This window comes from Modicisalibacter radicis, from assembly GCF_900961225.1.
Classification (GTDB): domain Bacteria; phylum Pseudomonadota; class Gammaproteobacteria; order Pseudomonadales; family Halomonadaceae; genus Modicisalibacter.
The window spans coordinates 280,555-336,321 of record NZ_CAAHFN010000054.1 but is presented as its reverse complement, the minus strand read 5'-3'; the positions used below and the strand labels follow the sequence as shown (position 1 = coordinate 336,321).

Here is a 55,767-nt window from a genome sequence, read left to right as displayed (position 1 = left end):
CGTCACCGGCGTCACGATGTTCTTCTGCGCGCCGATCGTCGGCCAGCTGTCCAACCGGCTCGACCTCCGGGTGCTGCTGTTCTGCGGGCTGATGCTGGTGGGCACGGGCACCATGATGAACGCCAATCTCACCGTGGAGTCGGGCTTCTGGCAGTTCTTCCTGCCGCAGATCGTGCGCGGCATGGGGCTGATCATGTGCATCATCCCGGCCTCGCGGATCGCCCTGGGCACCCTGCCGCCCCAGGAGGTGGGCAACGCCAGCGGACTGTTCAACGTGATGCGCAATCTCGGCGGCGCGGTGGGCCTGGCGCTGCTCGACACGGTGCGCGACATTCGCGAGGATTTCCACTGGAACCAGCTGATCCCGGCCATCGACACTGGCCGCGAGGTGGTGGTGGCGGAGATCGCCAAGTACCAGGCGATGCTCACCGGCCACGTGGCGGACAGCTACCACGCCGCCGTCGCCATGCTGGTCCAGCGGGTCTCCCAGCAGGCCCAGGTGCTGGCCTTCAACGACATCTTCCTGTGGCTGGGGCTGATCTACGTGGCCAGCGTGCCGCTGGTGTTCCTGCTCAAGCGTATCGACGCCTGAGCCAATCATCCCTCGTCGGGTTTGTCCTCGTCCGATTCCTTTCCTAGGGTTAGAAGACGCGTCGCAGCGCCGGCCTGACACCGTCGTTGCCCTCAGGCGCGCCCGACACGATGAGGATCGGCATGATGGACCATACCGAAGCACCCCCGCAGGACGCGGGCGAGCTGACCGTGACGCTGACCGTCAACGGCGCGTCTCGCCCGCTTGCGCTCAAGCCCAACGTGGTACTGCTCGATGCGCTGCGCGACCGGCTCGGCCTGACCGGCACCAAGAAGGGCTGCGACCACGGCCAGTGCGGAGCCTGCACGGTGCAGATCGACGGCAAGGTGATCAATTCCTGCCTGCGCCTGGCGGCGATGTGCGAGGGCCAGCGCATCACCACCGTCGAGGGGCTGGCCCGCGACGGCCAGCTGCACCCCGTCCAGCGGGCGTTTCTCGACCGCGATGCCTACCAGTGCGGCTTCTGCACGCCGGGACAGATGATGTCGGCGGCGGCGCTGCTCGAGGATTCGCGGATCGGCGGCTCGGATACCGAGGTACGCGAGGCGATGAGCGGCAACATCTGCCGCTGCGGCGCCTACAAGAACATCCTCGCCGCGATCCAGGATGCCCGTCCGCACTCGCGGCCGGCCGATTCGGGGGGCGAGCAGCCATGAGGAACTTTGCCCTCGAGTCCGCCAGCGCTCCCGAGCGGGCGATCGCCGTCCACGGCCCGCGTGACGAGGCGTCGTACATCGCCGGCGGTACCACCCTGATCGACCTGATCAAGCTCGACGTGCTGCGTCCGCAACGGGTGGTCGACATCAGCCGCCTGGCGCTGGACGCGGTCGAACGGCTCGACGACGGCCGGCTGCGCATCGGGGCCCTGGTCACCAACAGCGATCTCGCCCACCACCCGCTGGTGCGCGAGCACTACCCGCTGCTCTCCCAGGCGATTCTCGCCGGCGCCTCGACCCAGATCCGCAACCTGGCGACCACCGGCGGCAACGTCATGCAGCGCACCCGCTGCCCCTATTACCGCGACGCCGCGGCGGCCTGCAACCGGCGCGAGCCGGGCTCGGGCTGCGACGCGCTGCACGGCGTCAATCGCATGCACGCGGTGCTGGGGGTCAGCGAGGCGTGCATCGCCACCCACCCTTCGGACATGTGCGTGGCGCTGGCTGCGCTAGGCGCGAGCCTGACCCTGCAGGGCCCGAACGGCAGCCGCGAGATCGCCTTCAACGACTTTCACCGGCTGCCCGCCGAGCACCCCGAGATCGAGCACGAACTCGCCGACGGCGAGCTGATCACCCACGTCACTCTGGACACGCCGGTGGTCGGTGGCGGCGCGGCGTATCTCAAGCTGCGCGATCGCGCCTCCTACGAGTTCGCGCTGGCCTCGGCGGGTGCGGTGGTCGCGGTGGAGGACGGGGTGATTCGCGACGTGCGCCTGGCGCTGGGCGGCGTGGCCACCAAGCCATGGCGGGCGGTGGAGGCCGAACAGGCGCTCGACGGCCAGCCGGCGACGCTCAGCTCCTACGAATTGGCGGCCGAGGCGGCGCTGCAGGACGCGGTGCCGCGCGAACACAACGCCTTCAAGATTCCGCTGGCGCGCCAGGCGATCGTGCGCGCCCTGCGCGGCGGCGAGCGAGGCGCGACAGGGAGTTCAAGGATGACTACACAGTTCATTGGCCAGCGCACCCCACGGGTGGACGGCGAGTTCAAGCTGACCGGCCGGGCCGACTACACCGGCGACCATGCGCTGCCGGACATGCTGTTCGGCTACCCGGTACCGGCGAGCATCGCCCACGGCACGCTGGTCTCGCTGGAGACCGACCGCGCGCTGGCGATGCCGGGGGTGGTGACGATCTTTCACCACGGCAACTTTCCGCGCCTGCACCGTTCGCCCAACAGCATGACCCACCAGGACCTGGTCGGCGAGGTGCGGCTGCCGTTCGAGGACGAGCGCATCCACTACGATGGCCAGTACCTGGCCCTGGTGGTGGCGGAGACCTTCGAGGAGGCGCGGGCCGCCGCGCATGCGGTAAAGGCGCGTTACCGCCGCGAGGACGGCGCGCTCACCAGCCTGCTGCACACCCGCGCCGAGGGCCGGCCGCTGGAGTCGGAAGGCAGCCGCCGGGGCGACCCGGACGCCGCCTTCGAGCAGGCGGCGGTGCGCATCGATCGCCGCTACAGCATCGCCGCCGAGAGCCACGTGCCGATGGAGATGCACGCCACCCTGGCGCAGTGGCGCGACGGCCGGCTGATCGTTCACGAATCCAGCCAGGGCGTGGTCTACCAGCACAAGGCGATGGCGCGGATCTTCGATCTCGCCGACGAGGATGTCGAGGTCGTCTCGCACTACATCGGCTCGGGCTTCGGCAACAAGCTGTTCATGTGGCCGCATGCCGTGGCCACTGCCGCGGCGGCCCGCGAGGTCGGACGCCCGGTCAAGACGGTGCTGTCGCGCCAGCAGGACATGACCAGCGGCGGCCACCGCCCGGCCTCGCGCCAGCGCCTGCGGCTGGCCGCCGACGAACGCGGCCGGCTGGTCTCGATGCGTCACGATTGCACCACCGAGACCTCGCTGGTGCACACCTATGTCGACTCGCTGACCTCGGCAACCCCCAGTCTGTACGCCTGCGACAACGTGGCGACCAGCCAGCGCCTGCTCGCCGTCAATCACGGCACGCCGTGTCCGATGCGCGGCCCGGGCGAGGTGTCGGGCATCTTCGCGCTGGAGTGCGCGCTCGACGAGCTGGCCGAGGAACTGGGCATCGACCCGCTGGAACTGCGCCAGCGCAACTACGCCGACAACGATCCGGCCAGCGGCCTGCCGTGGTCGAGCAAGCACCTGGACACCTGCTACACCAGTGCCGCCGCGCGCTTCGGCTGGGCCGAGCGCGACCCGCGCATCGGCGCGATGACGCAGGGCGACGATATCCTCGGCTGGGGCATGGCGACCAGCACCTGGTTCGCCGGCCGCCAGCCCTGCGCCGCACGGGTCGAACTGCGCGCCGCCGGCTCGATCCTGGCCGCCTGCGGCACCCAGGACATCGGCACCGGCACCTACACCGTCGTCGCCCAGACCGTCGCCGAGCTGACCGGCGTGGCGCTGGCCGACATCGAGGTGCGCCTCGGCGAGTCCAGCCTGCCGGCCGGGCCGCTGTCCGGCGGCTCGATGGCCACCGCCTCCACGCTGCCGGCGGTCGCCGCCGCGGTGCGTCAGGCGCTCGACGCCCTCAAGGAAGCCGCCACCGGGGAGGGCGGGACCTTCGAAGGGGCGAGCGGCGATGCACTGCGCATCGAGGAGGGCGCGCTGGTCGATGGCGAGGGCAGGCGGGCCGCCTTCGGCGACATACTCGCCGGGCTCAAGCTGGGCAGCGTCAACGGCGACGGCCAGGCCGCCCCCGGCGACGAACAGCAGCAGTACAGCTTTCGCTCGTTCGGCGCGCACTTCGTCGAGGTTCGCTGGGACCCGGGTATCTCGCGGCTGCGCGTGGCGCGGGTGGTCAGCAGCTACGACATCGGCCGGGCGGTCAACCCCAGCGCGGCGCGCAACCAGGTCGAGGGCAGCATCGTCATGGGCCTGGGCATGGGACTGCTGGAACGGCTCGATTACGACCCCCGCGACGGCCGGCTGATCAACAACAACTACGCCGACTACATCGTCACCAGCCACGCCGACATGCCCGATATCGACGTCGAGCTGCTCGACAACCCGGACTATGCGTTCAACGAGTTCGGCGCCCGCGGGGTCGGCGAGATCGGCCTGACCGGCATCGCCGCGGCAATCGCCAACGCCGTGCACCACGCCACCGGCAAGCGCGTTCGCGACCTGCCGATCTCCATCGAGCAACTGCTGGTCGACTGACGATCGATGGCTGGCACGCGCTACGTTCATGCCGCATCCTGTGCGGCATGAACTCGACTTCATCCCCTTCAGACTCTCTTGACGACGCGCTCGCCCGCCTGCGCGCGGCCCTTGGCGCGCGTCGTCATCGCGCCCTGTTGTGGCTCGACGGTCCGCTGGATAGCGTGCTGTCTCGCGCGCTGGCGCTGTGGCAGGGCGCCGACTGGAGCGCGCCGCTGTGGCTGGGGCCGGACGGCGAGGCCTCGCGCGCCGCCGGCTCGTCGGCGCTGCCGACCCGCCAGGCGCGCTCCCGGCTGGGCGGCGAGCACGATCTGGTGATCGTCGACGCCCTGTCGCCGGGCGCCGGTTTCGACCCCGATGCCTTCGGCGCGCTGGCCGGCACCGTGCGTGCCGGCGGGCTGCTGGTACTGCTCACCCCCGAGGCCTGGCGTGACGGCCGACCGCGCCCGGATGCCGACTACGCCCGCCTGGCCGCCTGGCCGCACCCGCCCGAGGCACTGAGCGCACGCAACCTGGTGCGCATCGCCCGGCGGCTGGCCGCCTCGCCGCTGGTCCTGCACTGGCCGGCCGCCTCGCCCGTCCCCGAGCTGACCCTGCCCGAGGCCTCGCTTCCCGCACCGCAACCGGCCGCAACCGATGACTGTCTGAGCCACGACCAGGCCGCCGCCGTGCGCCGCCTGACGCGGCTGCGCCGCCGCCGGCCGCTGGTGCTGAGTGCCGATCGCGGACGCGGCAAGAGCAGTGCGCTGGGCATCGCCGCGGCGCGCCGCCTGCAGGCCGGCGAGCGCGAAGTCTGGCTGACCGCGCCTCGGCCGGCCGCCATCGAACCGGTGTTCGCTCGGCTCGGCGAAGCGTTGCCCGGGGGGCGCCGCGAGGCCCACGCCTTCCATGCCGAGCTCGCCCACGGCCCGGTGGCGGTGCGCTTTCTGGCCCCGGATGCGCTGAGCGAGGCGCTCGACGGCCCTGGCATCGACCCCCGCTCGCCGCCGACGCTGTTCGTCGACGAGGCCGCGGCGATCCCCGCGCCGCTGCTGGGGCGCTGGCTGGCGGCCTTTCCGCGCATCGCCTTCGCCACCACCGTGCACGGCTACGAGGGCACCGGGCGTGGCTTCGACCTGCGTTTTCGCGCGCGGCTGGACAGCGAGACGCCCGACTGGCGCGCCTGCCGGCTGGAGCAACCGGTGCGCTGGGGCGAGGGCGATCCGCTCGAGACGCTGACCCGCGAGCTGCTGCTGCTCGACGCCGAGCCCGCCGACGATGCCGCCGTCGGTGCGGCACTCGATGCCGGGGGGCTCGACTATCGCGAGCTCGATCGCCAGGCGCTGGCCGACGACGAGGCGGGCCTCGGCGAGCTGTTCGGCTTGCTGGTCCAGGCCCACTATCGCACCACCCCCGGCGATCTGCGCCAGCTGCTCGACGGCCCTGAACTGACGCTGGTCGCCGCCTACGCCGGCGCGCACTGCGTGGGCGTGTGTGTCGGCCAGCGCGAGGGCGGCTTTCCACCGGCACTGGCCGAGGCGATCCATCACGGTCAGCGGCGTCCGCGCGGCCACCTGCTGGCCCAGTCGCTGGCCGCCCACGGCGGATTCCGTGACGCCGCCGAGGCGCGCTGGTGCCGGGTGCTGCGTGTCGCCGTGCATCCCGCCGCGCGGCGCCTCGGCATCGGCTCGGCGCTGATCGAGCGGCTGGCGGCGAGTGCCGCCGAGGCCGGCGACGACTATCTGGGTGCCAGTTTCGGCGCCGAGCCCGGGCTGATCGCCTTCTGGCGGGCACAAGGGATGGTCGCGCTGCGCCTGGGGCTGTCGCGTGAAGCCTCTAGTGGCGAACATGCGCTGATGATGGCGCGCGGGATACGTCCTGGCGTGGAAGACGCGCTGCACGCATGGCGGACACGCTTCGCCACGCTGCTGCCCAGCCTGTTGAGCGCCGAGCTTGGCGAGCTCGATGCAGCGGTGGCCATGGCGCTGCTCGAGACCGGCGAGGCGCCGGCGGTGGATGCCGAGACGCTGGCGCGATTGGCGTGGTTCGCCGCCGGCGGCGGCGAACTGGCGCTGGTGCGGCCGTGGCTGGCGCGGGCCTGGCTGGCGGGGCGTATCGGCGTGCCCGGGGCGCTGGCCGAGGCGGACTGGCTGGCGCTGGTCGCGCCGCTGTTCCAGGGGCGCGCGTTCCCTGCGGCCGATCGCCGGTCACCGGGCGCTACGCCGGGGCGCAAGGCGCGCCTGGCGCATTGGCGCGCGTTGGTGGGTACCCTGAGGGCCGCGCTGGGATGACCCTCGTCGGGGGTTGATCCAGGTCAAGCCGGTGCCTCGTCTGGCTGGTTAGACTGCGCGACACGCAGCGTGTCCACTTTCCGATCCCAAGGCGGGGCTTGCCCCTTCACCATCATGCCGACTTCCCCGACGACTCCCGCCGCCTGGCTCAAGGCCCTGAGCCGGCCCGTGCGCACGCCCGTGAGCTGGGCCATCGGCCTGGGCCTGGCGAGTGGCTTGCTGCTCATCGTTCAAGCGAGCTTGCTGGCGCATGTCGCCGATGGCGCGATCTTCGCCGGCACGGCGCTCGCGGCGCTCTGGCCGGCCTTCGCCGGCATGCTGGGCATCCTGCTGGTGCGCGCGGCGCTGGCTTACGCGGTCGAGCATTTTGCCTTCGTCTCGGCAAGCCGCGTGAAGCTGACGGTGCGCGACCGGCTGATGTGTCAGCTGCAGGCACTGGGACTGGTCTGGCAGCGTGGGACCCAGACAGGAGATCTCGTCAACACGGTGACCGACGGTGTCGAGAGCCTCGAGGCCTACTACGGGCGCTACCTGCCTCAGACCGCCCTGGCGGCGCTGATCCCGCTGGCGATTCTGGCGGTGATCCTGCCCATCGACTGGGTGTCGGGGGTGATCCTGCTGGTGACCGCGCCGCTGATCCCGGTCTTCATGATCTTCATCGGCAAGGGGGCCGAGACGCTCAATCAGCGCCAGTGGCGGCGGATGGGGCGGCTGTCGGGGCATTTTCTGGATGCGCTGCAGGGCCTGACCACGCTCAAGGTCTTCAACCTGGGGCGGCGCGAAGCGCGGTTGATCGAGCGACTCTCCGAGGAGTATCGCCTCAGCACCATGAAGGTCCTGCGTCTGGCGTTCGTGTCGTCGCTGGTGCTCGAGTTCCTGGCCACCGTGAGCATCGCCCTGGTCGCGGTGCTGATCGGCTTTCGGCTGCTGTGGGGCGAGCTGGACTTCGAAGCGGGCTTTCTGGTGCTGCTGCTGGCGCCGGAATTCTACCTGCCGCTGCGCAACATGGGCGGCGTCTATCACGCGCGCATGGAAGCCATCGGTGCCGCCGAGCGTATCGTCGAGCTGCTCGAGACGCCCACCCTGAGCTGGCCCGGCACGCGTCGCGACGTGCTGGTTGCCGGCGAGGTGCCCCGTGTGGAACTGCGTGACCTGCATTATGCCTATCCTTCGGGCGATACCGCGCTGGCAGGGATCGACCTGACGCTGGCACCGGGCGAGACGCTGGCCGTGGTAGGGCCGTCGGGGGCGGGCAAGAGCACCCTGGCGCTGCTGCTGCTGGGACTGTTGAAGGCGGATCGCGGCACGCTGGCGGTCAATGGCGTGCCCCTCGAGGCCCAGGCCATCGACTGCTGGCGCGAGGCACTGGCTTGGGTCCCCCAGCAGCCGCGGTTGTTCTTCGGCACGGTGCGCGACAATCTATGTCTGGGGCGGGCCGACGCTGACGATGCCATGCTTTGGCAGGCGCTGGAGCAGGCGCAGGCCGGCGATTTCGTCGCCGCGCTGCCGCAGGGATTGGATACCGCGCTGGGCGAGCGCGGCGTGCGGCTGTCCGGAGGTGAAGCGCAGCGTCTGGCGATTGCCCGGGCACTGGTCAAGGACGCCCCCGTGGTGGTGGCCGACGAGATCAGCGCCCACCTGGATGCCGACAACGAACGCGCGCTGGTCGCGGCGCTGCGTGCCCTGGGCGACGGTCGCAGCCTGGTGATCATCGCCCACCGTCTGGCCACGGTCCGCCACGCCGATCGCATCGCCGTGATGGATGGCGGGCGTATCGTCGAGCTGGGTCGCCATGCCGACCTGCTGGCCGCCGGTGGGCTGTATGCCCGGCTGGTGGCTGGCGCCGAAGGGGAGGTGGCGTGATGAGCGATCTGCGCTGGTGGCTGGCATTGGCCCGGCCCTATCTGGGCTGGTTCGCGCTGGGGATCATGCTGAGCGTGGTCACGGTGGCGGCGAACATGGCGCTGCTGGCGGTTTCGGGCTGGTTTCTCGCCAGCATGGCGATGGCCGGACTGGCCGCGGCTGACTTCAATTACTTTACCCCGGCGGCGATGATTCGCGGCCTGGCGATCGCCCGCACCGGGGGGCGCTACCTGGAGCGGCTGGTCAGCCATAGCGCCACGCTGCGCCTGCTCACCGGGCTGCGCGTCTGGTTCTACCGCCAGGTGGAGCCGCTGTCGCCGTTGCAGTTGCAGGGGCTGCGCAGCGGCGATCTGCTGGCGCGCATCCGTGCCGACATCGACACCCTGGATAGCGTCTACCTGCGCCTGATCACCCCGGCGGTGGTCGCCCTGGTGTGCCTGGGGGGAGCGTTACTGGTGTTGGCCACCTACAGCGCGACGGTGGCGCTGGTCAACCTGGGCCTGATGCTGGCCGCCGGCCTGGCGCTGCCGGCACTGGTCGAACGGCTGGGGCGACGCCCCGGCGCGGACTCGGTGGCCGCCTCGGCGTCGCTCAAGGCCGCGGTGGTGGATGCCGTCGGGGGCTTGGGCGAACTGACGATATTCGGTGCCCTCGAGGCGCGCCGTCGCGAGATCGACCGGCTAAGCCGGCAGTGGGTCGCCGCCCAGTCCCGGTTGTCACGCCTGTCTGGAGCGTCCAGCGCCGGAGTGCTGTTGTTGACCAACCTGGCGGTACTGGCCACGGCCTGGCTGATGGTGCCCCTGGTCCAGCAGCCGGGGCGGGCCGTGGTGGATTTCGCGCCGGCCGTGCTGCTGGTGATGGGAGCCTTCGAGGCAATCGTCCAGATGCCGGCGGCCTGGCAGGCGCTGGGTCAGCTGCGTGCCGCCACCCAACGCTTGCGCGCCTTCGAGTCGCTGACGCCGAGCATCGTCGATCCGGCCGTCCCCGCTCCCGCGCCGAGTCGCGATGAACTGCGCTTCGAGGCGGTCGGCGCCCGCTATGACGAGCACGGGCCCTGGGCCCTGAAGGACTTCAGCGAGCGGATCGCACCGGGCGAGAGGATTGCCCTGGTCGGTGCCAGCGGGGCCGGTAAGAGCACGCTGGTGCAGCTGTTGCTGCGCCTGATGGCGGTGGAGTCCGGTACGCTGCGCTGGGACGGTCGGCCGGTCGAGGCGTATCGCAGCGAGGAACTGCGTGCGCGCATGGCGGTGGTGCCGCAGCGGATCTACCTGTTCCACGCCTCGGTACGCGAGAATCTGCTGGTCGGCAATCCGGAGGCCAGCGAGGCGGCGATGTTCGAGGCTGCACGCACGGCCTGTATCCACGACGAGATCCTGGCGTTGCCCGAGGGCTACGACACCCTGGTCGGCGAGGAGGGTTTGCGTCTCTCCGGTGGCCAGGTGCGGCGCCTGGGCATCGCCCGTGCGCTGTTGCGCGGGGCGTCGATCGTGATTCTCGACGAGCCCTGCGAGGGGCTGGACAACGCCACGGCGGCGCGGCTCTGGGCGAACCTGGATCGTTACCTCGCCGACAGGACGTTGCTGTTGATTTCCCATCATCCCGCCTGGGTGCGCCATGTCGACCGCATCTGGCTGCTCGAACGCGGCGCCCTGGCCGCCACCGGTACCCATGCCTCGCTGATGCGCGACAGTGCCGACTACCGGCGGCTGATCGGTGGCGGATTGAGCGACTCGCAGCGGATTGAGCACCTCGTTCGCCCCGTCAGGCGGCTCCCGTCTGACTCCCTTGATGCACGTCAATAGGGCGGGCCGGGCAACGAGTTACCCTGAGCGGGATTTATAAGCCGGACCCGCCGGCGACACGGGGTCGCTAGCGGCCCGGCCTCGCAGGGATCAACGAGAGCAGCCCACCATGCAAGAACTCGATACCGTCATAGCGCTGTCGCGAACACAGTTCGCGGCCACGGCGCTCTACCACTATCTCTTCGTGCCACTCACGCTCGGCCTGTCCGTGCTGCTGGCGACGATGGAAACCATCTACGTCGTCACCGGTCGCGACATCTACCGGCGGATGACGCACTTCTGGGCCAAGCTGTTTGCCATCAACTTCGCGCTCGGGGTCGCCACCGGGCTGACCATGGAGTTCGAGTTCGGCACCAACTGGTCGACCTACTCGCATTTCGTCGGCGACATCTTCGGGGCGCCGCTGGCCATCGAGGGTTTGATGGCATTCTTCCTCGAATCGACCTTCGTCGGCCTGATGCTGTTCGGCTGGGGCAAGCTGTCACGCGGCAAGCACCTGCTGGTGACCTACATGGTGGCGCTGGGCTCGAACCTCTCGGCGCTGTGGATACTGGTCGCCAACGGCTACATGCAGAAGCCCATCGGCTCGTCATTCAACCCCGATACCATGCGCATGGAGCTTACCAGCTTCACCGACCTGATCTTCAGCCCCGAGGCGCAGGCCAAGTTCGTGCATACCAGCATCGCCGGCTACCTGACGGCGGCGCTCTTCGTGCTCGGCATCAGCGCGTTCTACATGTTGCGCGGTCGCCATCTGGAACTGGCCAAGCGCTCGTTCCGCGTCGCCGCACTGTTCGGGCTGTTCGCCAGTGTCGGGGTGATCTCGCTGGGCGACGCCCTGGGTTTCATCAACGGCAGCGCGCAGCCGACCAAGCTGGCCGCGATGGAGGGGCTGTGGGAGACCGCCGAGGCACCGGCCGGCTTCAACCTGATCGCCTGGCCCAATCAGGACGAACAGCGCAATGACTTCGAGCTGCAGGTGCCCTACCTGCTGACGCCGCTGGTCACCCATGGCTTCGAGGAGTCGATCCCCGGGGTCAAGGACCTGGTGGCCGATGCCGAGACCAAGATCCGCAACGGCATACCGGCGCTGACGGCACTCCGGACGCTGCGCGAGAACCCCGATGATGCTCAGGCCCTGGAGCAGTTCGAGGCCCATCAGGACAACCTGGGTTATGCGCTGCTGGTGCAACGCTACGCCGAGGATGTCTCTCAGGCCACCGACGCGCAGATCGCCAGGGCCGCGGCCGATACCATTCCGCCGGTGGCGACGGTGTTCTGGTCGTTCCGGGTGATGGTCGGCACCGCCTTCCTGATGATGGCGTTCTTGATCGTCTCGGTGATCTACTCGCTGCGCGACACCCTTCTGGAGAAGCGCTGGCTGCTGCGCGTGGCGCCGTGGATGATTCCGGTGCCGTTCATCGCCAACGAGGCCGGCTGGATCGTCGCCGAGCTGGGTCGCCAGCCGTGGACCGTCTACGGACAGCTGCCGACCTGGCTGTCCGCGTCGACCCACAGCGTCGAGTACATGATCTTCTCGCTGACCGGCTTCGTGCTGCTCTACACCCTGTTCATCATCATCGAGATGTTCCTGATGGTGAAGTTCATCCGTCTGGGCCCCAGTGAACCGGCCAAGGCACCGGTCGCCGACTCCGGCCCGCATCGTCATTCATCCCAGTGGAGCGAGATCTGAGCCATGGATATCTACATACTGCTCAAGGTGACCTGGTGGGTATTGCTGGGTGTGTTGTTGATCGGCCTGGCGGTGATGGTCGGCATGGACATGGGCGTCGGCGCCGCGCTGCGCTATTTCGGGCGCACCGACGGCGAGCGCCGCGCGGTGATCAACATGATCGCGCCGCACTGGGATGGCAACCAGGTATGGTTCATTCTCGGTGGCGGGGCGGTGTTCGCCGCCTGGCCGACCATCTACGCCACGGCCTTCTCCGGCCTCTACGTGGTCATGCTGGTACTGCTGTGGTCGATGATCGTGCGCCCGCTGGGCTTCGAATATCGCGGCAAGATGACCTCGGATCGCTGGCGCGGGGCCTGGGACTGGATGCTGTTCGTCTCCGGAGCGGTGCCGATGATCGTGTTCGGTGCGGCGATTGGCAACATGCTCGAGGGCGTGCCCTTCCACTTCACCTGGAACATGGTGTCCTACTATACCGGCAGCTTCATCAGCCTGTTCAATCCGTTCGCCGTGCTGTGCGGGGTGATGTCGCTGGCGCTGGCGCTCTACCAGGGCAGCGCGATGGTGATGAATCGCGGCACCGGGGTGATCCGCGAACGGGCGATCCGGCTGCTCACGCTTTCCGGGCTGGTCGCGCTGGCGCTGTTCACGATCTGCGGCGTATGGGTGGCGATGATGCATGGCTACGAGATCACCGCCGGCGGCGATCCGGCCGGCCCGGCCTTGCCGCTCAACAAGGTCGTCGAGACCAGCGCCGGGGCCTGGCTGAACAACTTCATCGCGCATCCGTTGCTGTGGCTGGTGCCGGCACTGGTCTACCTGGCCGTGCTGGCGGGGATCGCCTCGGCACGCGCCGGGCGCTCGCTGTTCGCCTGGTGGGCGGGAGCACTGGCCTGGGCGTGCACCATCATCACCGTGGGTATCGCCATGTTCCCGTTCATGATGCCGTCGTCCAGCGAGCCGAGCCAGAGTCTGACCGTGTGGGACGCCTCTTCCAGCCAGGGCACGCTGGCCTGGATGCTGGCCTTCACGCTGGTCTTCGTGCCGATCATCTGTATCTACACCAGTTGGGCGTTCTGGGTCATGCGCGGCAAGGTGACCCCGGAATCGATCGCCCATGACGAACACGCGTATTGAGTCGCAAGCGAGACTGACCATGAAACAAATACTGCTCTTCATCTTCTGGTTATGCGTCGCCATGGTGGCCATCGCCCTGACCATCGTGCTCGGTGAGCGTGGTGCCTGGTACTTTGCCTGGGTCGTGGGCACGGTGATGATCGTGCTGATCGCCGCGGCTGGCACGGCGATAATCGATGCCCGCTACGAGGAGGAACACGACTAGCCGGTCGTGTGAATGACGAACCGTCGATGCCCCCCTCCGGCCTGGCCGGAGGGGGCATCCTCAGCGCGTCGACCCTCGGCGGCCAGCCTCCCTGGGCCGTGTTGCAATCCCCCCGCGACTCAGCGTTCTGCCGACGGTTCGCCCGTCGCCCATTCGGCAGTACACTATTGCCCGGACACTGAGCGCCGCTTGATTCGCCAACCCGGGATTTATCATGAACGAACATCTGGACGGCCTGGCGCCGACGCCGCTGTGGCGGCATTTCCGTACGCTGTGCAATACGCCGCGCCCCTCCGGCCACGAGGCCCGCCTCGCCCGCACGATCGTCGCCTGGGCGAGCGAACGCGGCATGAGCCACGACTTTGACGCCGCCGGCAACCTGCTGGTCCGCAAGCCGGCCTCGCCGGGCCACGAGCAGGCGCCGGGCGTCGTGCTGCAGGGTCACCTGGACATGGTCGCCCAGGCCAATGCCGATCACCCCCACGATTTCACGACGGATCCCATCGAGACCTATATCGCCGATGGCTGGCTGCACGCCCGCGGTACCACGCTGGGCGCCGACAACGGCCTGGGCGTGGCGGCGGCGCTGGCGATCCTCGAGGACGACACGCTCGCGCACGGCCCGCTCGAGGCGCTGTTCACCGTCGAGGAGGAGTCGTCGATGGGCGGCGCGCTGAAGCTCGCCGAGGGCTGGATCGAGGGCGACATCCTGCTCAACCTGGACTCCGAGGATCGCGGCCAGGTCTACATCGGCTGCGCCGGCGGCGCCGATGTGGTGGTCGAGGCCAACCTGCCGACCAGCGCACTGCGCGACGACGAGCGGGTCTGGCGGCTCTCGCTGACCGGGCTGGTCGGTGGCCATTCGGGTATCGACATCGACAAGGGCCGTGGCAACGCCAACCGGCTGCTGGTGCGCGTGCTGCGCGCCCTGGAACCATGCGGCGCTCGGCTGATCGACTATCGCGGCGGCACCTTGCGCAACGCCCTGCCACGGGAGGCGTTCGCCACGCTGGCGCTGGCCGCCGACGAGGGCGAGGTCGCGCAGGCACGGCTCGCCGAACTCCAGGCGGAACTGGTCGCCGAACTGGCGGGCGTGGACGAGGGGGTGACGCTCGCCCTCGAAGCGCTCTCCAGGGCGCCCGAGGCCGCGCCTGCTGCGGCGCCGGAAGCCGGGTCCGTCAGCGCTTCGGAGGCGCTGACCGCCACCGCCAGCCGCATGCTGGTCGCCGCGCTGCATGTCGCGCCCTGCGGCGTGGAGCGCATGAGTGTCGAGGTGCCCGGGGTGGTCGAGACCTCCAACAATCTCGGCGTGGTCTCGCTCGAGGCCGGCCGCTTCCATCTCTGTGCGCTGGTGCGTTCGCTGCGCGACAGCGCCTGCCTCGACATCGCCGATCGCTTCCGGGCGCTGTTCGGACTGATCGGCGCCGAGACGCGCCTCGAGAACGCCTATCCGGGCTGGACGCCGGAGCCCGACAGCCCGCTGCTGACGCGCTTTCGAGAGCTGCACCAGCAACAGCTGGGCGTCGATCCCGAGGTCAAGGTGATTCACGCCGGGCTCGAGTGCGGAATCCTCGGCGGCAAGTACCCGGCGCTCGAGATGATCTCGTTCGGTCCGCAGATCCGCGGCGCCCATTCGCCCGACGAGCGGGTCGAGCTCGATTCGGTGGAGGAGTTCTGGCAGTTGCTGCGCGCCCTGATCGAGAAGCTGGCCGAGGGTCGGGCCGCCTGACGTTCTGGCAGCCGGGTCAGGCCCGCCGGGGGTGGCGCTCGGTGATGTCCGGCGCGCGGCGCACGGCTTCCAGGCCGGCTTTGGATATCAGCCCTTCGCGGTGGGCGTGTTCGGCCATGCGCACGCTGTCGCTGGCCAACACCAGCATGCAACCGTCGGCCGCGACCTCGTCGGCGAGCGCTTCGATCGCGGCGTCCCGCGAGGTGCTGCGGTCGACCTTGCGAATGTAGATGGCGCGAATGCGCCCCGGGTATTCGCGCACGATGCGGGTGTAGGTCTCCGGGTCGTGCTGACCGCTGTCGCCGATCAGCACGAAGGGCAGGGTGTCGTAGAGATTGAGCATCTTCTCGATCATGTTGGCCTTGTGGTCGGCCGCCTTGCGCGGCAGCGGGCGTTGCAGGCTCAGCCCCCACTCGCGCAGGAACAGGATCGGGCCCACCGGGATGCGGTTGCGCTGGAAGAACGCCTCGAGAATCTCGTAGATGCTCCACGGCCCGCGCGAGACGTAGAGCAGCGGTCGGCGCCGCTGGCCGTCGGCGCCGGCGAACAGCGCCTGGTAGAAGGGCGCGACGCCGGCGAAGGCGGTGCGCCGGTCGGCCTTCTCGAAGAACAGCCGGTAGAACATCTTGAGCTTGTTGGCGACGCCGGTGTACATCACGGTGTCGTCGATGTCGCTGATCACCACCAGGTCGACCGCCGGCGGTGGGACATAGACCTCGGTCTCGCCGCTGATGGTGTGTTCGTCGTCGAGATAGACGTCGAGAACCGCCTGGTGCCAGCTGCGGTCGTCGGGCGCCGGCCGCTCCAGCTTCATGTGTACGTCGAAATAGCCGTCGCGATCGGTCTCCACGGTGTGCCGGCTGCCGTTGATCTCGACCACCACCGTGGCCGCCTTGACGCCCCAGCGCACGCTACGCCGCAGCACATCGAGCAGGTCGCGCAGCAGGGTCCCCTCGCGGGCCGGCGGTCCCAGGCTGGGCTGGCGGAAGACTCGCCCCATCAGGTAGGCCTCGCGAGTCGAACCGTAGCCGCGATAGGCCTGCACCACGATTCCGCCGCGTCCGCGATCGGACTTCATCGGCCGGGCGGCGAGGCGCAGCAGTTTGCGCAATGCCTGATAGGGCGTTCGAGGGCCGTGGGCCATGCAAGCTCCTGGGCTGGAAAGGGATGGGGCCGACACGCAAACGTCCGCCCCGCCGAAGCGGGACGGACGTGTATAGGCGACGAGACGGCTCAGGCGTGCTGTTCGCTGTGACGCCCTTCGCCGATCTCCTCGATCAGCTTGCTGCAGAACGCGTCGAGATCCGCCGGCTTGCGGCTGGTCACCAGGGCGCTGTCGACGACCACTTTCTCGTCGACCCACTCGGCGCCGGCGTTCTTGAGGTCCTGGGCGACGCTCGGGAACGAGGTCATTCGACGCCCCTCGACGACGCCGGCATTGATCAGCAGCCAGGGGCCATGGCAGATGGCGCCGACCGGCTTGCCGGCTTCGAAGAAGTGCCGGGCGAAGGCCTGGGCCTTCTCGTTGACGCGCAGGCTGTCCGGGTTGAACAGGCCGCCCGGCAGCACCAGGGCGTGGTAGCTCGCCACATCGGCGTCGTCGAGCGCGACGTCGACGTCATAGGTATCGCCCCAGTCGGTTTCCGCCCAGGCGCGGATTCCCTTCTTGTCCGGAGCGACGACGTGCACGGTGACGCCCTGTGAATCGAGTTCCTTCTTGGGTACCGCCAGCTCCGATTCCTCGAACCCGTCGGTGGCGAGAATCGCTACGCGTTTTCCACTCAGCTTCTGGCTCATGGCTACCTCCTTGCGGCACAGTGAGCGGCACGGCGATGGCCGTGCTTGAAATCATTACCTTGGGATCGTCGGCGACGATCACAAGGGGCCGTCCGACGACCCTCATTCAGCATAGGCAATGGCGGGCCGACAGCAAACGCCGGTGCCGGCCCGGGGGTGAAAACGGCGACACCGCCCCGTGGGACGGTGTCGTGTGGAACAAGCACCCTGCGAGTGCTCAGCCGAGGTAGGCGTTGAGCATCCAGATGGTCTTTTCCTGCTCGCGGATGTAGTCGCCGATCTGCGAGGCGGTGCCTTCGTCGTCGGCATCGGAGGCCAGGCTGAGCAATTCGCGCTGCAGTTCGATCAGCGTCTGGTAGCCCTGCACGATGCCGCGTACGCACTCCTCGCCCTGGTGGACGTTCTTGTCCTCCTGGATGGAGGCGACCTTGACGTAGTCGCTGTAGGCATGAACCGGCTGGTGGCCCAGGGTCAGGATCCGTTCGGCGACTTCGTCGACCTTGGTCAGCAGATCGTCGTAGAGCTCCTCGAACTTGGTGTGCAGCTCGAAGAACTGGTGGCCCTTGACGTTCCAGTGGTAGCCACGAACGTTCATGTAGAAAATCTGATAGTTGGCCAACAGCGTGTTGAGCTTGTCGGCCAGTTCGTTGGCGCTGCTGTTGTGCAGGCCGATGGCGTTGGTATCGCTCATTGAGTATCCCCTTGGGCAGTTGTCTGGATGATAGCTGCCTGCAGCGCCTGCGGACAGTCATCACGGTTCATCGTCGATATAGCGCTATCCTATTGATCTGGGCATGCTGGCCACTTTCAAGGGATGCCCGGTGCGTTCAGCGCCGCTCGCCGTCAAGTTCGGCCGCCGTCGTGGGGGTCGCGTGGCTGCGAACGCGATAGCATAAACAGCCGGGCCACGGCCTCGGCACGCTCGGCGAGCAGTTCGGCGCAGCGGGCCAACGCCTCTTCGAGCGCCATCGGACCATCGGCCAGCGCCAGTGCGGCGCTGACGCCCTCGTCGTGTGCGGCCTGCCAACCATCGCCCAGCCGCCCGGCGAGCACCACCGTGGGGACGCCGCGCTCACGGGCGCGCCGGGCGATGCCGATCGGCGTCTTGCCGGCCAGGCTCTGGCCGTCGAGCTGGCCCTCGCCGGTGATCACCAGGTCGCTGTCGGCGAGCGCTGTGTCGAAGCCGGCCTGGTCCATGACCAGCTCGATCCCCGGGCGCAGCTCGGCATTCAGCAGCGCGCCGGCGGCAAAGCCCATGCCCCCGGCGGCGCCCGCGCCGGGGTGGTCGCGCTCGTCGCGGCCCAGGGTCTCGGCGACACGGTCGGCGAAGTGGGCCAGGGCGGCGTCGAGCCGCTCGACGTCGGCCTCGCTGGCGCCCTTCTGGGGGCCGAACACGGCACTCGCCCCGCGCGGCCCGGTCAGGGGATTGTCGACGTCGACGGCGGTTTCGATCCGCAGCCCGGCGAGGCGGGGGTCGAGCCCGGACAGGTCCAGGCGGGCCAGCCCGGCCAGCGCCGCGCCGCCGGGGGGCAACGGCCGGCCGGCGTGGTCCAGCAGGCGTGCACCCAGTGCCGCGAGCATGCCCGCCCCGGCATCGTTGGTGGCGCTGCCGCCCAGCGTCAGGACCAGCCGTTCGGCGCCGGCCTCGAGGGCGGCGAGAATCAGCTCGCCGACCCCGCGGGTGGTGCTGGTCAGCGCGGTGCGCTCGGCACGCGCCAGGGCCTGCAGGCCGCTGGCCTCGGCGAGCTCGACGTAGGCCGTGCGACTGGCCGCGTGCCAGCCCCAGGCCGCCTCGGCGGGACGGTCCAGCGCATCGTGAACGGCGGCGGTACGCCGCTCGGCCCCGGTCGAGGCGAGCAGCGCATCGAGCGTGCCCTCGCCGCCGTCGCCCATCGGGCATTCGACCAGCTCGGCCTCGGGCAGCGCCCGGCGCAGGCCTCGAGCGATCGCCGCCGCCGCCTCGCGGGCGCTCAGGGCGTCCTTGTAACTGTCGGGAGCAATCAGCACTTTCATGGCGTTCCTCGCTGTCATAGCAGCACCAGGCTCATCAGCCAGACCACCAGGATGCCGGTCACGCCCTGGATCAGGGTGGCCAGGGTCTGCGCTCGATAGGCCAGGGCGACGGGCATGCGGCTGAACTGGGACACCACCCAGAAAAAGCTGTCGTTGGCATGCGATACGGTCATCGCTCCGGCGCCGATCGCCAGCACCGCCAGTGTGCGCCCGGTGTCACTGTCCAGACCGATGCTGCCGAGCATCGGCGCGATCAGCGCCGAGGTGGTCACCAGCGCCACGGTCGACGAGCCCTGGGCGGTCTTGAGTGCCGCGGCGACCAGGAACGGCATGAACAGGCCGATGCCCAGCGAGGAGAGTGTCTCGCCCAGGAAATCGCCCAGCGGAGTAGCCTTCAGAACCGCGCCGAAGGCTCCGCCGGCGCCGGTGATCAACAGAATCGGCGCGGCGGCGGTGATACCCTCGCCGACCTGCGTGTGCAGGGCCTCGATCTTGCGGCCGACGGGTAGCAGCGTGCAGGCGGCGGCGACCCCGATGGCCAGCGCGATCAACGGGCTGCCCAGGAAGTTCAGCGTCGCCTGTAGCCAACCCTCGCCCAGCGGCGCGGTGGGAAAACTGGCCACCGAGCCCAGGCAGATCAGCGCGATCGGCAGCAGGATCGGTGCGAAGGCCTTGCTGGCACTGGGCAGCGCGCCGTGCTTTTCGCGGAAGGCGGCAAAGGGGTCGTCGGTATCGAGCGCCTGGCCCTCTTCGGTAAGCAGGCCGGCATTGGCATCGTCGCGGTCGATGAAGCGGTTGGCCCAGAGCATGCCGGCCATCGCCGTGATCAGCGCGACGATCGCGCCGAGCGCGATCAGCAGGCCCAGGTTGCTGCCCAGACCCAGGTTGCCAGCCGCGGCGATCGGCCCGGGGGTGGGCGGCACGAAGGTATGGGTGGCATAAAGCCCGGTGGCCAGTGCCACGCTCATTGCGGTGACCGAGACCTTCATGCGCGCGGCGACGGCGTTCTTCAGCGAATTCAGGATCACGTAGCCTGAATCACAGAACACCGGGATCGAGACCAGATAACCGATCAGCGACATGGTCAGGGTCGGGAATCGCTCGCCGAGCAGGCGGATGATCGTCTCGGCCATGGTCAGCGCCGCGCCGCTGCGCTCGAGTATCACCCCGATGATGGTGCCCAGGGCGATCACCAGGCCGATACTGCCGAGTATGCCGCCGAAGCCCGAGCCGATGGTCGCGACGATCTCGGCCGCCGGCAGGCCATAGGCGAAACCCGCAATCAGCGCCCCGGCCAGCAACACCAGAAAGGGGTGCAGCTTCCAGCGCGAGGTGGCCAGTACGATGAAGGCGATGAGCGCGATCAGAATCGAGAGGTAGAGCATGATGACAGTATCCCTTGCGTTTCGTCGTGTGAACGTGGAACGTGTCCGCCGCCGCGCGGGCAACCGCCAATATGCGTCAATCGGACGGCAAAGAAAACGCCGAACGAGGCCGGTCGCTGGCCCCACGGCGTGGCCCGAATCGGCGATCCGGCCCCGAATGTGGTTGAATGACGGGCGAGGTTGGCCATGGCGAGCATCGCCCGGTCATGCTGCTTTCGTCCTGTAGGGTGCGTGCCGGCGAACGCCGGACAACCAGGCGCGCTACGCTTGAAGAATACCGACTACCGCCGCCGAGGAGGCGCTTGCCATGACCATTGGGCTTCGCGTGTTGGCCGTCATCGCCGGCCTAGCCATTGCCGGCTGTCAGACCGGTCCCGGGCCATTGGAAGCGGGCGCATCGGCCCAGCTGCCGGCATCCTGCAGCTGGCCCCGACGTACCCAGGCATCGACGGAGGCCTGGGTGCGGGCGGGGATCGCCGAGCTCGAGGCGCGCGATTTCAGCATCCGCAACACCGATCTGTCGCTGGGCGTGGTGAGCGCCGAGCGCAGCACCCGGCAGCCGGGAATGGGCGCCGTCGACCATCCCTGGTACGACGGTATCTCCTTCTGGGGCGGTTCGCGCCGGCACTCGGCAACCGGGTTCGGGCTGGGTATCGGCGTCGGCGGTGGCTTCGACGACCCGGTGCAGATCGAGCGGGTATCGCTGGTCATCGGCGACGAGACGGTCAAGATGACCCGCGACTCGAGCGTCGTCGATGGCGATGGCTACGTGATCGATGCCCGCAGCTACAATCGCGATGCCTTCTGCCGCGAGGTCAGCGGGGCCATCGAGTCGCGTTTGCTGAACACCCCGGAGGCACCATGAGACGCCTGGCTTTGCTGTCGACACTGCTGCTGATGCTGGCCGCGGCGGTGACTGGTTGCGCCACGTCCCGGGTTGCCCCGAGCGAGCGGCTGGTGGTGGTGGACGCCACGCCGCGCCAGACGTTGGCCAGTGCCATCGACGAGTTGGTCGAGCGCGGGTTCGTGATCCGGCTGGCGGACGCCGAGCTGGGCCGTATCGACGCGGTGCTGGCGACCCGCTCGGGCTATGTGGTGACCCTCGAGACCAGCGAGGCGGCGTCCGGTACCCGGCTGTCCATTCATGGGCGCCAGGCTGGCCAGCCGCTCGATCCGGCCCGCTTCGATTCGTTGATTGCGGCCATCCAGGCCCGGCTCGCCGGTGTCGATGCGGTGGGCAGCCAGGCGCCGTGAGTCCGGTTCGCCGACGCCGCTTGCGGCGCCTGGCGGCGTTTGCCGGCGGCCTCGTTACCGTCGTGCTGCTGTGGTGGGTATGGCACTGGCAGTTCGACAATGCCCTGCGCGAGGCGCGACGCCACGCCGACACCCGCTTGGCGTTGTATACCAGCAGCCTCGACGGCGCGCTCGAGCGCTTCACCTACCTGCCCGACCTGCTGGCGCGCCAGCCGCTGATCCGCTCGGCACTGGGCCGCCAGCCGCAGGATACCCTCAACGCGGCGATGATACGGCGGATCAACGAGCATCTGGCGCGGGTCGCCGCACGCTCCGGCGCCGAGGCGATCTACCTGATGAACGCCCGGGGGCTGACCGTCGCGGCGAGCAATGCCGCCGGCGAGGACAGCTTCGTCGGCCACCGCTACGATTACCGGCCCTATTTTCGGCAGGCCATGCAGGGCGGGCAGGGCGAGTTCTTTGCCGTAGGCAGTACCACCGGCCGTCCGGGGTACTTTGTCTCGGCCGCGGTGACGGCCGGTGATGTCTCGGCCCCGGCGGCGGCCGGCGCCGCTTCGCCCCCGGCGGCGAGCGACGCGCCACCGGCCGGGGAAACTCGCGCATCGTCGCCGCTCGGGGTGGTCGCGGTCAAGGTCTCGCTGGAGTCGCTGCAGGCCGACTGGCGTCAGGCCGGCGAGAAAGTGCTGTTGAGCGATGCCCACGGCGTGGTGATTCTCTCCAGCCGCGCCGATTGGCGCTATCGCTATCTGGGCGGGATGGACGCCGAGGCGCTGGGCGAGATCCGTGCCCAGCGCCAGTTCAACGGTACCGATCTGCGTCCCCTGGGCGAGCGGCTGGGCGATGGCTCGCTGCTGGTCGACGGCAATGGCGTCGGCGAGCGATTCTTCACCGCCATGGCGGCCAGCGGGGCAGGCGGCCTGGGCTGGCGGATGCATTACCTGGTGCCGGTACGCCCGCTGTATGCCAGTGCACGCAATGCCGTACTGGTCGCCGGCGCGCTGTGTCTGGCCTTGCTGTTGCTGGGGTTGTGGCTGCGCGAGCGTCAGCAGCGGCTGTGGCTGCGCGAGCGCGAGGCGCGGCTGATGCGCGACGCCAACGAGCGTCTGGAGAGCCGTGTCGAGGCGCGGACCCGCGAGCTCGAATCGGCCCAGGCCGAACTGGTCCAGGCCGGCAAGCTGGCGGCGCTGGGCACCATGGCGGCGGGCATCGCCCACGAGCTCAACCAGCCGCTGGCCGGTATCCGCACCTACGCGGCGAGCGGCGCGCGGTTGCTCGAGCGCGGCCGGCCCGACTCGGCCCAGGACAACTTCCAGCGCATCCAGGCGCTTTCCGAACGGCTCGCCACGTTGATTCGCCAGCTCAAGCTGTTCGCCCGCAAGGGTGGCGCCCGCGAGCCGATCGACCTGCGGGCGCGGCTCGACTTCGTGCTCGACCTGCTCGACGAGCGCATCGCGCGCCAGCAGGTCGACCTCGAACTCGCGCTGCCCGAGGGAGCGCGGCCGATCCACGTGGCCGGCGATACCGTGCGCATCGAGCAACTGCTCACCAACCTGCTGCGCAACGCCCTGGACGCGCTGCGCGAGGTAAAGGCGCCACGGCTGACGGTCAGTGTGGCGATGAGCGACACGCGGGTGGTGTTGACGGTCGGCGACAACGGCCCGGGGATCGACGAGGCAGTGATCGAGCAGCTCTTCGATCCTTTCTTCACCACCAAGGAGGTCGGTGACGGGCTGGGGCTGGGTCTGTTCATCGCCTACGGCATCGTTCAGGATCTCGATGGGCGTATCCGCGCCGAGAACCGCACCGGCGCGCCGGGCGGCGCGGCCTTCATCGTCGAGCTGCCACGTGCCCTCGAGGCGCGCCGCCGCCAACCCAACCAGGAGGACTCTCTGACATGAGCGAGCTGCCGGTCTGGCTGGTCGACGACGACCCCGGCGTGCGCGAGTCGCTGAGCCAGTGGTTCGAGCTCGGTGACTTGCCGGTGCGTAGTTTCGTCAGCGGCGAAGCGGTGCTCGCCGCGCTCGGCGCGGGCGAGCCCTGCGGCGCGCTGATCTCTGACGTCAAGATGCCCGGCCTCGACGGCCTGAGTCTGCTGCGCGAAGTTCAGACGCTCGACGACGAGGTGCCGGTGCTGTTGATCACCGGCCATGGCGACGTGCCGATGGCGGTGGATGCCATGCGCCAGGGTGCCTGGGACTTCATCGAGAAGCCCTATGAACCCGAGCGTCTCGAGGAGCAGGTGCGGCGCGCCCTCGAGCGGCGCCGCCTGGGTCAGGAAAACCGCCGCTTGCGCCAGGCGCTGCGCCAGGGCGGGCTGGCCGCGCGGCTGATCGGCGAGGCGCCGGGCATGCGGCGGCTGCGCGATCAGCTCGCCAACCTCGCGCCGACCCGCGCCAACGTGCTGGTCTGCGGCGAGACCGGCAGCGGCAAGGAGGTGGTGGCGCGCAGCCTGCACGAGTTCGGCCCCGGCGCGGCGGCGCCGTTCGTGGCGCTGAATTGCGGGGCGATCGCCCCGGAGCTGTTCGAGTCGGAGCTGTTCGGCCATGAAAAGGGCGCCTTCACCGGCGCGCTGGAGACCCGGGTCGGCAAGCTCGAACACGCCAGCGGCGGTACCCTGTTTCTCGACGAGATCGAGTCGATGCCGCTGGCCGCCCAGGTCAAGCTGTTGCGCGCTTTGCAGGAGGGCGAGGTGACCCGCCTGGGCAGCAATCGGGTGATCGCGCTCGATCTGCGGGTGGTCGCGGCGAGCAAGGCCGACCTGCTGGCGCTGGCCGGCGAGGGGGCGTTCCGCGAGGATCTCTACTACCGGCTGGCGATCGCCGAGCTGACGGTCCCGGCGCTGCGCGAGCGCCGCGAGGACATCCCGCTGCTGTTCGCGCACTTCTGCCGCCAGGCCGCCGAGGTGCATCAACGGCCGCCGCGCGAGATGGACAGCGAGCTGTTCGCCGCGCTCAGCCGCCACGCCTGGCCGGGCAACCTGCGCGAGCTGCGCAACGCCGCCACCCGCCACACCCTGGGGCTCGACATCCCGCAACTGACGCCCCGGCCCGGCGACGGCCCCCGCGAGGCCGGCGGCGGCTCGCTCAACGATCAGGTCGCGGCGTTCGAGGCCGCGCTGTTGCGCGCCGCCCTGGCGCGCCACCAGGGCAATATCCAGGCGGTGCTCGACGAGCTGGACCTGCCGCGGCGCACCCTCAATCAGAAGATGCACCGCCACGGCCTGCGTCGCGAGGCGTTCCGCGACCTCGCGGGCGGCGACTGAAGTGCACCGGTTTGGGGGCCTGCCACGGGTGCCTGTACTCGGGGGACCTCGCCGGGACGCATGAACCGAAGACGTCATCGAGGCGGTGTTCGACCAGCACGAGCTGCGGGTTGCGGCCTGAGAGGGCGGATGACGGGGCCGTAGATGGCCCCCGTCGCGGCCGGCTACTCGCCGAAATACTTTTCGTGGAGGCGCTGGAAGGTGCCGTCGGCCTTGATCTCGCCCATCGCTGCGTTGAAGTCCTCGGCCAAGGCCGCGTCACGCTTGCGGAAGGCGGCACCGATACCGGGCCCGTAGATCGACTCGGGTCCGGTGACCAGCTTGCCCACGCGTGCGAATTCCTCGTCGCCGAGCAGGGTTTCCTGGGCCAGCGGAAAGGCGGTGAAGACCAGGTCGAGCCGTTTGGCCTGCATGTCGTTGACCACCGCGCCGGAATCACCGTAGCGGCGAATGTCGGCCTTGGGATAGAAGCGCGTGACGTATTCGTCCTGAATCGTCCCTTGTTGGACGCCGATGGCGGCGTCGGCAAGATCGCCATCCCCCGGCTGCCAGTCATGCCCGGCCTGGCCGACCCAGACGGAGGGAACCTGGAAGTAGGGATCGGAGAACAGCACCTGCTTGGCGCGATCCTCGGTGATGTTCATCGACGAGGCGATCAGGTCGAACTTGCGCGCCAGTAGCGCAGGAATGATGCCGTCCCACGATTGTTCGACCCACCGGCATTCTCGCTGCATCTGCTGGCAGGCGGCAGCGACCAGTTCGACCTCGAAGCCGGTGATCGTGCCGTCGGGCAGCTTGTACTGGTAGGGGGCGTAGGGTACGTCGACCCCGATGCGCAGCGGGCCATCGTCGGCCTGCACGGTCGTGATTCCGGCCGCGGCCAGCGTCAAGGTGGCACTCAACAGGAGCTTTTTCATGGGGAGTCCTCTCGGTCTTTGTTGTGGTTCGTGAGCGTGGCTTGGCTTTTGTCAGTTATTGGTATTGTCGAAATCGTCGGCGGCCAGTTCGCCGAGCGTGATCGAGTGCACTGGCGGGCGGATGTGGTAATAGCCGATATCGTCCGGAGACCGGCGGGTCCGTGAGGCGAGCAGACGCGTGACGCTCTCGCCGCATTGGCGTCCCTGGCAGGGCCCCATCCCGCAGCGGGTGAAGGCCTTCAGCTGATTGGGGCCGCTGCCGCCCTGAGCGATCGCCTCGTCGAGTTCGCCGCGGGTGACGGCCTCGCAGCGGCAGACCAGGGTTTCCGGCGGCTGCTCGGCCAACCAGCCCTCGGGAACCCGGAACAGGGCATCCAGCAGCGGCCGTGCCGCGAGGTCCCGCCGACGTGCTGCCAGCAGCCTGCGTGTGGTTGCGGACCGTCGTTTCGTGGGCTGGCGCCCCAGCGACGCGATGGCCGCAAAGCCGGCGAGATGGCCTTCCCGTTCGGCGTTGCGTGCCCCGCCGATGCCGCCGCCATCGCCGGCGATCCACAGGTTGGTGCCAGCGCTCAACGTGGCATCCCGATCCGGCACGAAGCACTGTTGTTCATGCTGCCAATGCTGGCGCAGTTGCAGGCTTCGCATGAGCTGGGGTTCCGGTACCACCCCGAAGTGGGTCAGGAGCAACGTTCCTGGAAGCGATCGCCAGGTACCCGCGTGGCGATAGTGGATTCGCTCGAGGGCGTCGCTGCCGCTCGCCCGCAAGCCACTCACCCCCTGGCGGATGGCGACGCCGGCGCGCCGGAGATCGGCAATCAGGCGCATGCCCTTGAGCAGGTAGGACCGCCCATGCCATGCGCGCACGGGGTGGCGCATCAGGGTGCGATAACGGGACGCCGGTGCCATGTCCAGCACCAGTGCCGGGGGCCGACCCGCTTGCAGATATTGCCAGGCCAGCAGGTAGAGCAAGGGGCCGCTGCCCGCGAGAATCGGCGCTGCGCTCGGCAGCAGCGCTGCCTGCTTGAGCAGGATCTGCGCAGCGCCGGCGTACATGACGCCGGGTAGCTGCCAGCCGGGAAACGGCCAGCCCCGCTCCATGGCACCGCTGGCCAGGATCAGCCGGTCGGCGTGCCATTGTTGCGAATGTCCTTGTTGCAGGACGCCCAGGACATAACCCTCGCCGTCCCTGTCGAGCCACCAGACGCGACTCAGCGGGCGGTAGTCGATATCGGCCGTGACGAAGGCGTCGACGAGCGAGCGACCGGCGATATACTCCTGGCCCATGAGGGTCGCGTCGACCTGGGGGGCGGCGAGTTGACGATAGATCTGGCCGCCGGGGGTGGCATTCATGTCGAACACAACGGGGCGAAGGCCCGCCTCGCTCAGGGTGAGCGCCGCAGCCATGCCGGCTGGTCCCGCACCGATCACGGCGATATCGGTATGGCGACGCTCAGCCATGGGGATCGTCTCCCTGACGTTCGATGACCATGCCCTCGCGTACCGGTTCCAGGCACCCCTGGCGGTTGGGGAGCCCATCGATGGTGATCAGGCATTCCTGGCAGACCCCCATCAGGCATAATGGCGCCCGCGGCGTGCCGTCGAGGTGACGGCGATAACCTCGCCAGCCATGAACATGGAGCACCGCGGCGGCCACGCTCAATGTGTCGGGTACGTTGACGACCTCACCGTCCAGCCGTATGGCCACGCACCTCCCGGGCTGCCGGGCTCGTTCGCTACGCCGGAACATCGAATCGCTCTCCCGAGAACTGGGGATAATCGCGGGCCAGGCGATCGTCGAGAATGGCTCGCGACAGATCGCCCGCGTGGAAGGCCGCCAGGGTAATGCCGCTGTGGCAGTTGATGTTGTAGGCGCCCGGACAGGCCTCGGACGACTCATAGAGCGGATTGCCGTCCGGCGTCATCACGCGTAGCGCGCCCCAGGCCCGGACCAGGCGTGCCTGCGCCAGCCGCGGGAAGATGCGTGTCGCCTTGGCGGCCAGCGCCTGGATCATCGTCAGCGTGGTGCCCTTGTCGAAGCCGGCGTCTTCCTGGGTGTCGCCGATCAGGTAGCCGCCGCTGGCGGTCTGGCGGATCTGGGGGGTGGGCAGTTGAGCGATGCGAGGCAGGCGTTCCGTCACCACGACCTGACCGCGCACCGGCCTGACCGCGCCCGACAGACCCAGCATGGGGGCCAGGGCGCTTGCGCCGAGCCCCGCGGCTAGGATCAGGCGCTCCGCCCTGAAGTCGCCGCGGGGCGTGGTGGCCACGAATCCGCCGCCGTCCCGAGCGACCCGGCTGGCGGGGGAGGCGGGGTGAACGATGACGCCACGCTCGAGGCTTGCCGCATACAGGGCACGTAACAGATACAGAGGGTTGCAATGTCCATCATGGGGTGACCAGGTGCCGCCATGGATGTTGTCGCCCAACCCTGGCAGGTAGGGGAGCAGGGCATCGCGGTCGAGGTATCGCCAGTGAAAGCCCCTGGCGATCCGTGGCGAGGCCTGCTGCAGGGCACGGTACTCGGCTTGGCGCGCGGCGGCCTCGTCGGCGTCGAAGCAGATATCGATGCCGCCGCGCTGCTCATGCTGTACGTCGATCCCGGTCAGCGACTGCAGCTCGTCGGCAAAGGCCGGCCAGGCGGTGACGGCATCGAGGCTCAGCTCGGCATAGCGCGGCATGCCGAGCCCCTTTCCCTGGACCCAGGTCAGCCCGGCGTTGCCCCTCGAGGCGCGCAGGGCGTCGTCGCGTTCGTCGAGTACGGTGACCTTCTGTCCGGCTTGCGCCAGCCCGTAGGCGACCGCCATGCCGACGACGCCGCCACCGACGATGAGAAAGTCCTGCGCCATGCCGTCATCCGTTTCGTGAAGCCTGACTCGACCATACCCAGTTCGAGGCTATAAGCTCCAATACCAACCTTTCGTTACGCCATGCCTGGATGTTATGCATTTACCTCAGTTACGGGACCGTCAGGTCCAGGCTTTCAAGCATGTCATGGAAAGCGGGACCGTCACCGGCGCCGCCCAGCGCATGTTCACCGCCCAGCCCGGCGTCACGCGCCTTCTCAAGCAGTTGGAGCACGACGTCGGTTTCGTCTTGTTCGAGCGGGTCCGGGGGCGGCTGATACCCACCCCCGAGGCGCGTCTCTTCTATCGCGAGGTGGCGCGGGTATGGAGCGGGATGGAGCATCTTCGGGACACGGCTCGCCGGATCCGCGAACGTGAAGTCGGCGGGTTGCGCATCAGCGCCATGCCGCTGCTGGGGGCGACGTTCATTCCCGATGTACTGGCCGACTTCGCCGTCGAGCATGGCGATGCACAGCTGGAGCTGAGTACCTATCGTTCGGCGCAGGTGATAGACGAGGTCGTCACCCAGCGCTGTGACCTGGGATTTGCCATCGTCGCCGAGGGCGATGACCGTGTACACAGCGAAACTTTCCGCCTCGAGAGTCTGTGCGTCGTTCCGCAGGGAGATCCGCTTGCGGCTCGGGACGTGATCGAGTGGCAGGACTTTCACGAACGCACGTTGATCTGCTTCGAAGCTCACGACCCGCTTCGCCTGACACTCGATCGGCACTTCGCGCGAGCGGACGTGCAGCCCCGTCAGCGCTTCGTCGTGTCGCTGGCCCTGCAGGCCGCGCGACTGGTACGCCGTGGCGTGGGCATCGCCGTGCTCGACCCGATCAGCGCGCAAGCCTTCGGCAACGAAGGACTGGTATTTCGCCCCCTGGCCTATCCCCTCGGGGAAGACTTCGCGTTGCTCACGCCGCGCGATCAGCCTCGCTCGCGGCTGACCCAGGACTTCATCGCCCTGTTCCGGGAGCACATGGAAACGCTGGCACCCGTGTCTCCATAACATATCGGCATGGAAAGCCGGTCAGTCGGTATTGTTCGGCAAACCAGCCCGCCTGCTACTGTCCTCTCTCCCCAAGCGAGAGAGACCGATCATGATTCGACGCTACCTGAAGACGCCCATTATGCACCGTGCCGTCGAAGCCCAGGGCTTCGTCTTCTTCGGCGGTATCGCCGCCGACGACATGTCGCTCGACATGGCAGGCCAGACGCGTCAGGTACTGGACAAGCTGGACGCTTATTTGCGCGAGGTCGGCGCGTCGCGAGCCGAGGTCGTGTCGACGACGGTCTACGTTTCCGACCTGTCGCTGAAGTCGGCGATGAACGCGGTGTGGACGGACTGGTTCGGCGCCGAACATCTTCCCGCCCGGGCAACGATCGGTGTCGCCGACCTGGGAGAGGGGACCCTGCTGGAGGTGAGTGCTACGGCCAGTCGCGCCACGGCATAGACACGCTCACTCCGTCATCAGCGGCGCGGCAAGCCGTTCGATCCGCGCTCGCCATTCCTCCACCGCCCGGGCCTGATAGGGCTCGGGCGTACCCACCCCCCACACCGGTCCCGGCCAGGCGGCATCGTCGCGGTAACGGACGATGACGTGCATGTGCAGCTGGGGCACCTGGTTGCCCAGCGTCGCCAGGTTGAGCTTGTCGCCATCCAGCGCGGCCTTGAGCGCGCCGCCCAGTTGCGTTGCCTCCTGCCACAGCCGGGCCTGGTCGGGGTCGTCGAGATCGCCGACCTCGACGACCCCGGCGCGGCGCGGCACCAGGATCAGCCAGGCAAAGCGTGCATCGTTCATCAGCAGCGCCCGGCATAACGCCAGGTCGGCGATGACATGGGTATCGGCAATGAGCCGCTCGTGAAGGGAGAAGTCGCTCATGGCTGGCCTCGCTGGGGTTGGCATCGCATCGGCAAGAAATGGCCGATGCCGGGTGTCCGGGTCGGCGACTTGTTGCCGACAGGAAGGTCGTTATCTGGCGCGCGGAGATATAGTGCCTTGAAACGGTGCGCTTTTCGCAGACTGGCAAGTGCCTTGCACTATTTATGACGCCTCAACACAACAATCGCCAATTTCCACAGGAGAAACGGCATGCACAAGCGTCAGTTCCTCAAGTCCGCCTTGGCCCTGGCCAGCGCTGCGGCACTGAGCGTTTCCGCCTCGTCGGCCTTCGCGCAGGACGAGTCCCACCAGTACATCATGGGTACCGCGACCACCGGCGGCACCTACTATCCGGTGGGCGTGGCCTTGTCGACGCTGGTCAAGGTCAAGCTCGAGCCCAGCACCGGGATCTCGGTGTCGGCGATCAGCTCCGCCGGTTCCGGCGAGAACCTCAAGCTGATGGACGAGGACCAGGCCCAGTTCGGCATCCTCCAGGGCCTGTACGGCGCCTATGCCTGGAACGGTACCGGCCCGGTGCCCAAGGCCTACAAGAACCTGCGCAGTGTGTCGATGCTGTGGCAGAACGTCGAGCACTTCGTGGTCCGCGACGAGATTGCCGAAAGCGGCACCATTGACGACATGACCAACCTCTACGGCGAGCCGTTCTCGATCGGGGCGCGCAACTCGGGCACCGAGGGTTCCGGGCGCTATATCCTCGGCCAGCTGGGCATCGAGCCGGAGCAGATGGACATCGCCTACCTGGGCTATGGCCCCAGCGCCGACGCCCTGCAGAACGGCACCATCGACGGCATGAACATCCCGGCCGGGGTTCCGGCGGCGGCGGTGACCCGCGCCTATGCCAACGCCGGCGAAGCGATCACCACGCTGGACTTCACCGAGGAGCAACTGGCCAAGGTCAACAGCGAATTCGACCTGTGGTCGGCCTACGAGATACCGGCCGACACCTACCCCAACCAGTCCGAGCCGATCAACACCATCGCTCAGCCGAACATCCTGGCGGTGCGCGCCGACGTGCCCGAGGAAGACGTCTACGCGATCACCAAGGCGATGTACGAAAACCTGCCGTTTCTGAACAACATCCATCCGGCGACCAAGGCCATGGCGCTGGAGAAGGCGATCGCCGGCCTGCCGATGCCGCTGCATCCGGGGGCCGCGAAGTTCTTCGAGGAGCAGGGGCTCGAGATTCCCGAGCGTCTGCGCGCCGAATAACACGCCACGGGCATGATCCGGGCGCTCGACCGGGCGACCCGGGTGAGCGCCCCGTCCGTGCATTCGGGCGGGGCGTATCGATGACCCATTCGAAGCGACGCCCACGGCGATGCCCGGCGGCGCTTTCCGAGACACCGCTTTCAGCCAGGCTTCAGGCCAAGCTTTCAGGAGAGAGAGTTCCGTGAGCGACCCGACGATCGACAGTGTCCGCGACGAGGATGCCCGCGAGGACGATGCGCGTCTTCAGCATCCGTGGCTGGGGCGAGTGCTGTTCGCCTTTGCCATCGTCACGGCCGTGGCGCACCTGTACTTCAATACCTTCTCGACCCTGTCCACGCTGTGGACCAGCGCCATGCACTTCGGGTTGTTCGGTGCACTGTGCGCGCTGTCGGTGCCGCTGGCCCGGCCGCAGGGCACCGGCGCCAAACGGGCGATCCTGGCCGTCGACGTGCTGCTGGCGGTGGCGGCGATCGGCTGCGCGCTCTACCTGATGGCCTTCGAGGACGCGCTCTACGATCGCGGCGTGACCTTCATCGCCTCCGACTGGGTGGTGTCGATCCTCGCCGTGGGGCTGATCCTGGAGTTCGCCCGGCGCACCACCGGCTGGTTCATACCGGTGCTGTGTCTCATCGCCCTGACCTACGTCGCCTGGTGGGGGCGCTACGTCGACGGCATCTTCAACTTCCCCGGGTTGAGCTGGGAAACCGTGCTGTTTCGCAGCTACCTCGGCGGCGAGGGCATGCTGGGCTCGATCGCCCGCATCTCCTGGTCGTACGTGTTCATGTTCATCATGTTCGGCGCCTTTCTGGTCAAGTCCGGCGCCGGCGACTTCATCATCGATCTGGCGCGCTGCGCGGCCGGGCGCTTCGTCGGCGGGCCGGGCTTCGTGGCGGTGTTTTCCTCGGGGCTGATGGGTTCGGTGTCCGGCTCGGCGGTGGCCAACACCGTCTCCACCGGGGTGATCACCATTCCCTTGATGCGCAAGGCCGGCTTCCCGGCACGCTTCGCCGCCGGGGTCGAGGCCTCGGCATCGACCGGCGGCCAGCTGATGCCGCCGGTGATGGGCGCGGGGGCATTCATCATGGCTTCCTATACCCAGGTCTCCTACCTGACCATCATCGGCGTCGCCGCGCTGCCGGCGCTGCTCTACTTCCTGTCGGTGGCGATGTTCGTGCGCATCGAGGCCAAGCGCAGCAACGCCCAGCATCTCGAGGACCCGGACGCCCCGGGAATCGTCGAGGTGCTCAAGAAGGGCTGGCACTTCCTGCTGCCACTGATCGTCCTGGTATGGGCGCTGATCTACGGCTTCACGCCCACCTATGCCGCGGGCATCGCGATCGCCTCGGTGATCGTCGCCTCCTGGCTGTCCAAACAGCCGATGGGGCCGAAGATGGTCGTCGAGGCGCTGGTGCTGGGCACCCGCAACATGATCACCACGGCGATCCTGCTGATCACCGTGGGGTTGATCGTCAACGTGGTCTCGACCACCGGCATCGGCAACACCTTCTCGCTGATGATCACCGACTGGGCGGGTGGCAGCCTGCTGGTGACCATCGTGCTGATCGCCATCGCCTCGCTGATCCTGGGCATGGGCCTGCCGGTCACCGCGTCGTATATCGTGCTGGCGACGCTCTCGGCGCCGGCGCTCTACAACCTGATGGCACATGCGCAACTGCTCGACCTGCTCGCCGCCGGCAACCTGCCGGAGCAGGCCAAGGCGGTGTTCATGATCGCCGCGCCGGACCAGATGCAGGCGCTGTCGGGGCCGATGAGCATGGCCGATGCCCAGGCGCTGCTCGAAAAGGTCCCCGACACCTTCTCGAGCCAGCTCTACGAGCAGGCGCTGTCGCCGCATTTCCTGACCATGTCGCTGGTCGCCGCGCACATGGTGATCTTCTGGCTGTCACAGGATTCCAACGTCACCCCGCCGGTCTGTCTGACCGCCTTCGCCGCGGCGGCGATCGCCGGCACGCCGCAGATGCGCACCGGCTTCACCGCCTGGAAGATCGCCAAGGGACTGTACATCGTGCCGCTGCTGTTCGTGTGGTCGCCGCTGATCACCGGTACGCCGCTGGAGATGACCACGGTGTTCGTCTTCGCCTTGTTCGGCATCTATGCGATCATCGCCGGCCTGGAGGGGCATCTCGAGCACGAGCTGGCCTGGTGGCTGAGGCTGCTGATGTTCCCGATCGGCGCGCTGATGCTGTGGCCGCACGGCATGCTCGGCATCGACCTGATCGGGGTGGCGATCTTCGTCGCGGTGCTGGTGTGGAGCGCCCGCCAGGGGCGCGCGCCGACCCGGCCCGAGGCCGCTCACGGCTGATGCCGGCGATGAATGGGTGGCGCTGACGGGGAGCGGCCATGGGCTGGCTTGATGGACTGATGCTGGTGGCGTTCGGCGGTGTCGCCGGCTTCATCAACGTGCTGGCGGCGGGAGGCTCGATGCTGACCCTGCCGCTGCTGATGCTGCTGGGGTTGCCGCCGCAGGTGGCCAACGGTACCAACCGGGTGAGCATCGCGTTGCAGAGCGTCAGCGCGGTGGGCAGCTTCCGGCGTGCCGGCGCCGGCGACCTGGGTGTCAGCCTGCGGCTGGCCGTGCCGGCGGTGGCCGGCGCGCTGCTCGGCGCCTGGCTGGCCCTGCAGGTGTCCGATGCCATCTTCCAGGGCGTGCTGATCGCGGCGATGGTGCTGGCCTCGCTGATGATGCTGCTGCCCCAGCCGCGCCTCGATACCCGCGCGTTGACCCCCGCGCGGATCACCCCGGCGGTCCATTTGGCGATGTTCGCCATCGGCCTGTACGGCGGCTTCATCCAGGTCGGTGTCGGCGTGCTGTTCATCGCCGTGCTCTATCGGCTGCTCAAGATCGACCTGGCCCAGGTCAACGTCTTCAAGGTGTTCATCATCCTGGTCTATACCCTGCCGGCACTGGCGGTCTTCGTGCTCGACGGCCAGGTGCGCTGGGCCTATGGCCTGCTGCTGGCGCTGGGCAGCATGAGCGGCGCCTGGCTGGCGGTGCAGGTCAACATGGGGCCGCGCGGCGCGCTGTGGGTGAAGTGGCTGACCCTGGCGGTCATCATGGCGATCATCCTGCGCCTGGTGTTTTTCTGACTTTTCGGCACGCCGCCAGCGGCATGCGAATCGCCGCTTGCCGAGGCGCCGCACATGGGGGATAACTGAATTATCCATACGACGTTTCAGGGGAAGGCGATGAAAGGCTCATTGATGGTGGTGGCACTGTTGCTGCTGATTGCGCTGGCCGGCTGCAACACCATGGAAGGGCTGGGCAAGGATGTCGAGAAGGTCGGCTCGGAGATCGAGGAGGCCGCCGGCTGATCCAGGCGCCGGGAGTGATGTGCGTAATCGCCCCTTGCCTGTTAGGCTTTGCATGTGACGTTTTGTCACCCGGGCCGCCAAGGCGGCCACTTCATTCGTTAAGGAGGACCCAATGAAGAAACTGACAGCGATGATGTTCCTGATGCTGATGGCTGCCGGTACCCTGGCAGGTTGCAACACCATGGAAGGGGCTGGTGAAGATATCGAGCAGGGCGGTGAAGAGATTCAGGAATCCGCCAGCTAATTGACACTCGCGCCGCCCGCTCCGTCGGGCGGCCGTATCCCGCCGCACACCAGCCGTTTTACTTTCCCGCTTCCACCAATACTCGCCACGCGGCTAGCGAATACGTCGCAGCACTCATGCTCCGTAGCGGAAGCGCCGTTCCAGGCGCTCGAACAGCAGATCGCTGACGATCGCCAGCAGTCCCACCAGCACCGCTCCCTGAATCACGTAGGCGATGTTGTCGCCGACCAGTCCGGCGATGATCGGCGTGCCGAGGCTCTGGGCGCCCACCGTCGAGCCGATGGTCGCGGTGCCGATGTTGATGATCACCGAGACCCGCACGCCGGCGATGATCACCCGCATGGCCAGCGGCAGTTCGACCCGCCACAGGATCTGCGCGGCGCTCATGCCGGTGCCGCGCGCGGCTTCCAGCGTGGTGGGCGGCACCGAGCCGAGCCCGGCGATGGTGTTCTGGACCACCGGCAGCAGCCCGTAGAGCGACAGCGCGACGATGGTCGGCACGAAGCCGAAGCCGGCCAGCGGCACCACGATCGCCAGCACCGCCGCTGGCGGAAAGGTCTGGCCGATCGCTGCCAGCGACGACACCATCGGCTCGAATTCGCGGCCCGTCGCGCGGGTCACGAACAGGCCTGCCGCGCCGCCGATGCCGATCGAGATCAGCGACGAGACCAGCACCAGGCCGAGATGATCGAGGGTCAGCTGCAGGAAGCTCTCGCGCTGGTAGACGACCACGTCGAGGTGCGGGAAGGCGGCTGCGAACAGCGGCTCGAGCTTGGCCATGAACAGCGTCAGGGCGACGAGCAGCGCGGCGAGGACAGGCAACAGCCAGTCGCGCGGCGCGGTGGGCACGAAGAGACTCGCGCGGTTCATGGCTGGCGTCCCATCACGCCCTCCATGGTCACCTCGCCGATCAGCTTGCCGGCCTGGTCGATCACCGGCAATACCATCACCCGGAACCACACCATGCGCGACAGCGCTTCCTTCATGGTCATCTCGGGGGTGGCGATCCATTCGCCGTTGACCGCGGTCCGCGCCTCGCCGTCGTCGCTGAGCCGGCCGCCATGCAGCGCCAGCGGACGCCCGTCGGCATCGACCTCCCAGCTGTGCCGGCCGGCGCCGCTGTCACGCTCCAGGCACGGCGGCCGGCAATACTGATCGACCCAGCGCCGCGAGAGCAGCTTGAGCCCCAGGTCGGCCTTGCCGATGAAGTCGCTGACGAAGCCATCGGCGGGATCGACCAGCAACTCGATGGGCCGGTCGTACTGCACCAGCCGGCCCTGGTTGAGGATCGCCACCTTGGAAGCCAGCTTGAGCGCCTCGTCCATGTCGTGGGTGACGAAGACGATGGTCTTGCGGGTCTGTTCGTGAACCCGCAGCATCTCGTTCTGCAGCACCTCGCGGGTCAGCGGGTCGACGGCGCCGAACGGCTCGTCCATCAGCAGCACCTCGGGGTCGGCGGCCAGCGCGCGGGCCACGCCGACGCGCTGGGCCTGGCCGCCCGACAGCTGGTGCGGATACTTGTCGCGGTATTCCCCGGCCTCGAGGTGGAAGAGGTTCATCAGCTCGTCGATACGTGCGTCGACGCGGGCCCTGGGCCACTTGAGCAGGTTGGGCACCACGGCGATGTTCTCGGCCACCGTCCAGTGCGGGAACAGCCCGATCGACTGGATGGCGTAGCCCATGCGTCGGCGAAGCTGCTCGGGCTTGAGCCGGCTGACATCCTCGTCGCCGAGCAGGATGCGCCCGCGGCTCAGCGGTATCAGCTGGTTGATCATGCGCAGGGTGGTCGACTTGCCGCAGCCCGAGGGGCCGATCAGCACGCCGAACTCGCCGCTCTCGACACGCAGCGAAATGTCCTCGACCACATTCTTGCCGGCGTAGGTCTTTGTCAGGCCTTGCAGTTCTATCATCGTCTCGGCTCGTTGATGGCTCGAAGCGCTAACGCCCGCCCGCGGGGCGGCTGATGGCGACCAGGATCTGCAGCAGGAAGTCGGCGACCACCGCCAGGGCGATGGTCGGCACCGCACCGAGCAGCACCAGGTCGATGGCGTACTGGCCGAGCCCCTGGAAGACGAACGCGCCCAGTCCGCCGGCGCCGATCAGAGCCGCCACCACCGTCAGGCCGATCGCCTGCACGGTGACGATACGCAGCCCGGAGAGGATCACCGGCAGTGCCAGCGGTATTTCCACCCGCCACAGCACCTGGCGCCGGGTCATGCCCATGCCGCGTGCCGCCTCGAGGGTCGCCGGGGCGACCCCGGCGAAACCGGCATGGGTGTTGCGCACCACCGGCAGCAGCGAATACATGATCAGCGCGATGATCGCCGGCGCGGCGCCGATGCCCTTGACGCCCAGTTCACGCAGCAACGGGAAGCTGTCGCCGAGTGCCGAGAGTGGCGCCACCAGCAGCGCGAACAGCGCGATCGAGGGGATCGTCTGGAAGAAGTTGAGGGTGCCGAACAGGCTGCCGCGCAGCGCCGGTCGGCGGTGCGCCAGCAGTCCCAGCGGCAGGCCGATGGCCAGGGCCGGCGCCAGCGCCAGGCCGACCAGGCGCAGGTGGGTGAGCAGCTGGTCGGCGAAGGCGTCCTGGATGTTGAAGTATTCGTTGAGGATCGACAGGGCATTGAACTGGCCACTGGCGAACAGCCCGGCTATCGCGGCCACCAGGGCCAGACCGTAGGCGCCGCCGACCCATAGCGGCGCACGCAGGCGCTGGAAGGCGTCGACGATCATCAGCAACGTGCAGAACACCAGCACCCAGAAGGCGGCGCCCTGCGAGACCCGCGCGGCCGGCGAGGCCTCGGCGAGGGCGCGGCCGGCATAGTCGCCGAGCGCGTAAAGGGTCAGCAGCAGCGTCAGCGGTGCGACGACCAGCGTCAGGCGCAGGCCCTGCGTGGCGGACAGCGGACGGCTCAGCGCGGCGAGCGCTAGCAGCAGGGCCAGCAGCGCGAGACCCGCGGATTGCCAGGTCGTCAACGCGACGATCAGCTTGATCGCTTCGCCGGACACCAGCCGGTTGGGCGCCATGGCGGCGAAAGGCAGCAGTGCGCTCGCCAGCAGCGCGGCGACCCATAGTGTCAGCAGCACACGGTTGGCGACCAGGCGCCCGGCCCGGTCGCTGGACGCGGTCATGTCGGCGGCCACGCTCCGCTCAGTCCAGGAAGCCGTTGGCCTCGAGGTAGTCGCGGGCCACCTGCTTGGCCGGCAGGCCATCGACCTGGATCTTGCTATTCAGCTCCTGGAGTGTCTCGCGATCCAGCGAGGCGAACACCGGCTCGAACAGCTCTGCCAACTCGGGATGGGCTTCGAGGACCGCCTCGCGCATCGCCACCGCGGGCTCGTAGACCATCTGCACGCCCTGGGTGTCGTCCATCACCTTGAGCCCGGCGGGCTTGATCGCGCCGTCGGTGCCGTAGACCATCGCCGCGTTGGTGCCGCTGGTGCCCTCGGCGGCGGCGCGGATGGTCGCCGCGGTGTTGCCGCCGGAGAGCACCAGCAACTGATCCTGCGAGAGCGTGAAGTCGTAGGCCTCCTGGAAGCTCGGCAGGGCCGCCTGGCTTTCGACGAACTCGGCGGAAGCGGCCAGCTTGACGTCTCCGTCGTCATTCACCCACTCGCCGAAATCGGCCATGCTGGAAAGGTCATGTTCCTCGGCGAGCGACTGTTTCACCGCGATCGCCCAGGTGTTGTTGGCCGGTGCCGGCTCGAGCCAGACGATGCCGTTCTCCTTGCGATCCCACTCGCTGACCTTGCGATAGCCCGCCTCGGCATCCTTCCAGGCGTCGTCGTCGGTGGTGTTGCTGAAGTAGGCGCCGTTGCCGGTATATTCGGGGTAGAGGTCGATCTCGCCCTCGAGCAGGGCGGTACGCACGATATTGGTGGGGCCGAGCTGCAGCTTGTTCTCGACCGGGTAGCCGGCATCCTCGAGCAGTGCGACCAGCATGTTGCCGAGCAGCGCGCCCTCGGTATCGATCTTCGAGGCGACCCGCAACGGGTCGGCGGCCATGGCCTGTCCCAGCGTCAAGGCGACGCCGACCGCGAGACCGAGTGATTTGCCCATCCTGGCCATGTTTCCATCCTCTTGTTGACGCGATGTGTTGAGACCGACGCGCCCGAGTTCCGTGAGCGGTCGCACTGTCGATGCATCGTCAGCATTATCAAAGCCTAGCTACAATGCGCGTGATGCTCCACGTTTCAGCACCTTATCGAAACGTCGAGTGACGAGTCCAGCGGCATCGCCCTGGATGCCGGGATCATCAGGCAAGGAGAGTTCATGACTCGATGGTTTTGCAGCGGTCTGCCGCTGATTGCACTGCTCGCGGCCTGTAGCGGTGCACCGCGTCCGGCGACGGCACCCCAGCCTCCGCCCATGCAGGAGCCGTCCGGGCAAGCGCCTGGCAGCGGCGATGCCGCGTGCGGGGCCGATGACCTGGGCGAGCATGTCGGCGAGCGCCTCGACGCCGATCGCCGCGAGACGTTGGCAACCGATAGCGGCGCCGGGCGGATGCGAGTCATTCGTCCCGGCCAGGGCTATACCATGGATTACCGGCCCGAGCGGCTGAACGTGCATCTCGACGCGCGCGAGCGGATCGAGCGGCTTTCGTGCGGCTGATGCCGGAGCGTGACTAGAGCTGGCCGTTGGTCAGCGCGATGGCCCGCTGCTGAAGGCGGCTCAGTCGCTTGGGGGTCAGGCCGAGTGCGTTCAGGCCGGGCCAGTCGAGACCGTCCAGTTCGCCACGCTCGAGCTTGAGCACGCTGGCGAGGATCAACCCCAGCGGGCCTTGGTGGCTATGGATCGCCGCCTTGAGGCTGACGTGCAGCGGCAACTCGGCGAGCGTCGCTTCCAGCGGATAATCGAACAGCGCGTCCAGGCACGAGAACAGCCCCACCGTGAAGCCCGAGCCGGGGGCGTCGAGCAGCGCATCGGCGAGCTCCTGGCACAGGTAGCCGCGGGCCAGGGACAGCTTCTGCAGGGCGTGCGGCTTGTCGTCGAGCTTGGTCAGCGCCAGCAGGCTGGCCAGGCTGCGTATGCGCCGCTGACCGAGCAGGTTGACGGCCATCTGCACCGACTTGATGTCGTGCTTGCGGCTGTAATAGGCGCTGTTGGCCATTTTCATCAGCCGCACGCTGATGAAGGGATCGCGCTGGATGGTCGCGGTGAGCTTGGCCAGGGTGTTGTCGGGGCGATTGAGCTCGGCGAGGAGCTGCAGGACCGACAGCCGGCTGCTGGGCAGGCGCTTGCCGTGCACCGGCACCGGTCGTGCCAGGAAGTAGCCCTGGAACAGGTCGCAGCCGAGCGCCAGGCAGCGCTCGAACTCCTCGGCCGTCTCGACCTTCTCGGCGAGCAGGTGGAGCGACGGCCGGGCGCGCCTGAGCGCGGCCACCGCCGTGGCGAAAGCCTCGGCGGAATACACCAGGCAGTCGAGCTTGACGATATCGGCCAGCGGCAGCAGTGGGTGGCTGGCGTCGGTCAGCGTGTAGTCGTCGAGGGCGATGCGGTAGCCCTGGGCCTTGCAGTAGCGGAGCGCCTTCTCGACGGCCGGCGTCGGCGCGACGCTCTCCAGCACCTCGATGATCATCTCGTCCGGCGAGAACGGCAGCGCCGCCTGCAGCGTGTTGGTGTGAAAGTTGATGAACGCCGGTGTGCCTTCGCAGACTTCGTGGATATTGGTTTCGGTGAACGCGCTGAGCATCACCTGGCGGGTCGCGTAGTCGTCGTTGAACGGCTCGCCGGTGGTCTCGGTGCAGGCGCGGAACAGCAGCTCGAACCCCGCCACGACCCGCCGACGATCGTAGATCGGCTGACGCGCGAACAGGACTGTCGTGGGGACCGGTGTACTTGATGCACCCATGGGCGAACCGATGAGAGGGGGTGATAACCTGGGTTATCGACAGGCTGCAAAAAATCTTTAGCGCTTCGGCGTGGCGCGTTTCGCCGCGCCTCAACCGAGAATGAACACCACGCAGCCGGCGGTCATCGCGCCCATCAGGCCGTTGAAGACCCGCCAGGCCCGTGCGCTCCGCAGGTAGCGGCCCACGGCCATGCCGAAGCCGGCCCACAGCGAGATGCACGGCAGGGCGATGAGTTCGGCGAAGCCGGCCAGCAGCAGGGCGTCGGCCCAGGTGCTGCCCTGTTCGGGCAGAAAGCCGGCCATCAGCGCCAGCCCCATCACCCACGCCTTGGGGTTGGCGAACTGGAAGGCGGCGGCCTGCCAGAAGGTCAGCGGCCGGCCCTCGCCGCGCAGGCGCAAATCGGGCGGCGGGGCGCTGGCGATCTTCCAGGCCAGATACAGCAGGTAGGCGCTGCCGATGACCTTGAGCAGCGTCTGGAACAGCGGAAAACGCTCGAACAGCAGGCCCAGCCCCAGGGCGATGGCCGAGAACAGCACGAAGCACCCGGCCACGATGCCGAGGATGTGCGGAAGAGTGCGCCAGTAGCCGTAGTTGGCCCCCGAGGCGGTGAGCATCAGGTTGTTGGGGCCGGGGGTCAGCGTCATCGAGATCATGTAGAGCGCGGCCGGGCCGAGCGTGGCAAGTGTATCCATTTTTGTGCCCATACAAGTTCGGATTTTGATTTGAATTGTCTCTATTGATCAGCATAATAGCGCCAAATACGGCGTCAACGGATTTATTGTCACCATGACAATCTGGAAGCCCCATCTCCCCGACGGTGTAACCCGCTACCGTGCGCTGGCCGATGCGATCGCCGCGGCCATCGCCTCCGGCGAGCTCGAGCCCGGCCAGCGGCTGCCGCCACAGCGCCGCCTGGCCGATGCCCTGGGCGTCACCGTGGGCACGATCACCCGCGGCTACGACGAGGCCGAACGGCGCGGCCTGCTCGAGGCCCGCGTGGGCAGCGGCACTTACGTGAAGGATCGCCGCGCCAGCGCCCCCGGCTTTCGCCATGTACCCTCGGATGCCCAGGCGTCGACGGAGGGACTGGTCGATCTCAGCCTGAGCCTGCCGCCGCCTCATCCGCAGCGCCCGGCGGGGCTGGGCGAGGTGCTGGCCGCGCTCGCCGAGGATCCCTCGGCGCTGCAGGCGGCGGTGGACTATCAGTCCGAGCACGGCACGCCCGCGCATCGCCGCGCGCTGGCCGACTGGCTGACCCGGCTGGGGCTGCCCATGGCGGCCGACGAGCTGACGATCACCCTGGGCGGCCAGCACGGCATCTTTCTCGCGCTGCAGGCGCTGACCCAGCCCGGCGAACGTATCGCCGCGGCGGCGCTCACCTATCCGGGGGCGATCGCCGCCGCCCAGCAGTGCCACCTCAAGCTGCAGCGCATTCCCCTGGACGGTCAGGGGATGGACGTCGAGGCGCTGGCGCGACTCTGCCAGCAGCAACCGCCGCGGCTGGTCTATCTCACCCCCGAGCAGAACAACCCCACCGGTGCGCAGCTCAGCGAGGCGCGTCGCGAGCGGCTGGTCGAGCTGGCGCGGCGCTACGATTTCTGGCTGCTCGAGGACGGCGTGCAGTACCTGCCGTCCGCCGCACGGGGCAGGCCGCTCTACCTGCGGGCACCCGAGCGGACGCTGTACCTGTTCAGCACCTCCAAGGTGATCGCCGGCGGGTTGCGCATCGGCATCCTGCGTGCCCCCGCGACGCTGCATGAACGCCTGGCCAGCGCCCTGCGCGTGCAGAGCTGGATGGTTCCGCCGCTGATGGTCGAGGCGGTCTGCCGCTTGATCGACAGCGGTGCCGCCGATCGGCTGCTCGACTGGCAGCTCGACGAGATCGCCGCTCGCCAGCGCCTGGCCCGGCAGCGGCTGGCGGCCTTCGCGCCGAGCGGTCAGCCCCACGGCTTTCACCTCTGGCTGACGCTACCCGCCGGCTGGCGCGCCGCGGCCCTGATCGAACAGCTCGAGCGCCAGGGCGTGCGGGTGACCAGTGCCGAGCCGTTCTGCGTCGGCAGCGAGCCGGCGCCACAGGCGATCCGGCTGTGCGTCAGCGCAGCGGCCACTCGCGAGGCGCTGGAGCGTGCCCTGGATATCATCGCCGGGACGCTGGCCGCGCCACCGGCCAGCCCCTGGCGCACGCTGTGAACGGCGACGCTTGCATCGCCGGTCCATCGCCTCCAACTAGTCAGTGACAATCCCTTGCTAGGAGTCGCCCATGAATCGCGCCCAGGTGCTTTCCCACGGCACGTTGCACTGTTTCCCCGTCGGCCTGCGCGACGCCGATGACAAGCCGGTCAATGCCGAGGTCTCGGCGGTGGTCTACGATGGCCAGCGGCTGATTCTCGCCAGCGACAAGCCGATCCCCGGTGAGGCGCGTTCGGCGGTCTTCGCGGTGGCTATCGACGAGCACGGCGTTCCCGACGATGCCAGCCTCGATTACTTCACCGAGCCGGCGATCAAGAACGCCACCAAGTACGAGGATTTCGCGCTGACCGCCGACGGTCGTCACGTGCTGGCGACCACCGGTTTCGATCGCATCGCCGAGGACGACCATACCCTGAACGCCTACAACCACCTGCTGATCTGGCCGCTGGGCCAGCCCGAGCGGGTGCAGGTGGTCGATCCCGACCCGCGCGACGGTGTCGAGGGGTCGCTGGAGTTGCGCGACAAGCTGGACGGCGCGATCGGCACGCCCTACTACAAGATCGAAGGGCTGGCGGCGATCCCCGGCGAGCGCGGCGAGGGGCTGTTGATGTTCGGCGTTCGCGAGCAGGGCAACTCGCACGACGACTTCGACTACGTGTGCCGGGTGGTGGGCGCCCACTATCGCGTCAACGCGCGAGGTAACCTGGAGTTCATCGATGCGTTGCGCAGCCTCTACCGGTTCGATCCGGGCGACTTCCCCGGGGTGCGCCATGTCTGTGGCCTGTCGAGTCTGGAGTACGACCCGTACAACGCGCGGCTCTATCTGCTGACCAGCTTCGAGACCGAGGCCGACGGCGTCGAGCACATCGGTGGCTACCTGTGGTCGACGAGCCTGGACGACTTCAACGCCGGCCGCGCCCCGCAACTGGTCGAGGACGAGCACGGCGAGCCGCTCGAGTTCGAGCACAAGGCCGAGGGCCTGGCGGTGCTCGACGAGACGCGACTGTTCGTCGCCTACGACAACGACCGCAGCCTGGCGCTGGGTTCGATCGATACGCGCGACGAGCGCCATGCCAACGAGGCGCCCTACACGATCCTGCGAATCGTCTGATCCTCAATCGTAGCGTTGCTGCCAGCGCTTGGTGGCGATCTGCTCCTTGAGCAGTTCGAGGGTCTCGATCAGTACCTGTTCGGTGATCCGCTCGCTGCGGGTGTCGGCGACCATCAGGATATCCATGCCGCTGTCGGTGGCGCGACGCAGCAGTTGCGAGAATTCCGGCGAGCGCAGGCCGTCGACCGCCTCGTGGATCAGCCGGCTGGCCAGGTCGCTGAGCGTCTGGTCCATCGCCGTGCTCAACTGGCGCCCCATCGGCAGCCGGTGCAGGCGCTGGATCTCGGGGCTTTCCTGCAGCGTACGACCGACCAGGGCGCTGACGTAACGGGCGATCAGGGCACGATTGTCGGCGTAGATGTCGTTCAGGCCGCTTTCCAGGCGTTGGGCGATCTCGTCTACCAGCTGTTCCTTGCGGGGTGCCAGCACCTCGTCCGAGAGGCGCTGCGAGAGCGCGTTGCTGTGCCGGATCTCCTCCTGAACGCTGCCGATCAGGCGCACCGCGACGCGATCCGAGAGCTCTTCCAGGAGGATCTCGTAATACTTGTGAATGACGCCGAACAGGTACCAGTTGCGGATCTCGATCAGCCCCAGGCGCTGCAGGCGGTAGAGCAGCGCGACGACGCGCAGCACGCGCAGCCAGCGGAACCCGGCCAGCGGAATGCAGCCGAGCACGTCGTACCAGTGGACGAAGGGGTAGAAGAACCAGCGGTGATAGCGCCGCTCGGCGATCGCCACGATCCAGCCGAGCAGCACGTCGATGACGAAGATGCTGACGAACGCCAGGTCGATGGCGAAGAAGTGGGCGTGGATGTTCGCTTCGTAGGCCGCCTGCCATTCGGGAGCGAGCGAGGCGAAGGCCTCGCGCAGCGGCGGCAGCAGGTACAGGCTGTCGAACAGCAGCAGTGCCAGGTTGGCGATCACCAGGATGATCACCAGCACGTCCCAGGCCAGCTCCAGCCGCTCGCGAAGCGAGGATGGCTGGCGGTGTGGACTTGGCGTTGTCATGCGCCCTCCTTGCGTATGAACCGGCTCAGGAAGCCGAATCGGTGTACTGGCTGTCGTGCTCCCGCGAGGCCTGTTCGGCCTGCTTGCGCAGTTGCTTGCGCAGCGTGGCCTTCTCGAAGCGACGCTGCTGCAACGGCGTTTCCAGGCGCAGCGGCGGCACCTCGACCGGGTGCCCCTGCACGTCCACGGCGACCATCGTCAGATAGCAGCTGTTGGTATGGCGGATGACTTTCTCCTGGATCGATTCGGCGACCACCTTGATGCCGATCTCCATCGACGAGCGGCCGACATGGTTGACCGAGGCCAGGAAGGTCACCAGCTCGCCGACGTGGATCGGCTGCTTGAACAGCACCTGGTCGACCGACAGGGTCACCACGTAGCTGCCGGCGTAGCGACTGGCGCAGGCATAGGCGACCTCGTCGAGCTTCTTGAGAATCGCCCCGCCATGGACCTTGCCGCTGAAGTTGGCCAGGTCGGGAGTCATCAGCACGGTCATGGTCAGGGTGTGCTGGCGGGGCATGTCGTCGGGCGTCATGGTCTGGCTCGTCACGTTGCGCGTTCTCTCGGTGGCTCTCGGTAGGCTCATGCCCGGGGCGGCACTGTCCCCGGTTGTACCATGTTTGGCGCTCGGCACGGGAGCCTGCGGGTTTGGGGCATCGAATGCAATTTGTGCTGTACTGGCAGGATGACCAATGGATGAGGAGGCTTACCATGGATGCAGCCTTTCATGTCGGTGTCACGGTCCAGGCTCTGGATGGCACACCGCTGGGCGACGTCGATGCACTGGGCGGCAAGTACGCGCGCATCGTCGACACCGAGGGCAACTTTCGCTGGCTGCCCTACACCCGGCTATCGGCCACTGATCGCGATCGCCTGACGCTGATCGACGACCCCGACGGTCGGCTCGGCGCGGTGCTCACCTCGCCGCCGCCGGGCGAGGAGGAAGCCCACGTCGACGAGGCCAGCAGCGAGTCTTTCCCGGCCAGCGACCCGCCGGCCTTCACCCCCGAGAAGGAGTGAGCCGGCTCGAGCGGCTCGCCTGCGGTACGACGACGGCCGCTCAGGGCCGGCAGGCCAGGGGCCGGGTCAAGGCAGATAGGTCAGGCCCAGGCCGATGATGACGCCGGTGACCACCAGCTGGATCAGGCAGAAACCCATGATGTCCTTGGCCTTGAGGCCGGCGATGGCCAGTACCGGCAATGCCCAGAACGGCTGGAGCAGGTTGGTCCAGGCGTCGCCCCAGGCCACCGCCATGGCGATGCGCGGGACATCGGCGCCCAGTGCCTGGGCCGCGGGCAGCATGACCGGAGCCTGGACCGCCCACTGGCCGCCGCCGGAGGGCACGAACAGGTTGACCACCCCGGCGCTGATGAACGACCAGAAGGGCAGGGTGTCGGCGTCGGCGATCGACACGAAACCCTGCGACAGCGTCTCGGCCAGCCCCGACTGGACCATGATCGCCATGATCCCGGCATAGAAGGGGAACTGGATGACGATCCCCGCGCCGCCCTTGATCGCCTCGTTGAGGCTGTCGAGCAGGCGGCGCGGCGTCCTGTGCAGAACGATGGCCAGGAACAGGAACAGGAAGTTGACGACGTTCAGGTTGAGGCCGCCGCCGCGCAGCAGGAAGTGATCGAGCAGGAACAGCAGCCCCGGAATGCCCACCAGCCAGGCCAGGCTGACGCTGTTCTCGAGATGCTCGGCGGGGCGCGTGGCCAGGCCGTTGCGCGGCTTCTCGTCGGTCAGCATGGCGGCCTCGACATAGACGCTGTCCTTGTCGTCGGGCAGCATCCAGCGATTGACCAGCGGCACCGCGATGAACAGCGCGGCGACGATCGCCAGATTGAACAGCGAGAAGATCGTCTCCGAGGTGCCGATCACGCCGATTCGGTCGGCGGTGAAGTGGCCCTCGGTGGCGATCACCAGCGGTATCGAACCGGCCAGCCCACCGTGCCAGACGACGAAGCCGGAGTAGGCGCTGGCGACCAGCAGTCGATAGTCGACGCGGATCTGGCGGGCCAGCTCCTTGGCGAACAGCGCCCCCACCACCAGCCCGAATCCCCAGTTGATCCAGCTTGCGGCGAGCGAGACCAGCGTGACCAGCACGATCGCCCGGGCCGGGCTGCCGGCCTTGCCGGCGAGGCGTGACAGCTGGCGCTTGACCGGCGGCGAGCTGGCGAGCATGAAGCCGGTCACCAGCACCAGCAGCATCTGCATCGAGAAGGTCAGCAGGTCCCAGAAGCCGTCGCCCCAGAAGCGCAGCACCGCCAGCGGTGTCTGGCGCTCGACGCCGATCGCCGCGGCGGCGGCGATCAGCGTCAGCAGCAACACGAAGATGAAGGGGGCCGGCAGGTAGCGTTCGACCAGCTTCACGGCCGGTCGTGACAGGTACTTGAGCATCGGGATCTCGCTTTGTTGTTGGCGGCGCGTTGGGAAAGCGTAGCGCTAACCTAGCGTAAACCGATAACCCGCGGCGTCGTCTCCGGTCAACGCTATTTGCGGCCAACGGCCCGGGGGCTCCAGCGCGTGCGGCGATAGCGCAGGTAGTAACCGCCCAGCGTCACCGAGCGCACCAGCGTGAAGAGCAGGAAGGCCAGCCACAGGCCATGGTTGCCGAGCCCCAGCGGACCGGTCAGCAGCCACCAGGCGGGCAGGTAGACGATGAGCCCGGCGAACACGCTGTTGCGCATCTCGCGGGTCGCCGTGGCACCGATGAACACCCCGTCGAGCAGGTAGCTCCACACCGCCAGGGCCGGCATCAGGACCATCCACGGCAGGTAGTCGGCGGCCGCCTCGCGCACCGCCGGCAGGTCGGTGAGCAGGGCGATGAGCGCCGTGCCGCCGATGGCGAAGCAGAGCATGGCGGCGGCGGTGGTCAAAAGCGAGAAGCGTGCCGTCGCCGCGACCGCCGCCGTGAATTCGGCCCAGTCGCGCCGCCCGATGGCGCGCCCGGTCAACGCCTCGGCGGCGTGGGCGAAGCCGTCGAGGCCGTGCGAGGTGAGCATGATGAACTGCAGCAGCACGGCATTGGCGGCGACCACCACGTCGCCCTGGCTGGCGCCCTGGGCGGTGAAGAAGGCCAGCGCGAACAGCAGCCCCAGGGTGCGCAGAAACAGCTGGCCGTTGACCTGGAGCAGCTCGCGATAGGCGGCCAGCCGCCATAGCCGCTCGCGATGGAAGGTGCCGCCGAGCTCGGCGAGCTGGCGTCGCACCAGCCACAGGCCCAGCGTCAGCGCCGTGTAGTCGGCGATTACCGTGGCCCAGGCGACGCCGTCGCTGGTCATGCCCAGGCCGACCACGAACAGCAGGTCGAGGACGATGTTGACGCTGTTGGTGAGCACCAGGATCGCCAGCGTCACCCGACTGTTCTGCTGACCCAGGAACCAGCCGAGGATCGCATAATTGGCGAGTACCGCCGGGGCGGATAGAAAGCGGATGGCGGCGTAGTCGTGGGCCACCGCGGTGGCCTCGGCGCTGCCGTCGAGCAGCCACAGGCCGAGTGCGGTCAACGGCCGCGAGAAGACGATCAGCGAGCCGCCGATGACCATCGCCATCACCAGCGCCTGGCCGAGCAGGTTGCGCACCGCGGTGGCGTCGTCGCGGCCCTGCGCCTGCGAGGTCAGCCCGGTGGTGCCCATGCGCAGGAAGCCGAAGCCCCAATAGAGAAAGCTGAACAGCATCGCGCCCAGCGTCACCCCGGCGAGGTAGCGCGATTCGGGCAGGTGACCGACCACCGCGGTATCGACCAGGCCGAGCAGCGGTACGGTGATGTTGGACAGGATGATCGGCCAGGCCAGCGTCCAGACCCGGCGGGTGGTGGCGCTAGTGACAGGGTGTGCGGCAGGCAAGCGGCTTCCTTGGTCGGTGTCGGCATGATGGCGAGTCGCCGAAGCGATGCGCTGACAGGATACGCCGACGGCTCGCCGGGCGCGACGCCGGCAATGGGCCGGCCAGCGGGGGCGGTCAGTCTGGCAGCCGGCAGGCGATGGGCGGCCAGCGAAGCGCGTGGGTCATGCACGGGGGAGCGGTGGGTTGCAACGGGCAATCGGGGCGGGCCGCGCCAGCGACGCGCTGGGGTCAGGCGGCGACGATCAGCTCGTATTTTCTCATCAGCTGGTCGCGGGTCTCGCTGCGGGTCGGGTCAAGCGGGATGCAGTCTACCGGGCATACCTGCTGGCACTGCGGCTCGTCGAAATGGCCGACGCATTCGGTGCACAGAGCGGGGTCGATGACATAGATCTCTTCCCCGGCCGAGATGGCGCCGTTGGGGCACTCGGGTTCGCAGACGTCGCAGTTGATGCATTCGTCGGTGATCATCAGGGCCATGGTTCATGTCCTCGCTGCGTAAAGAGGGCTCATCACTGGCCTGGATTCCGTTCGGGGCGCCGTGCGCTTGGGCCCTGGTCGGAATGGAAGTGTTCGCGCAGCGCATCGGCGACGCGTGGATGCACGAGTCGGCTGATATCGCCGCCCAGGCGCGCGATCTCCCGCACAATGGTGGCAGAAATATAGGAATTTTCGACCGCGGGGGTCAAAAACAGGCTTTCGACATGCGGGGCCTGGGCGCGGTTCATGTTGGCCAGTTGCAACTCGTACTCGAAGTCCGACACGGCGCGCAGCCCACGCAGCACGATACGCGCACCCTGCTGGTCGAGCAGCTCGGTGAGCAGGCAGCTGAAGCCGACGACGTCGACGTTGTCGAGGCCATCGACAACGTCGCGGGCCAGCGCCACGCGACTGTCGAGATCCAGCGTCGGATGCTTGCCGGGGCTCGCCGCCACGGCGATGATGACCTTGTCGAAGATCCGCGCGGCGCGCTCGATCAAATCGAAGTGACCGTTGGTGATGGGGTCGAAAGTGCCGGGATAGACGACGATGTTCATGGGCAATCCTGTCGAGAACGGGCGCGGGCGCGGGCGCGGCGGCTAGGAGTCCGGGCGCTTAGCGTAGCCGATGCCCGGTGGCGCGACAAACGCCCACCGGCGCCTGTGGGCGTGTGCGGAAAGGCGCGACACTCACTCGCCGTCGAGGCGTCCGTAGGGGTTGTCCACGGCCAGGGAAACCGGCCGGGCATAACCGGGGATGTGGATGCCGTCGGCTTCGATCGTGAGTTCGGGGCCTTCCAGCACGCCCTCGCCGAAGCGGTAGATGACCGAGAACTCGCCGACATCGGCGCGCTGATCGTAGTCGGCGCTGGCGGAGAGGGTCGCTTCGCGGCGCTGCTTCCAGGCATCGATCGCGGCCTGGCCATGGCGCTGCACCAGCAGTCGCTCGGTGACCGCCGGCGACAGCAGCAGGCCGGTGGCATTGTTGCCGCCGAAGCCCTTGGCGTTGATGAAGGCGGCGTCGGCCTGGAAGGCCAGCGGTTCGCGGAACAGTCGCAATCGCTCGGCATGCACGTCGTCGGCGACGGCATCGAGTGTGGGGATTCCGGGGATCAGGCCATAGGCGAAACTGCCCAGCGCACTGGTCAACTGATCGCCCGCGGCGCTGCCCTGGGAGTGGCCGACGAACGCCTTGAGCCCGGCCACCGGCCAATCCCCGATGCCGTTGGCGCGGGCCACGGTGTCGAGAACGTGCGACTCGGTGGTGCGGTTCTTGGGTGTGCTGGTGGCGTGGGCATGGACGAAGCTGCGTTCGCGTACCGCGCGTTCGCCGAGGATCTCGCCGGCCAGGCGCACCGCCTTGCCCAGGGTGATGTAATTGCCGATGCCCGGCGCCGAGATCGAGCGCTTCCAGCCGTCGGCGTTGACGAACACGTCGGGGACCGAACCGAGGATCTGGGCGCCGGTCTCGAGCGCCAGGCTGTCGTCCATCAGCAGCACGAACTGGCTCGACTCGGCGATGGTGAAGCCGCAGTTGCGGGCGAACGGCCGGCAGGCGCGCTGATAGTCGCTGTCGGTGAGCAGACTCAGCGCATCGAGCGCCTTGAGGCTGTCGTCGTCGGCGAGCGCGCCCATGCTGCGAAAGCCCTCGACGATCTCGGGAGTCACCGGCGCATCGCTGGTACCGACCATGACCACCCGGCGCGCGCCGCTGCGGATATCCTCGATGCCCAGCCGCAGGTTATACAGGAAGCTCGCGCAGGCGCCCTGGATCGCTCCGGTGGCGCCGACGCTGCCCAGTACGTAGGCGTTGAGGAAGTCCGCCGGCATCTGGCCGTAGCCCAGCGGCATCTGCTTGGAGGTGGCGCGATTGCCGGAAACGAAACTCTTGAGCAGCCCGCCCCAGCCCGGGTCGTCGAGCTGGCCGATGGAGTTGCCGGCATAGACGGCGACCTGGCCGGGATCGAGGCGATCGTGCAGCGCCTGCCAGTCCAGCCCGCTCTGGCCCAGGCAATCGCTGGCCCCGAACACCGCCATCGAGAGCCCGCGCGGATGATGCACGCTGCGATACAGCCGACCGGGCTCGAAGCCGCACGGCAACTGGCCGGCGGCGCGCACTTGCGCCTGGCGGCGTTCCGGCAGCAGCACGTCGAGCACGCCGGCCGGTACGCTGACCTCGACCAGCCGACCATCGATGTCGCGGACCTGCCAGGTCTCGGGCAGCGGGTCGGGCAACTGACGCCGCCGCGCCTGGAAGGTCAGCGGTCGCTCGAGGTGCATCTGGGTATGGCGGTTGGCGGGGATGCCGTCGGCGTTGAAGGCGGCGTCCTCGTTGCGGCGGATCAGGGTGTGGTCGAGCACCCGCTGACGCACCTGGCTGGCCAGCTCGCCGGTGGCGATCGGCTCGCCGTGGATGTCCTGCCAGCCGCCGTCCTGCTGATGGCTGATCAGCTGCATCATGGCGGCCAGGCCGATCAGGGTCCGCTCCTGTTCCTCGACGGGCAGGGCATCGAGCACCGTGCGTCGAAACGCCTGGTGGCCGGAGGTCCTGCCGGCGGCATTGACACCGCCCATGCCGACAATCACCGGTAACTGTGACAAGCCGCGTCCCTCGTTGTGCTGTGAGTCTACGAGTCCTGTTGCTGCCTGGCTCCGCGCGTATCGCGGTGGGCGAGGGCGGGCCGGCAGAACGGCGGGGCACCTGGTGCCCTGATGATCGAGTCTGGGGCGCGATGATAGCACCTGCCTCGCAGCCCCGTCATGCCGCCCGGCCCAAGTGAGGCGCCACGGGGTGGGCGATGAAAGCGGGGTGTTGTTAAACAAGCGTTTGAAAAAGGCTGCATTCCGGCTTACTCTAGAAGGGCTGTTTGAGTCATACGAGTCGGAGTTGGTATTGGCGCGCCCGCCGGGCGCGCCGTTTTCTGTCGTCTGCTAGACTGGCCAGCCTTCGATTCGTTCCGCCGAGCGCCCAGTCCCGCCATGCAAGCTTCTTCCCGACCCGTCATCAGCAACCAGTCCGGGCCCCACGACGATCTGGCAAGGCGCGTTACGCGTGCGCTGAGCCATCCGCTGCGCAAGCCGGTCGCCGAGCACACCCGCCGGGCCTTCGCCGAGGCCGAGCGCTGGCTGGCGGGCCGGGCGAGTCCGCTGGTGCTCGATGCCGGCTGCGGCGTGGGGCTGTCGACCCGCCAGCTGGCGATTCGCCACGCCGATCATGCGGTGATCGGCATCGACCGCAGCGCCGACCGGCTGGGGCGCGATCATGGCCCGCTGCCCGACAACGCGCTGCTGGTGCGCGCCGACCTGGTCGATTTCTGGCGCCTGGCGCTGGCAGCCGGCTGGCGGCCGGCGCACCACTACCTGCTGTATCCCAATCCCTACCCCAAGGCGGCGCACCTCAAGCTGCGCTGGCACGGCCACCCGGTGTTTCCGGCGCTGCTCGCGCTGGGCGGGCGGCTCGAGGTGCGCTCCAACTGGCGGCTGTATCTCGACGAGTTCGCCCTGGCCACGTATCAGGCCAGCGGTCGGCGGCCCGCGGTGGTCGAGCACGCCCCGCAGGGCGCCTTCCTCACCCCCTTCGAGCGCAAGTACGTGGCCAGCGACCAGGCGGTGTGGCGGCTGGACGTCGCGCTGCCTCATGCCCCCGAGCTGATGCCCGTCGCGCAGTAGGGCTAGCGGGACAGTCGCGCGCTGAGTTCGCTCTCCAGCCAGCGGGCGATCGGCCCCCGTCCGGCGGCGCGACGACGCACCAGCTCCACGTCGACGCTGGCTGGCTCGGGCAGGTCGCTGATCGACAGTCGGCTGACCAGCGAGCGGTACATCGGGTAGGCGGCGATGTGCTCGGGCACCAGTGCCCAGCCGATGCCCTGGCTGACCAGCTCGGCGATCGCATAGTAGCTGTTGAGCTGCCAGACCCGTGGCGACAGCCGCGCCGGGCGATGACCGCCCTGTGTAGTGCCGCCCAACGGAGTGCCGCCCAACGGCGAGGCGACCACCAGCTGGCGATGGCGGCTGAGGGTCGACAGGCGCACCTCGCGCTCGCCGGCCAAGGGGTGATCGGCGGCGACGATCGCGGTCTGCGACAGGCGCGCGATCTGGCGCACGCTGAGCGCCTCGGGCAGCGTCGGCTGGCTGAACAGCACACCCAGGTCGGCGGTGCCGTCGGCGACCCAGCTGGGAATGTCGTCCTGCGCGCCGTTGAGCAGCGACAGCTCCAGCGCCGGCCAGCGCTCGGCGAGTACCGTCAGCGCCTCCATCAGCGGCGGGTAGGGCAGCGCCTCGTCGACGGCCAGGGTCAGACGCGATTCCTCGCCGCTCGCCAGGGCGTTCGCGCGCGCGTCTAGCTGGTCGCACTGACGCAGAATCTCGCGTGCCTCGAGCACCATCGCCTCGCCCTCGGCGGTGAGGACCGGCGTGTGTCGTCGACGGTCGAACAGCGTCAGGCCGAGGTCGAGCTCGAGATGGGCGATCGCCGTGCTGACCGCCGACTGCGCCTTGCCCAGGCGGCGTGCGGCGGCCGAGAAAGAGCCGCTATCGGCGGCGGCCAGCAGGCAGACGAGCTGATCGAGATTCCATTGCATGATCTATCTGATTTCCTGATGGCTTTTAACTCGTATCCATCAAGATACTGCCTAGAATGCCTGGCGACCATTCCATTGTTCGAGGGAGGCGGCGATGCGTAGCTGGCGGGAGCGCTTGCTGCATACCACGCTGTTCGAGGCCGGCGGGCTGGTGATGGTCACGCCCTTGGCGAGCTGGCTGAGCGGCCACGGCATCGGCCAGATGGGCCTGCTGGCCGCGGTCCTGGCGACCTTCGCCATGTTCTGGAACCTGATCTGGAACCGGCTGTTCGACCGCTGGGTGCCGACCCGCCGTCGCAGCCTGGCGCAACGCATCGCCCAGGCGCTGGGGTTCGAGCTCGGTCTGCTGGTGATGACCCTGCCCGGCGTCGCCTGGTGGCTGGGGATCGGCGTGGTCGAGGCGTTCTGGCTCGACCTGGGATTCATGCTGTTCTTCCTGCTTTATGCACTGATCTTCAACAGCGCCTTCGATCTCGTCGTGCAGCGCCGCCTGGCAAGGAGGAATACCTGATGGCCTACGTCTATCTGTGCCTGGCGATCGTCGCCGAAGTGCTGGGCACCAGCGCGCTCAAGGCCTCGCAGGAGTTTACCCGACTGTGGCCTAGCGTCGGGGTGGTGGTCGGCTACGGCCTGGCGTTCTACTGGCTGACGCTGGTGCTGCGCACGCTGCCGGTGGGCATCGCCTATGCCGTGTGGGCGGGGCTGGGCATCGTGCTGGTGACGCTGATCGGGGTGCTGTGGTTCGGCGAGAAGCTCGACTGGCCGGCGGTCGCGGGCCTGGCGATGATCATCGGCGGCGTGACGGTCATCCAGCTGTTTTCGAGCGTTTCATCGCACTGATCCATGGCCCGCGGTCTTCGGCTAGTCCCGGCGGCCTGCTAGGCTAGGGAGCTTTCGCCAACCGAGGATCTCCCATGCTTCGCCCGCTCGCTGCCGTGTTGATCTCGCTGACCTTGCTGGGTTCCGCCACGCCCGGCCTGGCCGCCGGTTTCGATTACGTCGCCCGGCTCGCCGACAGCGGCTTTCGCATCAGCGCCAAGGCGCAACTGCTCGACAGCGGGGCGGTGCTCGGCGAGATCGACCCGCAGCGCCAGCTTTCGCCGGCCTCGGTGTCCAAGCTGTACATCGCCGCCGCGGCACTGGATCGCTGGGGGCCGCAGCACCGCTTCACCACGCGTCTGGTATCGAGTGGATCGGTCGATGCGCAAGGCGTCCTGCATGGCGATCTGGTCTTCGAGGGCGGCGGCGATCCGGCGCTGACCTCCGAGGATCTGTGGCGGCTGATCCAGCGCCTGCGCCTGCAGGGCGTGAGCGCGATCGATGGCCAACTGGTGATCAGCCAGTGGCGCTTCGGCCCGGTGGCGTGCCTGACCACCGACCGCTGTCGGACCCGGA

The 55,767-nt window shown here is 68.2% G+C and carries 53 protein-coding genes (2 of these 53 cut by a window edge); 29 read left to right on the top strand and 24 right to left on the bottom strand.

Features of this window, described 5'->3' with window-relative positions; all coding sequences use genetic code 11:
* The 10 genes from HR9077_RS07190 to HR9077_RS07145 form a co-directional block, all read left to right on the top strand.
* A protein-coding gene (locus HR9077_RS07190; protein WP_136066332.1) for a DHA2 family efflux MFS transporter permease subunit crosses the window boundary here: on the top strand, positions 1–592 show its 3' end. The gene continues 959 nt to the left of window position 1, outside the view; the window shows 592 of its 1,551 coding nt (coding positions 960–1,551); the start codon falls outside the window, past its left edge; its stop codon occupies positions 590–592.
* A gap of 122 nt (positions 593–714) precedes the next feature.
* Positions 715–1,248 carry a (2Fe-2S)-binding protein gene (locus tag HR9077_RS07185; RefSeq protein WP_136066331.1) on the top strand — a complete coding sequence of 178 codons (534 nt, stop codon included), beginning with the start codon at positions 715–717 and terminating at the stop codon, positions 1,246–1,248.
* On the top strand, positions 1,245–4,445 hold the full coding sequence (locus HR9077_RS07180) for a molybdopterin cofactor-binding domain-containing protein (protein WP_136066330.1): 3,201 nt from the start codon (positions 1,245–1,247) through the stop codon (positions 4,443–4,445). Before HR9077_RS07185 ends, HR9077_RS07180 begins: the two co-directional genes overlap by 4 nt.
* A 47-nt stretch (positions 4,446–4,492) precedes the next feature.
* Entirely contained in the window at positions 4,493–6,715 is a 2,223-nt protein-coding gene (locus HR9077_RS07175; protein ID WP_136066329.1) for a tRNA(Met) cytidine acetyltransferase TmcA, read from the top strand.
* A 168-nt stretch (positions 6,716–6,883) separates the two neighbouring features.
* Positions 6,884–8,578, top strand: coding sequence for a thiol reductant ABC exporter subunit CydD (gene cydD / locus HR9077_RS07170; protein ID WP_210725876.1), 1,695 nt, complete (start codon positions 6,884–6,886; stop codon positions 8,576–8,578).
* Positions 8,578–10,380: a thiol reductant ABC exporter subunit CydC gene (gene cydC, locus HR9077_RS07165; protein WP_136066327.1), complete on the top strand. Its 1,803-nt coding sequence runs from the start codon at positions 8,578–8,580 to the stop codon at positions 10,378–10,380. The genes cydD and cydC overlap by 1 nt, the downstream gene beginning before the upstream one ends.
* A 109-nt stretch (positions 10,381–10,489) precedes the next feature.
* Positions 10,490–12,073, top strand: coding sequence for a cytochrome ubiquinol oxidase subunit I (locus HR9077_RS07160; RefSeq protein WP_136066326.1), 1,584 nt, complete (start codon positions 10,490–10,492; stop codon positions 12,071–12,073).
* 3 nt (positions 12,074–12,076) lie between these two features.
* Positions 12,077–13,210, top strand: a complete 1,134-nt coding sequence (gene cydB / locus HR9077_RS07155) for a cytochrome d ubiquinol oxidase subunit II (protein WP_136066325.1) — start codon at positions 12,077–12,079, stop codon at positions 13,208–13,210.
* A 19-nt stretch (positions 13,211–13,229) separates the two neighbouring features.
* Positions 13,230–13,415 carry a hypothetical protein gene (locus HR9077_RS07150; RefSeq protein ID WP_136066324.1) on the top strand — a complete coding sequence of 62 codons (186 nt, stop codon included), beginning with the start codon at positions 13,230–13,232 and terminating at the stop codon, positions 13,413–13,415.
* A 214-nt stretch (positions 13,416–13,629) separates the two neighbouring features.
* Positions 13,630–15,144: an aminoacyl-histidine dipeptidase gene (locus HR9077_RS07145; RefSeq protein WP_136066323.1), complete on the top strand. Its 1,515-nt coding sequence runs from the start codon at positions 13,630–13,632 to the stop codon at positions 15,142–15,144.
* A 16-nt stretch (positions 15,145–15,160) separates the two neighbouring features.
* On the opposite strand, the gene HR9077_RS07140 is transcribed toward HR9077_RS07145, so the two are convergent.
* The 5 genes from HR9077_RS07140 to HR9077_RS07120 all read right to left on the bottom strand — a co-directional run bounded on the left by HR9077_RS07140 (position 15,161) and on the right by HR9077_RS07120 (position 20,339).
* Positions 15,161–16,288 (bottom strand): App1 family protein, encoded by a 1,128-nt coding sequence (locus HR9077_RS07140; RefSeq protein ID WP_244613075.1) that lies wholly within the window; start codon positions 16,286–16,288, stop codon positions 15,161–15,163.
* An 89-nt stretch (positions 16,289–16,377) separates the two neighbouring features.
* Complete coding sequence (locus HR9077_RS07135) at positions 16,378–16,941, bottom strand: type 1 glutamine amidotransferase domain-containing protein (protein WP_136066322.1); 564 nt, start codon at positions 16,939–16,941, stop codon at positions 16,378–16,380.
* Positions 16,942–17,158: 217 nt separating this feature from the next.
* Positions 17,159–17,632, bottom strand: coding sequence for a Dps family protein (locus HR9077_RS07130; RefSeq protein ID WP_136066321.1), 474 nt, complete (start codon positions 17,630–17,632; stop codon positions 17,159–17,161).
* A 152-nt stretch (positions 17,633–17,784) separates the two neighbouring features.
* Positions 17,785–18,954, bottom strand: coding sequence for a glycerate kinase (locus tag HR9077_RS07125; protein ID WP_136066320.1), 1,170 nt, complete (start codon positions 18,952–18,954; stop codon positions 17,785–17,787).
* 14 nt (positions 18,955–18,968) lie between these two features.
* A complete protein-coding gene (locus HR9077_RS07120) occupies positions 18,969–20,339 on the bottom strand; it encodes a GntP family permease (RefSeq protein ID WP_136066319.1) in 1,371 nt (456 codons plus the stop codon).
* 307 nt (positions 20,340–20,646) lie between these two features.
* On the opposite strand from HR9077_RS07120, the gene HR9077_RS07115 reads away from it, so the two are divergent.
* The 4 genes from HR9077_RS07115 to HR9077_RS07100 are packed head-to-tail and all read left to right on the top strand — an operon-like array spanning position 20,647 to position 24,855.
* The gene (locus HR9077_RS07115) at positions 20,647–21,204 is read left to right on the top strand and encodes a hypothetical protein (RefSeq protein WP_136066318.1); all 558 of its coding nucleotides are present in this window, start codon (positions 20,647–20,649) and stop codon (positions 21,202–21,204) included.
* Positions 21,201–21,593, top strand: a complete 393-nt coding sequence (locus HR9077_RS07110) for a hypothetical protein (protein ID WP_136066317.1) — start codon at positions 21,201–21,203, stop codon at positions 21,591–21,593. Before HR9077_RS07115 ends, HR9077_RS07110 begins: the two co-directional genes overlap by 4 nt.
* Positions 21,590–23,491, top strand: a complete 1,902-nt coding sequence (locus HR9077_RS07105; RefSeq protein ID WP_244613072.1) for an ATP-binding protein — start codon at positions 21,590–21,592, stop codon at positions 23,489–23,491. The genes HR9077_RS07110 and HR9077_RS07105 overlap by 4 nt, the downstream gene beginning before the upstream one ends.
* Complete coding sequence (locus HR9077_RS07100) at positions 23,488–24,855, top strand: sigma-54-dependent transcriptional regulator (RefSeq protein ID WP_136066316.1); 1,368 nt, start codon at positions 23,488–23,490, stop codon at positions 24,853–24,855. Before HR9077_RS07105 ends, HR9077_RS07100 begins: the two co-directional genes overlap by 4 nt.
* A gap of 164 nt (positions 24,856–25,019) precedes the next feature.
* On the opposite strand, the gene HR9077_RS07095 is transcribed toward HR9077_RS07100, so the two are convergent.
* From HR9077_RS07095 to HR9077_RS07080, 4 genes are read right to left on the bottom strand one after another with little or no spacing between them, the layout of a single operon-like run.
* Entirely contained in the window at positions 25,020–25,772 is a 753-nt protein-coding gene (locus HR9077_RS07095; RefSeq protein ID WP_136066315.1) for a transporter substrate-binding domain-containing protein, read from the bottom strand.
* Between the two features lie 51 nt (positions 25,773–25,823).
* Complete coding sequence (locus tag HR9077_RS07090; RefSeq protein WP_168380907.1) at positions 25,824–27,230, bottom strand: (2Fe-2S)-binding protein; 1,407 nt, start codon at positions 27,228–27,230, stop codon at positions 25,824–25,826.
* Complete coding sequence (locus tag HR9077_RS07085; RefSeq protein ID WP_210725875.1) at positions 27,223–27,477, bottom strand: (2Fe-2S)-binding protein; 255 nt, start codon at positions 27,475–27,477, stop codon at positions 27,223–27,225. Before HR9077_RS07085 ends, HR9077_RS07090 begins: the two co-directional genes overlap by 8 nt.
* Before the next feature lie 28 nt (positions 27,478–27,505).
* A complete protein-coding gene (locus HR9077_RS07080) occupies positions 27,506–28,618 on the bottom strand; it encodes an NAD(P)/FAD-dependent oxidoreductase (protein ID WP_136066312.1) in 1,113 nt (370 codons plus the stop codon).
* 94 nt (positions 28,619–28,712) lie between these two features.
* Here HR9077_RS07080 and HR9077_RS07075 point away from each other — a divergent pair, with 94 nt between their 5' ends.
* Together HR9077_RS07075 and HR9077_RS07070 are read left to right on the top strand one after the other, a co-directional pair.
* Positions 28,713–29,624 (top strand): LysR substrate-binding domain-containing protein, encoded by a 912-nt coding sequence (locus tag HR9077_RS07075; protein WP_136066311.1) that lies wholly within the window; start codon positions 28,713–28,715, stop codon positions 29,622–29,624.
* A gap of 91 nt (positions 29,625–29,715) precedes the next feature.
* On the top strand, positions 29,716–30,069 hold the full coding sequence (locus HR9077_RS07070; protein WP_136066310.1) for a RidA family protein: 354 nt from the start codon (positions 29,716–29,718) through the stop codon (positions 30,067–30,069).
* A gap of 6 nt (positions 30,070–30,075) precedes the next feature.
* Here the strand turns inward: HR9077_RS07070 and HR9077_RS07065 are convergent, their stop codons facing one another.
* A complete protein-coding gene (locus HR9077_RS07065) occupies positions 30,076–30,498 on the bottom strand; it encodes an HIT domain-containing protein (RefSeq protein WP_136066309.1) in 423 nt (140 codons plus the stop codon).
* A 210-nt stretch (positions 30,499–30,708) separates the two neighbouring features.
* On the opposite strand from HR9077_RS07065, the gene HR9077_RS07060 reads away from it, so the two are divergent.
* From HR9077_RS07060 to HR9077_RS07040, 5 genes are all read left to right on the top strand, one after another.
* The gene (locus HR9077_RS07060; RefSeq protein WP_136066308.1) at positions 30,709–31,728 is read left to right on the top strand and encodes a TAXI family TRAP transporter solute-binding subunit; all 1,020 of its coding nucleotides are present in this window, start codon (positions 30,709–30,711) and stop codon (positions 31,726–31,728) included.
* Positions 31,729–31,909: 181 nt separating this feature from the next.
* Positions 31,910–34,051, top strand: a complete 2,142-nt coding sequence (locus HR9077_RS07055; protein WP_244613071.1) for a TRAP transporter permease — start codon at positions 31,910–31,912, stop codon at positions 34,049–34,051.
* Between the two features lie 38 nt (positions 34,052–34,089).
* Positions 34,090–34,836 (top strand): sulfite exporter TauE/SafE family protein, encoded by a 747-nt coding sequence (locus HR9077_RS07050; protein ID WP_136066306.1) that lies wholly within the window; start codon positions 34,090–34,092, stop codon positions 34,834–34,836.
* Positions 34,837–34,935: 99 nt separating this feature from the next.
* Positions 34,936–35,061, top strand: a complete 126-nt coding sequence (locus HR9077_RS07045; protein WP_136066305.1) for an entericidin A/B family lipoprotein — start codon at positions 34,936–34,938, stop codon at positions 35,059–35,061.
* Positions 35,062–35,173: 112 nt separating this feature from the next.
* Positions 35,174–35,305: an entericidin A/B family lipoprotein gene (locus HR9077_RS07040; protein ID WP_136066304.1), complete on the top strand. Its 132-nt coding sequence runs from the start codon at positions 35,174–35,176 to the stop codon at positions 35,303–35,305.
* Positions 35,306–35,419: 114 nt separating this feature from the next.
* On the opposite strand, the gene HR9077_RS07035 is transcribed toward HR9077_RS07040, so the two are convergent.
* Genes HR9077_RS07035 through osmF form a run of 4 tightly spaced genes read right to left on the bottom strand, consistent with a single transcriptional unit; the run spans position 35,420 to position 39,374 of the window.
* Positions 35,420–36,175, bottom strand: a complete 756-nt coding sequence (locus HR9077_RS07035) for an ABC transporter permease (protein ID WP_136066303.1) — start codon at positions 36,173–36,175, stop codon at positions 35,420–35,422.
* On the bottom strand, positions 36,172–37,215 hold the full coding sequence (locus HR9077_RS07030) for an ABC transporter ATP-binding protein (protein WP_136066302.1): 1,044 nt from the start codon (positions 37,213–37,215) through the stop codon (positions 36,172–36,174). Before HR9077_RS07030 ends, HR9077_RS07035 begins: the two co-directional genes overlap by 4 nt.
* 28 nt (positions 37,216–37,243) lie before the next feature.
* Positions 37,244–38,437 (bottom strand): ABC transporter permease, encoded by a 1,194-nt coding sequence (locus tag HR9077_RS07025; protein ID WP_136066301.1) that lies wholly within the window; start codon positions 38,435–38,437, stop codon positions 37,244–37,246.
* A gap of 19 nt (positions 38,438–38,456) precedes the next feature.
* Positions 38,457–39,374 carry a glycine betaine ABC transporter substrate-binding protein OsmF gene (gene osmF / locus HR9077_RS07020; RefSeq protein ID WP_136066300.1) on the bottom strand — a complete coding sequence of 306 codons (918 nt, stop codon included), beginning with the start codon at positions 39,372–39,374 and terminating at the stop codon, positions 38,457–38,459.
* 204 nt (positions 39,375–39,578) lie between these two features.
* On the opposite strand from osmF, the gene HR9077_RS07015 reads away from it, so the two are divergent.
* Positions 39,579–39,917, top strand: coding sequence for an I78 family peptidase inhibitor (locus HR9077_RS07015; protein WP_136066299.1), 339 nt, complete (start codon positions 39,579–39,581; stop codon positions 39,915–39,917).
* A 13-nt stretch (positions 39,918–39,930) separates the two neighbouring features.
* Here the strand turns inward: HR9077_RS07015 and HR9077_RS07010 are convergent, their stop codons facing one another.
* Positions 39,931–41,157: an EAL and HDOD domain-containing protein gene (locus HR9077_RS07010; RefSeq protein ID WP_136066298.1), complete on the bottom strand. Its 1,227-nt coding sequence runs from the start codon at positions 41,155–41,157 to the stop codon at positions 39,931–39,933.
* Between the two features lie 90 nt (positions 41,158–41,247).
* Positions 41,248–41,850 (bottom strand): LysE family translocator, encoded by a 603-nt coding sequence (locus HR9077_RS07005; RefSeq protein ID WP_136066297.1) that lies wholly within the window; start codon positions 41,848–41,850, stop codon positions 41,248–41,250.
* Between the two features lie 94 nt (positions 41,851–41,944).
* Here HR9077_RS07005 and HR9077_RS07000 point away from each other — a divergent pair, with 94 nt between their 5' ends.
* On the top strand, positions 41,945–43,348 hold the full coding sequence (locus HR9077_RS07000; RefSeq protein WP_136066296.1) for an aminotransferase-like domain-containing protein: 1,404 nt from the start codon (positions 41,945–41,947) through the stop codon (positions 43,346–43,348).
* Between the two features lie 70 nt (positions 43,349–43,418).
* On the top strand, positions 43,419–44,459 hold the full coding sequence (locus HR9077_RS06995) for a hypothetical protein (protein ID WP_136066295.1): 1,041 nt from the start codon (positions 43,419–43,421) through the stop codon (positions 44,457–44,459).
* A 3-nt stretch (positions 44,460–44,462) separates the two neighbouring features.
* Here HR9077_RS06995 and HR9077_RS06990 read toward each other — a convergent pair whose 3' ends face one another.
* On the bottom strand, positions 44,463–45,467 hold the full coding sequence (locus HR9077_RS06990) for an ion transporter (protein WP_136066294.1): 1,005 nt from the start codon (positions 45,465–45,467) through the stop codon (positions 44,463–44,465).
* Positions 45,468–45,492: 25 nt separating this feature from the next.
* Positions 45,493–46,002: an acyl-CoA thioesterase gene (locus HR9077_RS06985; protein ID WP_136066293.1), complete on the bottom strand. Its 510-nt coding sequence runs from the start codon at positions 46,000–46,002 to the stop codon at positions 45,493–45,495.
* A 176-nt stretch (positions 46,003–46,178) separates the two neighbouring features.
* On the opposite strand from HR9077_RS06985, the gene HR9077_RS06980 reads away from it, so the two are divergent.
* Positions 46,179–46,487 (top strand): hypothetical protein, encoded by a 309-nt coding sequence (locus HR9077_RS06980; protein WP_136066292.1) that lies wholly within the window; start codon positions 46,179–46,181, stop codon positions 46,485–46,487.
* Positions 46,488–46,553: 66 nt separating this feature from the next.
* Here the strand turns inward: HR9077_RS06980 and HR9077_RS06975 are convergent, their stop codons facing one another.
* The 5 genes from HR9077_RS06975 to HR9077_RS06955 all read right to left on the bottom strand — a co-directional run bounded on the left by HR9077_RS06975 (position 46,554) and on the right by HR9077_RS06955 (position 52,366).
* Positions 46,554–47,867: a short-chain fatty acid transporter gene (locus tag HR9077_RS06975; protein WP_136066291.1), complete on the bottom strand. Its 1,314-nt coding sequence runs from the start codon at positions 47,865–47,867 to the stop codon at positions 46,554–46,556.
* Positions 47,868–47,959: 92 nt separating this feature from the next.
* On the bottom strand, positions 47,960–49,315 hold the full coding sequence (locus HR9077_RS06970) for an MATE family efflux transporter (RefSeq protein WP_136066290.1): 1,356 nt from the start codon (positions 49,313–49,315) through the stop codon (positions 47,960–47,962).
* Between the two features lie 229 nt (positions 49,316–49,544).
* Complete coding sequence (locus tag HR9077_RS06965) at positions 49,545–49,793, bottom strand: YfhL family 4Fe-4S dicluster ferredoxin (RefSeq protein WP_136066289.1); 249 nt, start codon at positions 49,791–49,793, stop codon at positions 49,545–49,547.
* 32 nt (positions 49,794–49,825) lie between these two features.
* Positions 49,826–50,350: a pantetheine-phosphate adenylyltransferase gene (coaD, locus tag HR9077_RS06960; protein ID WP_136066288.1), complete on the bottom strand. Its 525-nt coding sequence runs from the start codon at positions 50,348–50,350 to the stop codon at positions 49,826–49,828.
* 132 nt (positions 50,351–50,482) lie between these two features.
* Positions 50,483–52,366 carry a beta-ketoacyl synthase gene (locus tag HR9077_RS06955; protein ID WP_136066404.1) on the bottom strand — a complete coding sequence of 628 codons (1,884 nt, stop codon included), beginning with the start codon at positions 52,364–52,366 and terminating at the stop codon, positions 50,483–50,485.
* Between the two features lie 405 nt (positions 52,367–52,771).
* Here HR9077_RS06955 and trmB point away from each other — a divergent pair, with 405 nt between their 5' ends.
* On the top strand, positions 52,772–53,461 hold the full coding sequence (gene trmB / locus HR9077_RS06950) for a tRNA (guanine(46)-N(7))-methyltransferase TrmB (RefSeq protein WP_136066287.1): 690 nt from the start codon (positions 52,772–52,774) through the stop codon (positions 53,459–53,461).
* Between the two features lie 2 nt (positions 53,462–53,463).
* Here the strand turns inward: trmB and HR9077_RS06945 are convergent, their stop codons facing one another.
* Positions 53,464–54,372 (bottom strand): LysR family transcriptional regulator, encoded by a 909-nt coding sequence (locus HR9077_RS06945; protein WP_136066286.1) that lies wholly within the window; start codon positions 54,370–54,372, stop codon positions 53,464–53,466.
* A 94-nt stretch (positions 54,373–54,466) separates the two neighbouring features.
* Here HR9077_RS06945 and HR9077_RS06940 point away from each other — a divergent pair, with 94 nt between their 5' ends.
* The 3 genes from HR9077_RS06940 to dacB all read left to right on the top strand — a co-directional run.
* On the top strand, positions 54,467–54,883 hold the full coding sequence (locus HR9077_RS06940) for a PACE efflux transporter (RefSeq protein ID WP_136066285.1): 417 nt from the start codon (positions 54,467–54,469) through the stop codon (positions 54,881–54,883).
* Complete coding sequence (locus tag HR9077_RS06935) at positions 54,880–55,212, top strand: DMT family transporter (protein ID WP_210725881.1); 333 nt, start codon at positions 54,880–54,882, stop codon at positions 55,210–55,212. The genes HR9077_RS06940 and HR9077_RS06935 overlap by 4 nt, the downstream gene beginning before the upstream one ends.
* 74 nt (positions 55,213–55,286) lie before the next feature.
* Positions 55,287–55,767, top strand: partial view of a D-alanyl-D-alanine carboxypeptidase/D-alanyl-D-alanine endopeptidase gene (dacB, locus tag HR9077_RS06930; protein ID WP_136066283.1) — the start only. It continues 962 nt past the right edge of the window; only the first 481 of its 1,443 coding nucleotides appear in the window; its start codon is at positions 55,287–55,289; its stop codon lies beyond the right edge, outside the window.

What these genes read in the sequence shown, in the direction of transcription:
- HR9077_RS06985 (WP_136066293.1), bottom strand. Translation starts at nt 46,002, where the DNA reads ATGACGCCCGACGACATGCCCCGCCAGCACACCCTGACCATGACCGTG.
- HR9077_RS07080 (WP_136066312.1), bottom strand. Translation starts at nt 28,618, where the DNA reads ATGGCGCAGGACTTTCTCATCGTCGGTGGCGGCGTCGTCGGCATGGCG.
- HR9077_RS07110 (WP_136066317.1), top strand. Translation starts at nt 21,201, where the DNA reads ATGAGACGCCTGGCTTTGCTGTCGACACTGCTGCTGATGCTGGCCGCG.
- HR9077_RS07115 (WP_136066318.1), top strand. Translation starts at nt 20,647, where the DNA reads ATGACCATTGGGCTTCGCGTGTTGGCCGTCATCGCCGGCCTAGCCATT.
- HR9077_RS07185 (WP_136066331.1), top strand. Translation starts at nt 715, where the DNA reads ATGATGGACCATACCGAAGCACCCCCGCAGGACGCGGGCGAGCTGACC.
- HR9077_RS07005 (WP_136066297.1), bottom strand. Translation starts at nt 41,850, where the DNA reads ATGGATACACTTGCCACGCTCGGCCCGGCCGCGCTCTACATGATCTCG.
- HR9077_RS07095 (WP_136066315.1), bottom strand. Translation starts at nt 25,772, where the DNA reads ATGAAAAAGCTCCTGTTGAGTGCCACCTTGACGCTGGCCGCGGCCGGA.
- HR9077_RS07175 (WP_136066329.1), top strand. Translation starts at nt 4,493, where the DNA reads ATGAACTCGACTTCATCCCCTTCAGACTCTCTTGACGACGCGCTCGCC.
- osmF (WP_136066300.1), bottom strand. Translation starts at nt 39,374, where the DNA reads ATGGCCAGGATGGGCAAATCACTCGGTCTCGCGGTCGGCGTCGCCTTG.
- HR9077_RS06955 (WP_136066404.1), bottom strand. Translation starts at nt 52,366, where the DNA reads ATGGGCGGTGTCAATGCCGCCGGCAGGACCTCCGGCCACCAGGCGTTT.
- HR9077_RS07040 (WP_136066304.1), top strand. Translation starts at nt 35,174, where the DNA reads ATGAAGAAACTGACAGCGATGATGTTCCTGATGCTGATGGCTGCCGGT.
- trmB (WP_136066287.1), top strand. Translation starts at nt 52,772, where the DNA reads ATGCAAGCTTCTTCCCGACCCGTCATCAGCAACCAGTCCGGGCCCCAC.
- cydC (WP_136066327.1), top strand. Translation starts at nt 8,578, where the DNA reads ATGAGCGATCTGCGCTGGTGGCTGGCATTGGCCCGGCCCTATCTGGGC.
- HR9077_RS07045 (WP_136066305.1), top strand. Translation starts at nt 34,936, where the DNA reads ATGAAAGGCTCATTGATGGTGGTGGCACTGTTGCTGCTGATTGCGCTG.
- HR9077_RS07150 (WP_136066324.1), top strand. Translation starts at nt 13,230, where the DNA reads ATGAAACAAATACTGCTCTTCATCTTCTGGTTATGCGTCGCCATGGTG.
- cydB (WP_136066325.1), top strand. Translation starts at nt 12,077, where the DNA reads ATGGATATCTACATACTGCTCAAGGTGACCTGGTGGGTATTGCTGGGT.
- HR9077_RS06965 (WP_136066289.1), bottom strand. Translation starts at nt 49,793, where the DNA reads ATGGCCCTGATGATCACCGACGAATGCATCAACTGCGACGTCTGCGAA.
- coaD (WP_136066288.1), bottom strand. Translation starts at nt 50,350, where the DNA reads ATGAACATCGTCGTCTATCCCGGCACTTTCGACCCCATCACCAACGGT.
- HR9077_RS07010 (WP_136066298.1), bottom strand. Translation starts at nt 41,157, where the DNA reads ATGGGTGCATCAAGTACACCGGTCCCCACGACAGTCCTGTTCGCGCGT.
- HR9077_RS07025 (WP_136066301.1), bottom strand. Translation starts at nt 38,437, where the DNA reads ATGACCGCGTCCAGCGACCGGGCCGGGCGCCTGGTCGCCAACCGTGTG.
- HR9077_RS07160 (WP_136066326.1), top strand. Translation starts at nt 10,490, where the DNA reads ATGCAAGAACTCGATACCGTCATAGCGCTGTCGCGAACACAGTTCGCG.
- HR9077_RS07000 (WP_136066296.1), top strand. Translation starts at nt 41,945, where the DNA reads ATGACAATCTGGAAGCCCCATCTCCCCGACGGTGTAACCCGCTACCGT.
- HR9077_RS06945 (WP_136066286.1), bottom strand. Translation starts at nt 54,372, where the DNA reads ATGCAATGGAATCTCGATCAGCTCGTCTGCCTGCTGGCCGCCGCCGAT.
- HR9077_RS07120 (WP_136066319.1), bottom strand. Translation starts at nt 20,339, where the DNA reads ATGCTCTACCTCTCGATTCTGATCGCGCTCATCGCCTTCATCGTACTG.
- HR9077_RS06990 (WP_136066294.1), bottom strand. Translation starts at nt 45,467, where the DNA reads ATGACAACGCCAAGTCCACACCGCCAGCCATCCTCGCTTCGCGAGCGG.
- HR9077_RS07145 (WP_136066323.1), top strand. Translation starts at nt 13,630, where the DNA reads ATGAACGAACATCTGGACGGCCTGGCGCCGACGCCGCTGTGGCGGCAT.
- HR9077_RS07180 (WP_136066330.1), top strand. Translation starts at nt 1,245, where the DNA reads ATGAGGAACTTTGCCCTCGAGTCCGCCAGCGCTCCCGAGCGGGCGATC.
- HR9077_RS07090 (WP_168380907.1), bottom strand. Translation starts at nt 27,230, where the DNA reads ATGGCTGAGCGTCGCCATACCGATATCGCCGTGATCGGTGCGGGACCA.
- HR9077_RS06975 (WP_136066291.1), bottom strand. Translation starts at nt 47,867, where the DNA reads ATGCTCAAGTACCTGTCACGACCGGCCGTGAAGCTGGTCGAACGCTAC.
- HR9077_RS07050 (WP_136066306.1), top strand. Translation starts at nt 34,090, where the DNA reads ATGGGCTGGCTTGATGGACTGATGCTGGTGGCGTTCGGCGGTGTCGCC.
- HR9077_RS07030 (WP_136066302.1), bottom strand. Translation starts at nt 37,215, where the DNA reads ATGATAGAACTGCAAGGCCTGACAAAGACCTACGCCGGCAAGAATGTG.
- HR9077_RS07015 (WP_136066299.1), top strand. Translation starts at nt 39,579, where the DNA reads ATGACTCGATGGTTTTGCAGCGGTCTGCCGCTGATTGCACTGCTCGCG.
- HR9077_RS07100 (WP_136066316.1), top strand. Translation starts at nt 23,488, where the DNA reads ATGAGCGAGCTGCCGGTCTGGCTGGTCGACGACGACCCCGGCGTGCGC.
- HR9077_RS07065 (WP_136066309.1), bottom strand. Translation starts at nt 30,498, where the DNA reads ATGAGCGACTTCTCCCTTCACGAGCGGCTCATTGCCGATACCCATGTC.
- HR9077_RS07140 (WP_244613075.1), bottom strand. Translation starts at nt 16,288, where the DNA reads ATGGCCCACGGCCCTCGAACGCCCTATCAGGCATTGCGCAAACTGCTG.
- HR9077_RS07130 (WP_136066321.1), bottom strand. Translation starts at nt 17,632, where the DNA reads ATGAGCGATACCAACGCCATCGGCCTGCACAACAGCAGCGCCAACGAA.
- HR9077_RS06980 (WP_136066292.1), top strand. Translation starts at nt 46,179, where the DNA reads ATGGATGCAGCCTTTCATGTCGGTGTCACGGTCCAGGCTCTGGATGGC.
- HR9077_RS07070 (WP_136066310.1), top strand. Translation starts at nt 29,716, where the DNA reads ATGATTCGACGCTACCTGAAGACGCCCATTATGCACCGTGCCGTCGAA.
- HR9077_RS06940 (WP_136066285.1), top strand. Translation starts at nt 54,467, where the DNA reads ATGCGTAGCTGGCGGGAGCGCTTGCTGCATACCACGCTGTTCGAGGCC.
- HR9077_RS07075 (WP_136066311.1), top strand. Translation starts at nt 28,713, where the DNA reads ATGCATTTACCTCAGTTACGGGACCGTCAGGTCCAGGCTTTCAAGCAT.
- HR9077_RS07135 (WP_136066322.1), bottom strand. Translation starts at nt 16,941, where the DNA reads ATGAGCCAGAAGCTGAGTGGAAAACGCGTAGCGATTCTCGCCACCGAC.
- HR9077_RS06995 (WP_136066295.1), top strand. Translation starts at nt 43,419, where the DNA reads ATGAATCGCGCCCAGGTGCTTTCCCACGGCACGTTGCACTGTTTCCCC.
- HR9077_RS07060 (WP_136066308.1), top strand. Translation starts at nt 30,709, where the DNA reads ATGCACAAGCGTCAGTTCCTCAAGTCCGCCTTGGCCCTGGCCAGCGCT.
- HR9077_RS07035 (WP_136066303.1), bottom strand. Translation starts at nt 36,175, where the DNA reads ATGAACCGCGCGAGTCTCTTCGTGCCCACCGCGCCGCGCGACTGGCTG.
- HR9077_RS07125 (WP_136066320.1), bottom strand. Translation starts at nt 18,954, where the DNA reads ATGAAAGTGCTGATTGCTCCCGACAGTTACAAGGACGCCCTGAGCGCC.